This window comes from Mucilaginibacter myungsuensis, assembly GCF_015222005.1.
Classification (GTDB): Bacteria; Bacteroidota; Bacteroidia; order Sphingobacteriales; family Sphingobacteriaceae; genus Mucilaginibacter; species Mucilaginibacter myungsuensis.
The window spans coordinates 57,672-115,202 of sequence record NZ_JADFFL010000002.1; the positions used below are offsets into that span (position 1 = coordinate 57,672).

Annotated in this window: 59 protein-coding genes (2 of these 59 running past the window's edge); 32 read left to right on the top strand and 27 right to left on the bottom strand. The window is 46.4% G+C overall.

What is annotated here, in order from left to right:
• The 9 genes from IRJ16_RS04055 to IRJ16_RS04095 form a co-directional block, all read left to right on the top strand.
• Positions 1–76: the end of a YbaB/EbfC family nucleoid-associated protein gene (locus IRJ16_RS04055; RefSeq protein ID WP_194110256.1), read on the top strand. Its footprint begins 239 nt before the window's first position; only the last 76 of its 315 coding nucleotides appear in the window; the start codon falls outside the window, past its left edge; its stop codon occupies positions 74–76.
• 171 nt (positions 77–247) lie between these two features.
• Positions 248–1,285, top strand: a complete 1,038-nt coding sequence (locus tag IRJ16_RS04060; protein WP_194110257.1) for an SAM-dependent methyltransferase — start codon at positions 248–250, stop codon at positions 1,283–1,285.
• Between the two features lie 112 nt (positions 1,286–1,397).
• Entirely contained in the window at positions 1,398–2,549 is a 1,152-nt protein-coding gene (locus IRJ16_RS04065; protein ID WP_194110258.1) for an alpha/beta hydrolase, read from the top strand.
• 113 nt (positions 2,550–2,662) lie between these two features.
• Positions 2,663–3,979: an NAD(P)/FAD-dependent oxidoreductase gene (locus IRJ16_RS04070; RefSeq protein WP_194110259.1), complete on the top strand. Its 1,317-nt coding sequence runs from the start codon at positions 2,663–2,665 to the stop codon at positions 3,977–3,979.
• Positions 3,980–4,009: 30 nt separating this feature from the next.
• On the top strand, positions 4,010–4,225 hold the full coding sequence (locus IRJ16_RS04075) for a hypothetical protein (protein ID WP_194110260.1): 216 nt from the start codon (positions 4,010–4,012) through the stop codon (positions 4,223–4,225).
• 373 nt (positions 4,226–4,598) lie between these two features.
• Positions 4,599–4,841 (top strand): helix-turn-helix domain-containing protein, encoded by a 243-nt coding sequence (locus IRJ16_RS04080; protein WP_194110261.1) that lies wholly within the window; start codon positions 4,599–4,601, stop codon positions 4,839–4,841.
• Positions 4,842–5,040: 199 nt separating this feature from the next.
• The gene (locus IRJ16_RS04085) at positions 5,041–5,724 is read left to right on the top strand and encodes a hypothetical protein (protein WP_194110262.1); all 684 of its coding nucleotides are present in this window, start codon (positions 5,041–5,043) and stop codon (positions 5,722–5,724) included.
• Positions 5,725–5,748: 24 nt separating this feature from the next.
• A complete protein-coding gene (locus IRJ16_RS04090) occupies positions 5,749–7,590 on the top strand; it encodes a hypothetical protein (RefSeq protein WP_194110263.1) in 1,842 nt (613 codons plus the stop codon).
• 112 nt (positions 7,591–7,702) lie between these two features.
• Positions 7,703–9,319 carry an ATP-dependent DNA ligase gene (locus IRJ16_RS04095; RefSeq protein WP_194110264.1) on the top strand — a complete coding sequence of 539 codons (1,617 nt, stop codon included), beginning with the start codon at positions 7,703–7,705 and terminating at the stop codon, positions 9,317–9,319.
• A gap of 176 nt (positions 9,320–9,495) precedes the next feature.
• On the opposite strand, the gene IRJ16_RS04100 is transcribed toward IRJ16_RS04095, so the two are convergent.
• Complete coding sequence (locus IRJ16_RS04100) at positions 9,496–10,347, bottom strand: 4-hydroxy-3-methylbut-2-enyl diphosphate reductase (protein ID WP_194110265.1); 852 nt, start codon at positions 10,345–10,347, stop codon at positions 9,496–9,498.
• 83 nt (positions 10,348–10,430) lie between these two features.
• Between IRJ16_RS04100 and IRJ16_RS04105 the strand changes: the two genes are divergently transcribed.
• Positions 10,431–11,243 carry a DUF1365 domain-containing protein gene (locus tag IRJ16_RS04105; protein WP_228079845.1) on the top strand — a complete coding sequence of 271 codons (813 nt, stop codon included), beginning with the start codon at positions 10,431–10,433 and terminating at the stop codon, positions 11,241–11,243.
• A gap of 71 nt (positions 11,244–11,314) precedes the next feature.
• The gene (locus IRJ16_RS04110; RefSeq protein WP_194110266.1) at positions 11,315–12,553 is read left to right on the top strand and encodes an SAM-dependent methyltransferase; all 1,239 of its coding nucleotides are present in this window, start codon (positions 11,315–11,317) and stop codon (positions 12,551–12,553) included.
• A gap of 192 nt (positions 12,554–12,745) precedes the next feature.
• On the opposite strand, the gene gcvT is transcribed toward IRJ16_RS04110, so the two are convergent.
• The 9 genes from gcvT to IRJ16_RS04155 form a co-directional block, all read right to left on the bottom strand.
• Entirely contained in the window at positions 12,746–13,825 is a 1,080-nt protein-coding gene (gcvT, locus tag IRJ16_RS04115) for a glycine cleavage system aminomethyltransferase GcvT (RefSeq protein ID WP_194110267.1), read from the bottom strand.
• A 35-nt stretch (positions 13,826–13,860) separates the two neighbouring features.
• Positions 13,861–15,072, bottom strand: coding sequence for a glycosyltransferase family 4 protein (locus IRJ16_RS04120; protein ID WP_194110268.1), 1,212 nt, complete (start codon positions 15,070–15,072; stop codon positions 13,861–13,863).
• 50 nt (positions 15,073–15,122) lie between these two features.
• Complete coding sequence (locus tag IRJ16_RS04125; RefSeq protein WP_194110269.1) at positions 15,123–15,719, bottom strand: ribonuclease HII; 597 nt, start codon at positions 15,717–15,719, stop codon at positions 15,123–15,125.
• A 163-nt stretch (positions 15,720–15,882) separates the two neighbouring features.
• Positions 15,883–16,254 (bottom strand): iron chaperone, encoded by a 372-nt coding sequence (locus tag IRJ16_RS04130; protein ID WP_194110270.1) that lies wholly within the window; start codon positions 16,252–16,254, stop codon positions 15,883–15,885.
• Positions 16,255–16,260: 6 nt separating this feature from the next.
• Complete coding sequence (locus IRJ16_RS04135) at positions 16,261–16,986, bottom strand: SGNH/GDSL hydrolase family protein (RefSeq protein WP_194110271.1); 726 nt, start codon at positions 16,984–16,986, stop codon at positions 16,261–16,263.
• Positions 16,987–17,045: 59 nt separating this feature from the next.
• Positions 17,046–19,499, bottom strand: coding sequence for a T9SS type B sorting domain-containing protein (locus IRJ16_RS04140; protein WP_194110272.1), 2,454 nt, complete (start codon positions 19,497–19,499; stop codon positions 17,046–17,048).
• 110 nt (positions 19,500–19,609) lie between these two features.
• The gene (locus IRJ16_RS04145; protein ID WP_194110273.1) at positions 19,610–21,079 is read right to left on the bottom strand and encodes a prefoldin domain-containing protein; all 1,470 of its coding nucleotides are present in this window, start codon (positions 21,077–21,079) and stop codon (positions 19,610–19,612) included.
• Entirely contained in the window at positions 21,060–21,641 is a 582-nt protein-coding gene (locus IRJ16_RS04150; RefSeq protein ID WP_194110274.1) for a hypothetical protein, read from the bottom strand. Before IRJ16_RS04150 ends, IRJ16_RS04145 begins: the two co-directional genes overlap by 20 nt.
• Entirely contained in the window at positions 21,638–22,198 is a 561-nt protein-coding gene (locus tag IRJ16_RS04155) for an RNA polymerase sigma factor (RefSeq protein ID WP_194110275.1), read from the bottom strand. Before IRJ16_RS04155 ends, IRJ16_RS04150 begins: the two co-directional genes overlap by 4 nt.
• 317 nt (positions 22,199–22,515) lie before the next feature.
• Between IRJ16_RS04155 and IRJ16_RS04160 the strand changes: the two genes are divergently transcribed.
• From IRJ16_RS04160 to IRJ16_RS04175, 4 genes are all read left to right on the top strand, one after another.
• The gene (locus IRJ16_RS04160; RefSeq protein ID WP_194110276.1) at positions 22,516–23,298 is read left to right on the top strand and encodes a hypothetical protein; all 783 of its coding nucleotides are present in this window, start codon (positions 22,516–22,518) and stop codon (positions 23,296–23,298) included.
• Positions 23,299–23,497: 199 nt separating this feature from the next.
• Complete coding sequence (locus IRJ16_RS04165; protein WP_194110277.1) at positions 23,498–24,268, top strand: hypothetical protein; 771 nt, start codon at positions 23,498–23,500, stop codon at positions 24,266–24,268.
• A gap of 241 nt (positions 24,269–24,509) precedes the next feature.
• Positions 24,510–25,826 (top strand): adenosylhomocysteinase, encoded by a 1,317-nt coding sequence (ahcY, locus tag IRJ16_RS04170; protein ID WP_194110278.1) that lies wholly within the window; start codon positions 24,510–24,512, stop codon positions 25,824–25,826.
• A gap of 101 nt (positions 25,827–25,927) precedes the next feature.
• Positions 25,928–26,320 (top strand): hypothetical protein, encoded by a 393-nt coding sequence (locus tag IRJ16_RS04175; RefSeq protein WP_194110279.1) that lies wholly within the window; start codon positions 25,928–25,930, stop codon positions 26,318–26,320.
• A 187-nt stretch (positions 26,321–26,507) separates the two neighbouring features.
• On the opposite strand, the gene trhO is transcribed toward IRJ16_RS04175, so the two are convergent.
• Together trhO and IRJ16_RS04185 are read right to left on the bottom strand one after the other, a co-directional pair.
• A complete protein-coding gene (trhO, locus tag IRJ16_RS04180) occupies positions 26,508–27,455 on the bottom strand; it encodes an oxygen-dependent tRNA uridine(34) hydroxylase TrhO (RefSeq protein WP_194110280.1) in 948 nt (315 codons plus the stop codon).
• Between the two features lie 295 nt (positions 27,456–27,750).
• A complete protein-coding gene (locus IRJ16_RS04185; protein ID WP_194110281.1) occupies positions 27,751–28,104 on the bottom strand; it encodes a hypothetical protein in 354 nt (117 codons plus the stop codon).
• Between the two features lie 160 nt (positions 28,105–28,264).
• Between IRJ16_RS04185 and IRJ16_RS04190 the strand changes: the two genes are divergently transcribed.
• The gene (locus tag IRJ16_RS04190) at positions 28,265–29,485 is read left to right on the top strand and encodes a TlpA family protein disulfide reductase (RefSeq protein ID WP_194110282.1); all 1,221 of its coding nucleotides are present in this window, start codon (positions 28,265–28,267) and stop codon (positions 29,483–29,485) included.
• 227 nt (positions 29,486–29,712) lie between these two features.
• Here the strand turns inward: IRJ16_RS04190 and IRJ16_RS04195 are convergent, their stop codons facing one another.
• Positions 29,713–31,356, bottom strand: a complete 1,644-nt coding sequence (locus tag IRJ16_RS04195) for a M28 family metallopeptidase (RefSeq protein WP_194110283.1) — start codon at positions 31,354–31,356, stop codon at positions 29,713–29,715.
• A gap of 163 nt (positions 31,357–31,519) precedes the next feature.
• On the opposite strand from IRJ16_RS04195, the gene IRJ16_RS04200 reads away from it, so the two are divergent.
• The 3 genes from IRJ16_RS04200 (at position 31,520) to IRJ16_RS04210 (ending at position 33,597) form a co-directional block, all read left to right on the top strand.
• Entirely contained in the window at positions 31,520–32,218 is a 699-nt protein-coding gene (locus IRJ16_RS04200; RefSeq protein WP_194110284.1) for an SIMPL domain-containing protein, read from the top strand.
• A 142-nt stretch (positions 32,219–32,360) separates the two neighbouring features.
• The gene (locus tag IRJ16_RS04205) at positions 32,361–32,774 is read left to right on the top strand and encodes a hypothetical protein (protein WP_194110285.1); all 414 of its coding nucleotides are present in this window, start codon (positions 32,361–32,363) and stop codon (positions 32,772–32,774) included.
• Positions 32,775–32,829: 55 nt separating this feature from the next.
• Positions 32,830–33,597, top strand: coding sequence for a DUF4197 domain-containing protein (locus IRJ16_RS04210; protein WP_194110286.1), 768 nt, complete (start codon positions 32,830–32,832; stop codon positions 33,595–33,597).
• A gap of 96 nt (positions 33,598–33,693) precedes the next feature.
• On the opposite strand, the gene IRJ16_RS04215 is transcribed toward IRJ16_RS04210, so the two are convergent.
• Positions 33,694–34,842 carry a metallophosphoesterase gene (locus tag IRJ16_RS04215; RefSeq protein WP_194110287.1) on the bottom strand — a complete coding sequence of 383 codons (1,149 nt, stop codon included), beginning with the start codon at positions 34,840–34,842 and terminating at the stop codon, positions 33,694–33,696.
• A 212-nt stretch (positions 34,843–35,054) separates the two neighbouring features.
• Here IRJ16_RS04215 and IRJ16_RS04220 point away from each other — a divergent pair, with 212 nt between their 5' ends.
• The 6 genes from IRJ16_RS04220 (at position 35,055) to IRJ16_RS04245 (ending at position 39,326) form a co-directional block, all read left to right on the top strand.
• Positions 35,055–35,549: a hypothetical protein gene (locus tag IRJ16_RS04220; protein ID WP_194110288.1), complete on the top strand. Its 495-nt coding sequence runs from the start codon at positions 35,055–35,057 to the stop codon at positions 35,547–35,549.
• A gap of 76 nt (positions 35,550–35,625) precedes the next feature.
• On the top strand, positions 35,626–36,276 hold the full coding sequence (locus tag IRJ16_RS04225; RefSeq protein ID WP_194110289.1) for a hypothetical protein: 651 nt from the start codon (positions 35,626–35,628) through the stop codon (positions 36,274–36,276).
• Positions 36,222–37,070, top strand: coding sequence for a sensor histidine kinase (locus IRJ16_RS04230; RefSeq protein WP_194110290.1), 849 nt, complete (start codon positions 36,222–36,224; stop codon positions 37,068–37,070). Before IRJ16_RS04225 ends, IRJ16_RS04230 begins: the two co-directional genes overlap by 55 nt.
• On the top strand, positions 37,042–37,677 hold the full coding sequence (locus tag IRJ16_RS04235) for a response regulator (protein WP_194110291.1): 636 nt from the start codon (positions 37,042–37,044) through the stop codon (positions 37,675–37,677). Before IRJ16_RS04230 ends, IRJ16_RS04235 begins: the two co-directional genes overlap by 29 nt.
• 29 nt (positions 37,678–37,706) lie before the next feature.
• Positions 37,707–38,777 (top strand): PA0069 family radical SAM protein, encoded by a 1,071-nt coding sequence (locus IRJ16_RS04240; protein ID WP_194110292.1) that lies wholly within the window; start codon positions 37,707–37,709, stop codon positions 38,775–38,777.
• Between the two features lie 207 nt (positions 38,778–38,984).
• The gene (locus IRJ16_RS04245) at positions 38,985–39,326 is read left to right on the top strand and encodes a hypothetical protein (protein ID WP_194110293.1); all 342 of its coding nucleotides are present in this window, start codon (positions 38,985–38,987) and stop codon (positions 39,324–39,326) included.
• Positions 39,327–39,506: 180 nt separating this feature from the next.
• On the opposite strand, the gene IRJ16_RS04250 is transcribed toward IRJ16_RS04245, so the two are convergent.
• Genes IRJ16_RS04250 through IRJ16_RS04260 form a run of 3 tightly spaced genes read right to left on the bottom strand, consistent with a single transcriptional unit; the run spans position 39,507 to position 41,808 of the window.
• Positions 39,507–40,253 carry a zinc ribbon domain-containing protein gene (locus tag IRJ16_RS04250; RefSeq protein ID WP_194110294.1) on the bottom strand — a complete coding sequence of 249 codons (747 nt, stop codon included), beginning with the start codon at positions 40,251–40,253 and terminating at the stop codon, positions 39,507–39,509.
• On the bottom strand, positions 40,253–41,350 hold the full coding sequence (locus IRJ16_RS04255) for a Nif3-like dinuclear metal center hexameric protein (RefSeq protein ID WP_194110295.1): 1,098 nt from the start codon (positions 41,348–41,350) through the stop codon (positions 40,253–40,255). The genes IRJ16_RS04250 and IRJ16_RS04255 overlap by 1 nt, the downstream gene beginning before the upstream one ends.
• 50 nt (positions 41,351–41,400) lie before the next feature.
• Positions 41,401–41,808 carry a hypothetical protein gene (locus IRJ16_RS04260; protein ID WP_194110296.1) on the bottom strand — a complete coding sequence of 136 codons (408 nt, stop codon included), beginning with the start codon at positions 41,806–41,808 and terminating at the stop codon, positions 41,401–41,403.
• 210 nt (positions 41,809–42,018) lie between these two features.
• On the opposite strand from IRJ16_RS04260, the gene IRJ16_RS04265 reads away from it, so the two are divergent.
• From IRJ16_RS04265 to IRJ16_RS04280, 4 genes are all read left to right on the top strand, one after another.
• Positions 42,019–42,957 (top strand): sugar phosphate isomerase/epimerase family protein, encoded by a 939-nt coding sequence (locus IRJ16_RS04265; protein WP_194110297.1) that lies wholly within the window; start codon positions 42,019–42,021, stop codon positions 42,955–42,957.
• 45 nt (positions 42,958–43,002) lie between these two features.
• Entirely contained in the window at positions 43,003–45,753 is a 2,751-nt protein-coding gene (locus IRJ16_RS04270) for a ThuA domain-containing protein (RefSeq protein WP_194110298.1), read from the top strand.
• A 222-nt stretch (positions 45,754–45,975) separates the two neighbouring features.
• Positions 45,976–47,274, top strand: coding sequence for a leucine-rich repeat-containing protein kinase family protein (locus IRJ16_RS04275; protein WP_194110299.1), 1,299 nt, complete (start codon positions 45,976–45,978; stop codon positions 47,272–47,274).
• Positions 47,271–47,453, top strand: a complete 183-nt coding sequence (locus tag IRJ16_RS04280; protein ID WP_194110300.1) for a hypothetical protein — start codon at positions 47,271–47,273, stop codon at positions 47,451–47,453. The genes IRJ16_RS04275 and IRJ16_RS04280 overlap by 4 nt, the downstream gene beginning before the upstream one ends.
• A gap of 189 nt (positions 47,454–47,642) precedes the next feature.
• Here IRJ16_RS04280 and IRJ16_RS04285 read toward each other — a convergent pair whose 3' ends face one another.
• From IRJ16_RS04285 to kbl, 9 genes are all read right to left on the bottom strand, one after another.
• A complete protein-coding gene (locus tag IRJ16_RS04285; RefSeq protein WP_194110301.1) occupies positions 47,643–49,565 on the bottom strand; it encodes a redoxin family protein in 1,923 nt (640 codons plus the stop codon).
• 2 nt (positions 49,566–49,567) lie between these two features.
• Positions 49,568–50,020, bottom strand: coding sequence for a DUF1569 domain-containing protein (locus IRJ16_RS04290; RefSeq protein ID WP_194110302.1), 453 nt, complete (start codon positions 50,018–50,020; stop codon positions 49,568–49,570).
• 68 nt (positions 50,021–50,088) lie between these two features.
• Positions 50,089–50,433, bottom strand: a complete 345-nt coding sequence (locus IRJ16_RS04295; protein ID WP_194110303.1) for a hypothetical protein — start codon at positions 50,431–50,433, stop codon at positions 50,089–50,091.
• 207 nt (positions 50,434–50,640) lie between these two features.
• Positions 50,641–51,222 carry a TetR/AcrR family transcriptional regulator gene (locus tag IRJ16_RS04300; protein WP_194110304.1) on the bottom strand — a complete coding sequence of 194 codons (582 nt, stop codon included), beginning with the start codon at positions 51,220–51,222 and terminating at the stop codon, positions 50,641–50,643.
• A 5-nt stretch (positions 51,223–51,227) separates the two neighbouring features.
• Positions 51,228–51,647, bottom strand: coding sequence for a Rieske (2Fe-2S) protein (locus IRJ16_RS04305; protein WP_194110305.1), 420 nt, complete (start codon positions 51,645–51,647; stop codon positions 51,228–51,230).
• A 1-nt stretch (position 51,648) separates the two neighbouring features.
• Positions 51,649–52,680 (bottom strand): phenylalanine--tRNA ligase subunit alpha, encoded by a 1,032-nt coding sequence (pheS, locus tag IRJ16_RS04310; protein ID WP_194110306.1) that lies wholly within the window; start codon positions 52,678–52,680, stop codon positions 51,649–51,651.
• Complete coding sequence (locus tag IRJ16_RS04315) at positions 52,680–53,093, bottom strand: PIN domain-containing protein (RefSeq protein WP_194110307.1); 414 nt, start codon at positions 53,091–53,093, stop codon at positions 52,680–52,682. Before IRJ16_RS04315 ends, pheS begins: the two co-directional genes overlap by 1 nt.
• On the bottom strand, positions 53,090–53,368 hold the full coding sequence (locus IRJ16_RS04320; protein ID WP_194110308.1) for a hypothetical protein: 279 nt from the start codon (positions 53,366–53,368) through the stop codon (positions 53,090–53,092). Before IRJ16_RS04320 ends, IRJ16_RS04315 begins: the two co-directional genes overlap by 4 nt.
• A gap of 226 nt (positions 53,369–53,594) precedes the next feature.
• A complete protein-coding gene (gene kbl / locus IRJ16_RS04325) occupies positions 53,595–54,785 on the bottom strand; it encodes a glycine C-acetyltransferase (protein ID WP_194110309.1) in 1,191 nt (396 codons plus the stop codon).
• Between the two features lie 204 nt (positions 54,786–54,989).
• Between kbl and IRJ16_RS04330 the strand changes: the two genes are divergently transcribed.
• Entirely contained in the window at positions 54,990–55,397 is a 408-nt protein-coding gene (locus IRJ16_RS04330) for a DUF4199 domain-containing protein (RefSeq protein WP_194110310.1), read from the top strand.
• Between the two features lie 146 nt (positions 55,398–55,543).
• On the top strand, positions 55,544–55,855 hold the full coding sequence (locus IRJ16_RS04335; RefSeq protein ID WP_194110311.1) for a DUF2752 domain-containing protein: 312 nt from the start codon (positions 55,544–55,546) through the stop codon (positions 55,853–55,855).
• Here IRJ16_RS04335 and IRJ16_RS04340 read toward each other — a convergent pair.
• Positions 55,832–57,181, bottom strand: a complete 1,350-nt coding sequence (locus IRJ16_RS04340; protein WP_194110312.1) for a TlpA family protein disulfide reductase — start codon at positions 57,179–57,181, stop codon at positions 55,832–55,834. The two genes, IRJ16_RS04335 and IRJ16_RS04340, sit on opposite strands and share 24 nt — an antisense overlap.
• A gap of 173 nt (positions 57,182–57,354) precedes the next feature.
• Between IRJ16_RS04340 and IRJ16_RS04345 the strand changes: the two genes are divergently transcribed.
• Positions 57,355–57,531, top strand: partial view of a TM2 domain-containing protein gene (locus tag IRJ16_RS04345; protein ID WP_194110313.1) — the beginning only. 195 nt of this gene lie beyond the right edge of the window; only the first 177 of its 372 coding nucleotides appear in the window; it begins with the start codon at positions 57,355–57,357; its stop codon lies beyond the right edge, outside the window.

The window sequence follows — 57,531 nt, forward strand, 5'->3', positions numbered from 1 at the left end:
CCAAAGCGAAATGGCTGCCATGACGCGGGATATGTTCGGCGGGATGGGTGGCCTGGGCGGCATGTTCGGCAAGTAATTACTAATGTGAGTAATTTGGCCATCTTTTTCGCCAACACTCAAACCACATTGTTGTTAAACCCGTAACTTCTTCAAATTCGCACCTCTCCTAAATCCTCTCCTGAGGAGAGGACTTACGAAGTTAACAACTCCCTCTCCTTTGGAGAGGGCCGGGGAGAGGTGAACAACTATGTGGTACGACAAAATTATTGAAGCCGACAAAGTCCCCGATCGGATCCTACGTAAGGGCATCCGCAAATTACTTAAACAACGCCTGCACGACGAGCATAAAGGGAACGTTGAGGATCAGCAACGGCACCTGATGAACCTCATCGCCGAGTTGAAGGCTTCCCCGATCGCCGTTAATACAGCCGATGCTAACGAGCAGCACTACGAGGTCCCTACCGAGTTTTACCAGTATTGCCTGGGTAAAAACCTAAAATATTCTTCGGGTTATTGGAAGGATGGTGTAACAGATATCGACACGTCCGAAGATGACATGCTCGAACTTTCTTGCCAACGCGCCGAGTTGGTCGATGGGCAGCACGTGTTGGAACTGGGTTGCGGATGGGGCTCGTTATCGCTATACATGGCGGCCAAATTCCCGCGCAGCACGTTTAAGGTCGTATCCAACTCGCGTACACAAAAGATCTTTATCGATAACGAAGCCAATAAACGCGGCATCACTAATTTAGAGGTGATCACTGCCGATATTAACGTCTTCGATATCGACATTAAATTCGACAGGGTGGTATCGGTAGAGATGTTCGAGCACATGCGCAACTACGAGTTGCTATTAGGCAAAGTAGCTTCTTTCCTAAAGCCTGAGGGCAAGCTTTGGATCCACATCTTCACGCATAAAGAATACGCTTACAAGTTTGAAGTGATAGATGATACCGATTGGATGAGTAAATACTTTTTCACCGGCGGCATCATGCCCAGCGATGACCTGATGTTTTATTTTAACCGCGACCTGGTGGTAGAAAAACACTGGCATGTAAGCGGCACCAACTATGCCAAAACCAGCGAGGCCTGGCTGGCCAATATGGATAAACATAAAGAACAGATCATGCCGCTATTCCACCAAACTTATGGCGAGGACCAAGCCGTGAAATGGTGGGTTTACTGGCGCTTATTTTACATGGCCTGCGCCGAGTTATGGAATTATAATAATGGCAATGAATGGATAGTGAGCCATTATTTGTTTCAGAAGACAGACAAGAAATAAACTTTACTACAGGGTGTCATGGTGAGCCCGTCGAACCATGTTGGGCAGGCCTTCTGCACCATCCTTCGACAAGCTCAGGATGACACCCCTTTCAGATAATAAGCCATACCACATGCCCCGACTCATACTCCTCATCATCTTCTTCCTCATATCGCTGTTAGCTATATTTAGGGCGCCACAATATTACCTTTGGCTATTGGCTATTATGGTGACGGAATACCCACTGATATTCGTGGCGATAACGTCGGCATTAACGGCCTGGGGGTATTGGTTAACACCGTATAGAGTTGCTGGGAACTGGGTAGGTATTATTGCTATCGTGCTATTCCTCTCCCCTATTATCCGGGCTTGGATAGTGGGCAACGATCTGCAAAAAGATATGGCAACTGCATTTACGGGCAACGGAAGTCCGGCCGTGTTTCCCGCACGTACTCCGTTCACGTTCGGGGGTTTGCTTAAAACAACCAAGGCGGTATCCCACAAAACGATGATCTTTGCCGAATACCCTGATCTGAAATTAGACCTCGACTTCTATAAGTCAACTATATCCCGCCCCTCGGGAGAAGGCCGGAATAATGCACCCTGTATCATCGTCATCCATGGCGGATCATGGAGTAGCGGGGATAGCAAGCAATTACCTGAACTGAACAGCTATCTGGCCACAAGGGGATATAATATCGCAGCGATCAATTACCGTAAAGCACCTAAATATCAAACCCCGGCCCCTGTTCAGGACATCAAACAAGCGTTGACCTACTTGACTAAACACGCCGTGGAGTTAGGTATCGACACCAGCAAATTCATCCTGTTAGGTCGGTCGGCCGGGGCGCAGATCGCGTTGCTGGCGGCTTACACCTTGCACGATCCGCGGATCAAAGGAGTGGTTGACTTTTACGGTCCGGCAGATATGGTTTGGGGATATTCGTTGCCATCAAACCCGCTCATCATGGATTCTCGTAAGGTGATGCGCAATTATATCGGCGGTTCTTATGATCAGGTGCCTGATAAATTTAAGGCCTGCTCTCCTTTGGAATTTGTAGACGACGAGGCTATACCAACACTCATCATCCATGGCGATAACGACGTACTTGTATCGCCTGAGCACAGCCGCCGGCTGAACCAAAAATTAGCTCAACATAATATCCGGCATTACCGTTTAACACTGCCATGGGCAACCCACGGCTTCGACTATAATTTGAACGGCCCGGGCGGGCAATTATCCACTTACGCGGTGGAAACTTTTTTGAATACGATAATGCAATAAAAAACCAATTTGTCATTGCGAGGAACGAAGCAATCGCGAATAAGCAGAGCTGCTCTTTGGGTGTGCGGTTGCTTCGTTCCTCGCAATGACAAGCTTAAAATATAAACTCCGAAATGGAACATCCGAGATCCGAAATTAGAGGGGGCACAACCGCCATCATAGGCACCGGCATTGCCGGTATGGGTAGTGCGCACTTTTTGCATAAGCACACCAACCTCACTATATACGAACAGAACGATTACGTTGGCGGCCATACCAATACCGTTACGGTTGACGAGGACGGCAAACCCGTTTATGTGGATACCGGATTTATGGTTTTTAACTATAAGACCTACCCTAACCTGTGCAAGCTATTCGCCGAGATAAAAGCGCCCGTTAAAAAGACGGATATGTCTTTCAGTGTGCAGCATGTGCCGAGCGGGTTAGAATATAGCGGCAGTAGCATCAACCACCTGTTCGCTCAGCGGAAGAATATATTCAACACCAAGTATATTAAAATGTTGATGCAGATCGGTCGTTTTAATAAAGAGAGCATTAAGATACTGGACGACCCTAAGTACGCCAACTATTCGATAGGGCAATACATCAAAGAGTTCAACTTTGGCGAGGAGATGCTGTGGAAATACCTGGTGCCAATGAGTTCGGCCGTGTGGAGTACACCGATGGAAGAGATGCTGGACTTCCCGGCCGTAACTCTCATCCGTTTCTTCCTTAATCACGGTTTTTTAGGCTTGGATACCCAGCACCAGTGGTACACGTTAGAGAAAGGCAGTCAGGCATATCGTGAGATACTCATCAAACCTTTTAAGGATAAGATCCACACTAACCGTAAGGCCATCAAGATAGCCCGTACAGATGACGGTAAAGCAATTGTGATAGCCAGTGACGGCACGGCACAGATCTTTGACCGAGTGATCATTGCTACCCATGGCGACCAGGCGCTGAAACTGTTAGAGAAACCCACGTTCGACGAGCACCGTCTATTATCCAACTTCAAGTATCAATACAACAAAGCCGTACTGCATACCGACGAAAGCATCATGCCCAAAACCAAACTGGCCTGGGCCAGCTGGAACTACCGCATTCAGCAAGACCATGGTAAACTTAACCCAAGCACCATCTACTGGATGAATCAGCTGCAAGGCGTGTCGGATAAAAAGAACTATTTAGTTTCCATCAACCCGCACGAAGGCTTGAATGAGCGAAAGATCCTTAAAGAATTGGACTATGATCATCCGCTTTTCGATATTAATGCTATCAATGCACAAGCCGAGTTACATAAGCTAAATCAGCAAGGCCCGCTATATTTCTGCGGCAGCTATTTTAAATACGGTTTCCACGAGGATGCATTTGCCAGTGCGGTGCAGTTATGTTCGCAATTATTGGGCAGACCTATGTATGATGAAAAATTAGTCGAGCCGCCTTTATAAAACATCGCCCCTGATATTTGTTGTAAAGGCATGGTGCCTTATAAAAATTCGGCTGGGAATTCTGGCGTGGTAGCTTATGATATTAGCGACGACCGTATAGCCGTGCAATTCATCGGCGGGGACATTTATGTTTACTCGTACGCCAGTGCGGGGAAGCGGAATGTGGAGCAAATGAAAAAACTCGCTCTTGCAGGTAACGGACTCAGCACATTTATTAGCCGGGTGGTGCGGGATAAATATGAATGATCCACAATGCAGCCCGCCACGCATACCTCAAAAAATGGGCACAAAAAAAGAGAGCTCTTGCGAAGCTCCCTTTCCCCTAATTAATTTAAACTATTGATTAAACCCAAAACAAAGAACAAAAAACCTCAGCTTGGGCGTCTGAGAATTCAAAATTTAGTTTTTCACAGGTAGATGATATAATATCTTTTTTCCTGTTGTATATCTTGGTAGAGATATAATTGTTGAAACAAAAGTACAGCCAACAAGCTCTTGCCACAACTACTTATACGTCAGAATTTGTAAATTAGGTTCGGTTTGAGAAAGAAATAAGTTGAAACCGACCATTTTTTTTAATTTTGAACGTGCGACCGCACTATAACCTATTGTAAATTATATGTTACTTACTGATTTTGAATACCTTAACAATTCTGAGGAAGCTTTTAAGAAGAAAGTTTCATTGCAAATAAAGCGCTTGCGCAGGCAAAATCAGGTTACCCAAGAGAAATTTTATAGCGAGACCAACATTAACATAGCCCGCTTAGAATCAGGCAAGATAGACGTGCGTTTAGACACTTTACGTAAGGTTTGCTATTACTTTGATGTCTCCTTGTCGGGTTTTTTTCAGGGGATCTATTAAATAATATAATAGCCGAAAGGCACTGTTGTAATAATTAGTACGCAATTCTGTAAAAGTGTACAATGAATGTAGGCTTAAAACTACAAATGGTGGACAACACGGGGACAAATACCGTTTTATAACCCATTTGCGGCATTTTGAGGTTTAAACTTATTTGGAGTGATCTGTTTTGCTTACCTTCATGCAAAATTATCACATCATGAAAAAACTCCTCACTTTCATGCTGTTAGCGTTCCCGGTAATGCTAATGGCCCAGGAGCAGCCGCCTGCCGAGGCTTCTGCTTACAAAGCACCAATTTCTTATCAGGTCACTGCAGGTACACAAGGCATCGGTGGCGACTTTCGTTACGGGTTCCTGAACAACCTCTCGGCCCGCTTAGGTGCCAGCTTTGCGGTTGTTAATGCTAACGCCGATTATTCCTTTTCGGGTTTCACCAGTACGTCCAGCCAAAAAGTAAATTTTTCTAACGTGCACTTACTGGCCGATCTTGTGCCTTTTAAAAGCATGCAAGGTTTTAGGATAGTTGGCGGTGCCGGTTATCTTTTTAAAGCCGACGGCAACGTTACCGTAACCCCAACCGGCAACTACAATTTTGCTAATTACAACCTTACCGGTGCCGAAATTGGCACGTTGGACATGAATGTGGGTTGGAAAGGCGTTGCACCTTATTTGGGTTTTGGTTTATTTAAAGCCTTCCCAAGCAATTTCTTTAATTTTAACCTGGACCTGGGTACCTATTACCTTACACAACCATCGACCCGTATCATCGGCACTAACCTTTTGACCGATAACAGCAAACTTGAGCCGCAATTTAACGAGAACCTTAAAGGTTACCGCTGGCTGCCGGTATTGCAATTGAATTTCAACTTCCGTATTAAATAATTAACCTGACATATCATCATCATCATGAAATTTTTAGCTCGCACTAAAGCAAGCCGATCGGCTGCTATTGCCTTAGCCTTGACCATATTGACCACGGCAGGTTTTTACGGCTGTAAAAAGCCTACCGAAGGTATCGACCTTATTGTTAATACCGGCACACTTGTAAAATCGCCTGTACTGATCCATTTCCGTAATGCCAACCCATCGGCCACTAATCAGCCCGGCGATTTTAACGTTACCATCACCGGTCGCGATTCGGCACTGGTAGTGTTAGACGGCGGTAGTTCTAAATTTACCGCATCACACGGGTTTTTACCTTTATCATTACGCAGCGCTGCTAAGCCTACCAAAGCGGCCCCGATCATATTTAACGTAACATCGTCGGTAACGGGCTATGCGCCGGTAACCAAAACGGTACACGTAACCGGCGACAACACGCAGATCATCGAGATAGACCTGGTAGAATACGCTAACCCAACTGCGGGTACGTTGAGTTTATCGCGCACTACGGCACTGACCGGCGGTACATCGGCTGCGGTAGATCTTACCACTACGGCATCGGGTACAACTACCAAAACAGCTACGTTAAGCATACCTGCCGGTACGCAAATGCTTGATGCCGCTGGCAATGTTATTAATGCATCGTCGTTAAAAAGCAACGTTGTACAATTTAGCAGTGGTGTGCCATCTATTATCAACGCTTTCCCGGGCGGTTTAAGGGCCGATCTGGTAAGGGGACCTAACGGCGCACTGGTGCCCGGAGGCGTTAACTTTGTTACCGCAGGTATGTTGGCTATTGATATGACGGCTGATAATACGCCGGTAAAAGGTTTCTCTAAACCGGTTACCATGAGCGTGCAATTGCAGACCGGCCTGAACAACTTCTACACCGGTAACCCGGTAGCTGTTGGCGACACCATCCCAATGTGGAGCTATAACGAGAGAAATGGCGAGTGGAAAAGAGAGGGCGTAGCTAACATTGTAGCCGAGAATGGCCAATTGGTAGCTAAAACAACCATAACCCACTTATCATACTGGAATATCGACTTTATGTATTATGGCGATTACTACGTATCTAAAAACCCATTAGCGATCAACCTTATCCCGTCAACCGGTGCTAACTGGGCCGGCCAATACTATGTTCAGTTGCAAACCGCTGATGGCAACTACCTGACAGGCTGGAGCTACTATCGCCCGGAATATGATTTTTATCAGCAATTCACCATTTCGGCATACTCGTACAATTATTATGGGTACACCTACAGCAGCTTCTCGCAAACATCGCAAACGGTTACCGGTAAATTTGGTTTAGGCGCGCCAAGCCTGCCAAAAGCGGCCCGTGCTAAAATTGTAGTTTACGACGAGAGAAAAGGATACACCAAGGTAGGCGAAAGCGCCATCTTTAACACCGAAACGGCCGGCTCTGTTAACATTAACGTTACCCCTCCGCCACCACCGGATTATGTTAAAGTATATTTTAGTGTAAGCAGTAAGTGTACTACTAAAAACATCACTACCTCGCCATCGGGCTGGTATTATCTGTATGATGCTACCGCCGCACAATCTGGCGAGTACGGCTATACTTACTTCTACCTATATAACGGTGTGATCTATAACTACAGCTATAACGACCAAACAACCATCGGTGCGACAGCAAGCGGCATCGGCGGCACTACCCGAATGGTTAACGGCCACCAATACCAGTTGCAAACATACTACAACAATGCCTGGATGTCTACATCGTTCACCTTTACTAAGGCTAACTTTACCTTGCCGCCAACTAATGGTTTAAGCGGCAGCAGCAAGTACGATGCAGCAACCAACACATTAACAGTTACCGCAGCATTTGATGTGAACTGTAAATAAGCCACCATCCCAATATTCAACAATACAAGCCGGGGCCGTTTTGGTCCCGGCTTTTTAGTTCCCGGACCGACCATAAAACATATCTGCCTGCCAATTGCTTTATGCTACAGCAATGAAAGCGTTCGCACAGTTATTCCAGGCATTAGACGAAACCAACAAGACCAACGAAAAAGTGGCCGTGTTAAAGGATTATTTTGTCCGTGTGCCCGACGATGACAAGATGAACATGCTGGCGCTGTTCACCGGCCGGCGACCAAAGCGACCGATCAATTCGACCTTGGTGCGCACCTATGCTTTGGAGGCATCCAATATACCGGCCTGGCTTTTTGAAGAAAGCTACCACGTAGTAGGCGACCTTGCCGAGACCATGTCGTTATTGATGCCCGAAGCTGAAGGTAGCAGTAATAAGACCCTGACCGAATGGATAGGCGAGATAAACGACATTGCCAAGCGTACGGAAGAAGAACGCAAACAATGGCTGATCAGCAGCTGGGCCATGCTGGACAGGCAGGAACGCTTTGTTTTTAACAAGATACTGACAGGCAGTTTCCGCATTGGGGTCTCGACCAATTTGGTCATTAAGGCCTTGGCCGATGTTACTGAACTGACAGCATCTGTCCTCACCCACCGTTTAATGGGCAGCTGGATGCCCAATACCTATACATACGCTCAGCTAACACAGGAGCAGGCCGATGAGGACGATATATCCCGCCCTTACCCGTTTTTTTTAGCTTACCCGATACAAGAGACCTCGACTGTGCAAAAATCGACAGAGGAGCTGCAAACAGCCTTGGGCGATGCCACAGATTGGCAGGCCGAGTGGAAATGGGACGGCATCCGCGCCCAACTGATCAAACGCCGGGGCGAGATATTTATCTGGAGCCGGGGTGAGGATCTGGCAACTGAAAAATTTCCCGAACTGCACCCTTTTTTAAATGAATTACCCGATGGCACCGTATTGGATGGCGAGATACTAAGTTTTGCTGATGGCCTGCCTTTGCCTTTCGGCATATTACAGACCCGCATTGGCCGGAAGAATTTAAGTAAAAAGATACTGGCCGATAGCCCCGTAGCGCTGATCGTTTACGATTGCTTGGAATATAACGGTGAAGACATTCGCCCAAAGACACAGAGCGAACGGCGGGAGATATTAGAAGGCTTACAGGCGAAAACATCCTACCCGGATATTTTCCGCATATCGCCATTGATCACTTTTAATACCTGGGACGAGCTGGCCGAAGTACGCTCCCGATCGCGTGAGATGGTTGCCGAAGGCATTATGCTGAAACGCAAAAGCGCCAACTACCAGGTAGGCCGCCGCCGAGGCGACTGGTGGAAATGGAAGATAGACCCACTATCGGTAGATGCCGTAATGATCTATGCCCAAAAAGGCCACGGCCGCCGCGCCGACCTGTACACCGACTACACCTTCGCCGTTTGGGATGGTGATAAATTGGTCCCTTTTGCAAAAGCCTATTCAGGCCTTACCGATGCAGAGATAAACAAGGTAGACTATTTTATCAAACGTAACACCTTAGAGAAATTTGGCCCGGTCCGCACGGTGAAACCTGAACTGGTATTTGAGATAGGCTTTGAGGGGATCAATAAGTCCAACAGGCATAAATCCGGTGTGGCTTTACGTTTCCCCAGGATATTAAGATGGCGTCAGGATAAACCGAAAGAGGAGGCGGATACGATTGAGAGTTTAAAAGCGCTATTAGGGGAATAAACCGAAGATCTTTAGAAGTATCCTCTACCTCAAAACACCCATGCGCAACCCATCGGTTGCGCGTTTTGTAAAAAAATTACAAAACGCAAAAAAGGCTCACATTTTTCATCAAAACCGTGCATTTAGCGCAATAATTCGGCACAAGAAATTCGGGACTTTAAGCAGGCTGATCGGACTTAATATCTTTCCAACTGAGCTTTTACTAATTCCATCAACCACATTGGTGTCGAGGTAGCTCCGGCTATGCCGATGGACTGCCCGGGGCGGAACATTTCGGGGTGCAACTCTTCTACCGATGATATAAAATGCGTATCAGGGTTATGCTTGCGGCATACCTCGTACAGCACTTTTCCGTTAGATGATTTTTTGCCGGATACAAATACGATCTGGTCGAAACTTTTAGCGAAAACCGGCAGATCCTTATCGCGGTTGGACACTTGTCGACAGATAGTATCGTTAGCTTTTACCTCAAAACCCTTGGCTAAAAGCTGATCTTTGATCTGGTAAAACTTGTCGGTGCTTTTTGTGGTTTGGCTATACAACGTGAATTTTTGAGGCAGTTCCACAGCATCCAGTTCGGCTATATCAGCGAAAACGATCGCCTCGTTATTGGTCTGCCCTTGCAGGCCTATCACCTCGGCATGGCCGTGTTTACCAAAGATCACGATCTTCTCGTCCTGATCGTGCGATGTTTTAATGCGATTCTGTAGTTTTAATACCACCGGGCACGAGGCATCTATCAGCGTGATGTTGTTCTCTAAAGCCAGCTTATAGGTCTCAGGCGCTTCGCCGTGGGCGCGGATGAGTACCTTTTCGTTATGCAATTCGTGCAGTATGCTATGGTCAATGATACGCAGGCCTTTAGCTTTCAGGCGCTCAACCTCTTCATCGTTATGGACAATGTCGCCAAGGCAGTACAGATAGCCGTCCTCGGCCAGTATCTCTTCGGCCATATCAATAGCGTAAACCACGCCAAAGCAAAAGCCCGAATCTGCATCAATGGTCACTTTTAAGTTGTACTCACCCATAGTGTTACAAAATTACGGAGAAAGTTTGGTAAACATCAAAATATTAAGGCATCCATATCAGGTGTTAATTCGTACCTTGTAACATGGCTAACGCTATTAATTCTTGTCTATACAAAGCACGGGTAATGCACCACCGGCTCGAGCCTAAAAAGCATCATTTCCATTATGATATTTTTATGTTCTACCTGGATCTGGATGAGATAGATAGCTTGAATAAAAGGCTACGCTGGTTCAGTCGCAATAAATTCAACCTGTTCAATTTTCGGGATAAGGATCACCTGCAACTGCCGCGTGAGATGCCCGCAACTGGCAAGAACACCCGTGAACACATTACCCAATATCTAAAGGAAAACGGTGTAGACATTGGCAAGGGCCGGATTATGCTGCTGACCAATCTGTGTACTTTGGGGTATCAATTCAATCCGGTATCATTCTATTTTTGCTATAACGAGCAGGATGAGGTGGTTTGTTCGATAGTAGAGGTCTGCAATACTTTCCTGGAAATGAAGCCTTACTTTTTAGGCGGCGATACACGCAATGGTGATGAGTTCCATTTGAATACCACCAAATATTTCTATGTATCGCCATTCATCGATATGGATACCAATTTTGATTTTAACCTGGAAGTGCCGGGCGATAAATTGAACGTCAGGATAGATGACTTTAACCAGGATGGCAGCCGGTTCTTCATCAGCACCTTATCAGGCACACGTGTCCCGCTGACGGACGGTAAGATGCTGCAGTACTTTTTCAGTTTCCCGCTGATCACGCTAAAAGTGATCGGCCTGATCCATTGGCAAGCGCTTAAACTATGGTTAAAAAAACTACCTTTCCATAAAAAGACCGACAATGCCCATCTGCAACGCGATGTTTACCGCCCGTCGGGAGTGAAATAAACAAACGATCTGAAAACTTATTGGTTGATAAAGATCGTACATGCCTAAAACAATAATACAATTATAACCCAATGCCGAATACCCTTACGCTTGTTAAAAAACGCAGCTTTTACCAGGACATCGTCTTAAAGGCGCTATCCGAAATGGACAAAGGCACGCTGCACCTGAGCCTGCCCGACGGGCAAAGTTTTACCATGGGTACTGGCGAAGGCAACATTAGTTGCCGGTTAAATATTGTTGATCCTGCATTTTTTAAGCGAGTGATCCTATACGGCGATATCGGTTTCGGCGAGGCTTATGTAGATGGCCTTTGGGAGACCGACAACATCACCAATGTGATCAAATGGATATTGCTGAATATAGAGAACGCGCCAAGTGTATCGGGTGGTAAGGTAAAAGCTTTCGGGCTGAATATTTTAAAATGGTTCAATAAGATCTATCATAGTAACCGCGCTAATACGCTGGATGGCAGCCGAAAGAACATATCCGAACATTACGATCTGAATAACGATTTCTTCGCCAGCTTTCTGGATCCTACCATGACCTACTCGGCCGCTTATTTTAATAAAGAGGGTTTGAGCTTAGAGGAAGCGCAGTACGAAAAGTACGATCGCCTTTGTCGCCAACTGCACTTAAAACCAACCGACCATGTGTTAGAGATAGGCAGCGGTTGGGGTGGTAATGCCATTTTTATGGCCAAGAACTATGGTTGTAAAGTAACCTCGCTCACCATCTCAGAAGAGCAGCATAAATTAGCCACCGAGCGTGTAAAAGAAGCAGGCTTGGAAGACCGCGTAGAGATTCTGATCAAAGATTATCGCCTGATAGAAGGCACTTTCGACAAGATAGTTTCAGTAGAGATGTTGGAAGCCGTTGGGCATGATTATCTGGAAGAATACTTTCGTCGTTGCCACGAGTTACTGAAGAAGAGTGGTATACTTGCTTTGCAGGTGATCACCAGTCCGGATAGCCGTTATGAGAGTTTGCGTAAGGGTGTGGATTGGATACAGAAACACATTTTCCCGGGATCGCTGCTGCCCTCGGTTGCGGCTATCAATTGGGCCGTTAACAGCACCGGCGATATGACGCTGGTAGACCTTAAAGATCTTGGCTTGGATTATGCATACACGCTTAAATTATGGTATGAGCGGTTCAATGCGAGCTTGTCAACCGTGAAAGACCTGGGTTTTGATGACCGCTTTATCCGCAAGTGGAATTATTACCTCTGCTATTGCGAGGGGGCTTTTGCTATGCGTAATATCAATGTGATGCATTTGACTTATACAAGGCCTAATAATATTGAGCGGTAGACACCAACGAGGGAATTGGGTTCGCTGAACATTGCGCATAAGTTACCCCTTATTAAAGTTTTTACTAAAGCAGTGTCCGTGGTCTTCCCCTAAATTAGGGGAAAGCAAAGGCAGTGCAAATTGCAGTGGCTTTAATAAGGGGTAAAATTCGGGGAGCGCTTGCCCCTCCTAAAAGCGGCAAAGCCGCTATTGTTATTTGTAGAATGGCGGCTTTGCTACTTTTGCTTTAACCTTGTTATCGCGGATGAGGATGTAGATCTCGGTGCCTTCTTTGGCAAACTCGTTAGCTACGTAACCCATCCCGATGGCTTTTTGCAACGATGGGGATTGTGTCCCCGATGTTACGCGGCCAATCTGGTTACCATCGGCATCTACGATCTGGTAATCGTGCCGCGGGATACCGCGGTCTATCATTTCAAAACCTACGAGTTTTTGCTTAACGCCTTCAGCTTTTTGAGCTTGCAGGGCAGCGCTATTGGTAAACTCCTTGCTGAATTTGGTTACCCAGCCTAAGCCGGCCTCTAACGGCGAAGTTGTATCGTCGATGTCGTTACCGTACAGGCAGAAACCCATCTCTAAACGTAAAGTATCACGGGCTGCTAAGCCGATCGGCTTGATACCGAAAGCCTCGCCTGCGGCAAATACGGCGTCCCAAAGTTTTTGAGCATCGGTGTTGTCAACATATAACTCAAAACCACCGGCACCGGTATAACCGGTTGCAGAAATAACTACATTATCGATACCTGCAAATTTGCCCTTAGTAAAAGTGTAGTACTCCATCGAGCCTAAGTCGGTATCGGTAAGGCTTTGCAAAGCTTCGGCAGCTTTAGGGCCTTGTACGGCTAATAATGAGGTACGGTCGGATATATCTTTCATGTCCACACCGCCGGTGTTGAATTGGCTGATCCAATTCCAGTCTTTTTCAATGTTCGACGCGTTGACAACCAACATGTAGGTCTTCTCATCTATACGATAAACCAACAGGTCATCTACGATACCGCCGTCCTTGTTTGGCAGGCAAGAGTATTGCACTTTACCGTCGTATAGTTTAGAGGCATCGTTACTGGTTACACGTTGGATCAGATCTAAAGCACCTTCGCCTTTTAAAATAAACTCGCCCATGTGGCTTACATCAAAAACGCCAACGGCTTTGCGCACGGTGTCGTGCTCGGCGTTGATGCCGCTGTATTGCACAGGCATATTGTAGCCTGCAAAAGGCACCATTTTAGCGCCAAGTTGTATATGTACGTCGGTAAGAGCAGTAGTTTTCATTTAAAGCGTTTTGTTACGCTGCGAAATTAGTAAAATCAATTCACATCTTTAGGCAGCACGCGTTTGTAAAACATCACTAAGCGGGTGGTAATAGCGCCTATATCGTGCTGGGCCTCTATCATCCGGCGAGCGTTAAGGCCAATTTGCTTGCAATATTCCTCGTCGGCCGTGCAACGTTGTATGGCATCGTAAAACTCCTGACGGGTGTTGGCGATGATGATATTGCCGCCATCATGATACTGGATACCCTCAGCCCCAAGACTGGTAGAAATAATACATTTTTGCATGGCCATCCCTTCAACGATCTTCACCCGCATGCCACCACCGGACAGCAGCGGAACGATCATTACCGACTTGCTGTTCACAAACTCCAGCGCGTTATCTACCTCGCCCTTAATATAGATCTTGTCCAGCGCTTCGTACTCATCGAACTGCTCGGGAATATCATTGCCGGCTACGTAAAACTTGGTGCGTAATTCGCCGTTGACGATATCGTTATGGAAATTCTCTAAGAACCACTCGATGCCCTCGCGGTTAGGCATCCAATCCAACGAGCCTAAAAAGAACAGGCTTGGGAATTGGGTCTTGCGCGGTTCGGGGCGATAATGGTCCATATCGATACCGACCGGGATCACCTCCAAATTCACATTCAATTCATAACTTTCAATGGTCTTTTTATCCTGTTGAGTAAACACCGATATCCCATCAAAACCCTTGATCTGCTGCAACTCGTACTTCTTAATGCGCCTGGCTACCAGGTTAACGAACCAGCGCTTCAGCGGATCTTGTTTTTGCAGGGCCACGCGTTCCCAAACTTGGTGTTCGATATTGTGGGCGCGATAAATGAGTTTGGCTTTGGTGTTTTTGCGGACGCTCTCCAGATAAGTTGCCACGAACAGGCCCTCAAATTGAATAATATCGAATTCTTTCTTTTTCACCTCGGCTATCAGAAACTTCTCGAAACCGGCATCATAATACCTGTCGGTACTGGTCGACTGCTTGCCTAATAGTTTGATGAGCGCACCCATCATAGAGATGCTGGTATCGATATTAAATACCCGGTGATCTATGCGGTCCAGCAGTTCATCTTGTGCCACCTGCTTGCCGGTCTCTTTTTTCTCGTTCAGGGATATGAGCGATACGGTGTGACCTTTATCTACCAAGCCACGGATAGTGTTCCCAACCACAATAGGGTAACCCCCATTTTGCGGGAACGGTACGCGATGTGTTAGTATCAGGATGTTCACAAAAAAGTGGCTTTATTTGGTTATCTGCAAAGATAACAGAACCAAGCAAACTAAAAAATGCTTAGTTGAGGATCGGTCACCTTAAAGGTGCGGCGGTGATAGGGTGTGTATCCAATTTGCCTTACCATGTTGCGGTGCTTAATGGTTGGGTAACCTTTGTTACTATGCCAATCGTATTCTGGGTGTTCTGTCGCGATCATGGCCATGTAGTCATCGCGATAGGTTTTAGCCAGTATGGACGCCGCAGCAATGCTGAGGTATTTGCCATCGCCCTCTACAATGCAACAGTGTGGAATTAAGCCGTATTTGTTAAAACGGTTACCATCAATGATCAAATACTCCGGCTTCAGATGCAGCATATCCAGTGCGCGATGCATAGCTAAAAACGATGCGTTGAGAATATTTATCTGATCGATCTCCAGATTATCTACCGATGCCACAGCATAAGCCAGTGCAGCAGCTTCTATCTCGGGGCGAAGTTTATAGCGGTCGGCCTCGGTCAGTTTTTTAGAGTCGTTAAGAAGGGGGTGACTGAAATCATGCGGCAAAATAACCGCAGCTGCAAACACCGGCCCGGCCAAACAACCGCGACCTGCTTCATCGCAGCCGGCCTCTAAATAGTCGTATTGGTAACGGGGTAATAACATGGGTGCAAAAATAAGAGTTATACGGTTTGGGTGGAGAAATATTGTTTGTCGGCTTTTACCCCTTATGAAAGTCTGTAGCAAGTTGCACTGACATTGCTTTCCCATAAATTAGGGGAAGACCACAGACCCTGCTTTTGCCGTGGCGTAAATAAGGGGTCAAAGCTCACTTTTTATTCTTCATCGCTGCCTTCTCCAAATTCTCCTGTATTTTAAATCGCACCATCGCCTTGATCAACTCCTCGGGCAATGGCTCATCCAGCGGAAACTGTACCGCGCCTTTAGAGTTTTTGTAGGCCGATATCTCTTCTTTAAAATGCGTAATGGCCGAACTTGGATAAAAGCCGATGTGTTTAGCATACCCGGCAAACCATACCGTGATATAGCCATCTTGCTTAAAAGCAGGCATCCCGTAGCTGATCACCTCTGTGGCAGCCGGTGCGGCTGAAAGAATGATCTTACGCATTTCCTGCAACAGCGCTTGTGTAGGCGGTGGGAAGGTGGCGATGTATTCGTCGGTGTTGGCGGGTTTGTTCATGGCGGTTTATTTTAGTGCTTTGGCAATAGCTTCTTCGGTGATCTTGGCCATGATCTGGTATCCGGCCACGTTGGGGTGGGCACCGTCGGTGGTCAGATCAGCGCGCTGGCCGTTGCGCTCGTCCTTTAGTGGGGTGAAGTAATCGAGCAGCACCAGTTTCTTTTGGTTGGCGTAGGCTTCTATCTCTTTGTTGAGGGCGATGATCTTGTCGGCCGGTTCTAATCCCTTGCGCCAAGGGTAATCAAAGATGGGTAAGTAGGCGCACAGTATGGGTTTGATCTTATTAGCCTCGGCCAGTTCTACCATCGACTTAATATTGTCCATAATGGTTTGATTGGTCACATGTCCGGTCGTACCTGCAAGATCATTACTCCCGGCCAGGATGATCACCGCTTTAGGTTTCAGGTCGATAACATCCTGACGGAAACGGATCAACAGCTGCCCCGATATCTGCCCGGCTATGCCACGGTTAACATAAGGCTTGCCTTCAAAAAACGCAGGCACTTTCTGTTTCCAGAATTCAAATATCGAACTGCCTAAAAACACCACGCGTTTTTCGCCAGGGGCTGGTGGGGGCAGGGCTGTGTTCTCGGCGGCGTATTTATGCAGGGTGGCCCAATCGTCTTTAAAATCCTCTTTAGGCGCGGGTGCTTTTTTAGCGGTGTCCTGCTGGGCGGATGCGTTAAACGTTATTTGAGCTATAAATAATAGCGATATTAATAATTTGATCATTGTAGTGCTGGTTTTTAACCTTGATCAAATATAATCGTTTACCAAGAAAAAGGGGTTGATCAGCGGATCAATGTTACATGACCGGAAATGGTTTCGCTGCCGTTGCCTGGCTCGATGCGGTAATAATACACCCCTGCGGTACACGGTTGGCCATTATAAGTGCCATCCCAAGCCACTCCATAGCCCGCCGACACGAATAGCTGTTGCCCCAACCTGTTAAAAACACCTACCACAGCTTTAGGGAAAGCGGTCATCCCCGCAATATTCCAGGTATCGTTAACGCCGTCGCCATTAGGTGTGAAAGTATTGGGCGGTACCAACCTAACAATATAAGTAATGGCGATACGGATCGTGTTAGACGATACCGTGCTTTGCGATGTACAATCTGTAGTGTTAGTTAACTTGCAGCTTATATGGTCGCCATCTGCAAGTTTGTTGGTTGTAAAAGTACTCCCTGCAGCTACTACTTTGCCGTTCAACATCCATTCATAAACCGGGTTTGTACCAGCGTTCGCAATGTTGGCACTAAATGTTACCGTGCTGCCGATGTAGATCTTATCCAGATCGGCCATTATGCTAATAACGGGTAAAAGCAATGGTTTTATAATAATAGCCACAGGCTGGCTGATAGCAACATCTGAAGCCTGGCAATATTGGGCATTACTTAGCACACGGCATGTTACCGCATCGCCATTTGCCAGCTTATTTGACGTGTAAGTGTTACCACTGCCTGCACCGGAAATGACCGAACCATTTAGCAGCCAGGTATAAACAGAAGCGTTGCCACTATTAGTAGCCGTTGCTGTAAAAGTGATGGCCTCACCCTGGCAAATACTTAACTTGTTGGAGGCTATGGAAACCGTTGGCACCTCAACCGGTGCAGATACCGAAATAGTATTACTGGTCGCACTCGTTATTGTTTGACAATACTGCGCATTACTGATGATATTGCAGGTAACCCTATCGTTGCTTTTTAGCTGGTTAGTGATAAAAACACTGCCGTTGCCTGAATTTGGTACCGCTGTGCCGTTTACGATCCAGTTATAAGTGGGAGCGATCCCCGCATTCGTTGCCGTGAACGTGATGGGAAAGGCGGTACAAGTAACATTACTATTAGATGTGATACTTACCGTTGGGGTTTCGGTAGGGGCGGTTATGGTTATGGTGTTGCTTGTAACGCTGGTCTCAGCTATACATAGCGCATTGCTGTACATAATACAGGTTATCTTATCACCGCTTTTTACAGTTGCACTCGTAAATACATTGTTGTTACTTTTGGACCCGGCGTTAACGCCATTTACTTGCCACTGATAAGATGGAGCTGCACCCCCATTTACCGCGCTTGCCGTAAACGTTGCGGGATAAGCCGCGCAAGACAAAGCATTGTCTGCCACTACACTTACCTTGGGTTGTGCCGGCGGTAGCACAGTAATGGCATTAGATGTTACCGTGCATCCGCTTGCAGTAGTAATCTTGGCGGTGTAAACGCCCGGTGCAGGGATAGTGTAAAGCCCGGGTACCATATTGGGATACCTTAGCACTCGCCCCATCTCAAAGTCTGTAAGATAAAGGTCTCCTGAGGCGGTCATCCAAATATCGGGGGAGTAAATGTTGTTATTGATGATCATCGTGCGTGCCGATGGCTGAGCTATTGGGATCCGCCAAATTCCTCTGAATTGATGTGAGGTGACGTACAAATTACCTTGGTTATCTCCTGTTATACCTATGGGGTTACCAAGTTGCCCGGCCACAACGGTACCATTAGATGATCCCGGACTAAATTTAAATACCGATTGCTGATCCGTATCGCAAACGTAAAGATCCCCGTTATTATCGATAAATATACCTGTAGGACTTGAAAGATATATGTTACTGCGCCCTGCAACCACTGTGCGCGTGCGAAGATCAGGACTGAACTTGGTAACGATATTTGCCGTTTGTTCAGAAACGAAGAGGTTGCCATCCTTATCAAAACATATTCCGGTCGGGATCTGCACAGCACTGACCACTGTGGTGCCGGACGCGGCTCCCGGGACCCATTTTTGTATGCGGTTGTTATTTTGGTCAGCGATATATATATTACCATCCTTGTCAAGCGTAACCCCCACCGGCCTGCTAAACTGGTTAGCGGCATTGCCTATTCCGTTACCTCCCGCAACCGTCACCCCAGATGTTGCGCCTTTAGCCCATTTTACTATACGTGCATTACTGATATCGGCAACGTATATACTGCCATCGCTATCAACAAATAAACGGGCCCACTGAGCGGTGCTTCCGCTTATACCGTTGCCAGCTACCACCGTCCCGGTAGGTTCGATGCCAACATTTTGGGTTAGTATGTCTCGGCCGTCTTGCTGCCAGGTAACCGATCGTATCGTTAAATTACTGGTAGCCGTTAGCACTCTACCAACGCAATCATTACCACTTATTGTTGCCGTGCAATTATTACCTTGAGCAAAAGAGGCTGTAAAATTAAATATCGCTAAAATGATCAGGGCAAAAAGGGATCTCACGTGATAAAGGCCGATTAAAAATTACAGCCCTAATTTAGCAAAAATTATGAAAACCACAAACGCAACAAAGAGCCATTGCGGCCCTTTGTTAAACATATATGGTTTACAAATTATTGGTCGAATTTTACACTGCTAAAGTTAGATTTGATAGTGATCAGCTTGTCGCTGTCGCCTTTGCCTATCGTTCCTTTATACACCTTGGTGGTGTTGATAGAGCGATCACTCTCCGGGCTTTTGCTGGTGACGTTCACTTTATCATCATTATAAGTGAAACCGCCGTAGCTGGTGGTCACGTTAAAGTTGGCATCATTTAACGATGCTAATTTTACTGGAGCGTATGATGAGTTGATAGACAGTGTCTTCAAATTCTTATCCAATGTAGCTATTTGGATACCCTCACCAAAGTGAACCTTAATATCGGCCGAATTGGTCAGTCTGCCTATTTTGGCTGGGGTGTACTCTAATTTCGCGTTCAACTTATCGGCCAACTGCAGATCCAGCGCACCAAAAGATACCGCCAGGTTACTGCCATACAGGCTTTCGATGTTGGCGTTGCCATATCTAACCTCGATACTGTTATCGGGGTTGGTCAGGGCTTTGGCGGTGAAATTACCAAATTGATTTTTGATCGTTAATTTGCCATTCATATCCGGCAATATAACTGCACCATAACTATTGGTGATATTCAGCGGGTTTTTGGCCGGCATATACACCGTGTAGTTTATCACTGTTTTATTGATCACATATTTACCGTTGCCTATGCTCACATTATTACCGTCGTGCCTGCTGATCTTGGTAATAAAACTAACGCCATCGCTACTTTTATCACTATCAATGTTAACAGCATCTAACAATTTATCGGCTTTGTCATCGTCGTTAGCGTAGGTTTTTATATCCACGTCAACCTTAACCTCGTTCTTGTTCCAGGCATTAATGGTAACTTTACCAAACTTGTTATCGATCTTTACTACATCGTTAGCATCTACAGAAAAGCTTTTGCTGATGTTTTTGGTTTTCATCTTAACATCGCCACTGGCTATCTTTTTTTCAAGTTCGGTATCGTTGCGATCGTAGTTATATCTCGATGTAAGTCCGGTTAGCGTAAAGCGGTCGGCAAATTTGCGTTCCGAATCTTTAGCACGGTCGGCGATCTGCCTTTGGCGCTCCGCATTTACTTTTTTATACTCTTCAGTACGCAGGGCGCTCATCTCTTTTTGTATCGCACTCACTTGCTCTTGCAGCTTTTTCATCTTTTTAAGATAAGCAGTGTCTTGCGAGGCTGCGCCGAAGGCGTCCATGTATAAACCGTTCACTGATGCCAATGTATAAGCGTTAGAGCCGGTGGTGTACAAACTGGTACCAGGTGATATGGCCGCTAACTGTCCGCCGTTCAGCACAATGGTCTTTCCTGTCGAACCGGGCAAAATTTGTATCCCATTAATAGAGGTGGTAGCAGCCCTTGGCGTGGTATCGGTTTTTGATGATGATGTAGTACCTGTTACTGTTTGTGCGAAGCTGTTTGTTCCCAATGCGATAAGGGCCAAAGCCATCGCGGCGATGTTATATACTTTTAATTTCATTTTGGTGTTCTTTAAATTCTTTAATGCCTTCAATTACATTTAGTTGTTGATCTATCACCTCGGCCTGTAACTGCAAGTTCCGGATCATTGCACGTAACACACGCTCCTGGTTAGGACTGGTAACTAATTCTTTATTTAGTTTTTTATAGGTAGAATCCATCTTGGCTAACTCGGCGCTGAACTCCTTATATAGCTCGGGGTTGGACTTGGTCAGCGTTTTCAACTCGCTACGCCCGGTCTGTACTATCGACGCGTATTTAACCTGCTGTTTGGCAAACTCGGGATTGATCTTGGCGATATCTACCTTAGTAGGGGTAGTACCGGCCGGCTGCATTTTAATGTAGAATACAAAGCTGATCCCCATTATTACGATAACCGTTGCGGCCACCCGCAGTACAAAGCCTAAGGAGAAGGTCTTGACCTCTTTCCGTTTAGGTAGTTCGATCACTTTTTCCTGCTCCTGCAGCTTGCTCACTATCTTACCCCAAAGCTCTATGCGGGGTTCTAACTCGTCAAATTCGTCGCGGTTGTTCCTAATAAAGTCCTCTAATCTCTTGCTCATGCCACTACTCCTTTCTGTCTTAATATTTCACTCAATTTTCTTTTCGCCCTCAGGAATTGCGTCCTCGAGGTGTTTTCGCTGATGTTCAGTATCTGTCCGATCTCTTCGTGGTCGTAGCCTTCTAACAAATAGAGGCTGATCACCACACGGTAGCCCTCGGGCAGTTCTTTCATCGCGGCCTTTACGCGGTCGACCTTGTAAAGCATTTCTTCGTTATCCTCCGGCTCCTCGTCGGGGATGTTCTCTAATTCACCATCTTCAAGCTCGGCCCATTCCATTTTGCGCTTGCGCAGCAAATTGATAGAACGATGCACTACGATCTGTTTCAGCCACAACCCAAAGGTGGTTTCCTGACGGAAGTCTTTGATCCGCCCAAAGGCATCCACAAAAGCTTCCTGCAAAACATCTTCGGCCTCGTCCATATTACCTACCACCCTAAAGGCAATGTTCAGCATTGCTTTAGAATATAACCGGTAAAGCTCATAACAGGCTTTTTTACTGCCCTGCTTACACTCGGCTACCAGTTGGTAATGTTTATCGATGTATACAGCTTCCAATCGTGAATCAGTTTCTATCTAAATGACACAGCCTTTTTGCATGTGTTGCATAGGGTTACAAAAAAAGTTAAGAAATTTTATGGAAGATACGGGGAAAGTACGATGCGAGTAAACAGTATGGCAAAAAGATCCGTATAGGGATATACCGTCAAGCAAAATGATTTATTGTATCGACGGTTTTTGATACCTTAGTTTAACCAATTATAAACTACCTATTTATAACAATTTATATCGGCCATCGGCAACTTATTGCCGATGGTATGCCATTATAGCTATACCCTATAATCAACTAACCAAAACAATTTATATAAACCTTAATGACCAACGCAATTATGAAACTTAACCTCTACTACACCTCCCTGTTGCTATTGATAACTTTTGCTGCTTGCAAAAAAAGCACCACGACCGAACCTACCCCCGACCCCAAACCCACTACCAAAACCATTAAACTACTTACCAGAATGGCCAAAGTGGTAGAGGGCGGTAAAGATACCGTGTATACCGACATTACCTACGACGATCGAAATCGTATTCGCACGATCAAAACCGGCATCACCATTAAACAATATAATTACCTGGGCGACGAGCTGATCAGCCTTACCCGGATAGATGATCAAGGCAAGGTCATGAGTACTTATGCCAGTTTTATTTATGCCGATGGTGTACTCACCAGCGGGTTAGCCAGTACAACTGCCGTAACCTACGAGATGAGCGGCGGCAAAGTACTGAAACGTAACAACGCCACACAGACCATGTTCGAATTCACCTACAGCGGTAACAATATGGTCAGCTATAAACAAGCCAACGGACAGGTGACCGGTTACGAGTTCGGCACCGCCAAGAATCCGTTCTTTCATACCCGCCACCGTTATTATCAACTGACCGCGAGCGAAAGTGAAGACATTTACTCAGAGAACGCGCCTACTAAATTTATTATAGCCATCACACCGGTCTTCCGCGGATCGATATATACCTACGTGGTAGATAAGGATGGGTTGCCGCTATCGGCGCAGGTTAAAGCCACACAATTTGCAGATCCGTCGTTATTTAGCACTACGGTAGTGGTTTACACTTACACATCAAAACAGGTGCCGTTGTAGTTGCGCGCTGGACGATAATTCTGTATAGACATGATACCTTGTGCTCCTGAGCATGCAGGGCCGCAAGATCTTAGACCTGATCGGTCTAAGAAACGATGTATCTTACCTTAAAGGGAAAAAAGGCCGTCCCCCCAAATAAACTGGTGGGGTATGCTCTTTTTTCCCTAACTTGGTATAACCAATTATAAACTATCGCCTTATGAAAAAGAATATCCTTGCTATGGCAATGTTATTGCCTATGGCGTTCGCTGCCTGTAAAAAGAATACCGGTAGCCAACCCGAGCCTAAAGCCCAAGTGAAACTGTTAACCAAAATTGCAAAAGTTACGCGCGGCGGTACAGATACTGTTTACACCTATATCAGTTACGACAGCCGGAATCACCTTACCGAAATGAGGACCGGCAATACCGTAAAAACTTACAACTACACAGGCGATAACCTGACCAGTATTACCAATAACGATCTTACAGGCAAAGTTATGAGCACCGTGCTAACGTTCACTTACAATGGCAACGTAATAGCCGGCGCGCATGCCCCCAATAGCATGCCCGCTTTAGATTATAAATACACCTACAACGTAGTGAACGACCGTATAACCAAGCGCAACGGCCCTACACAATATACCCACGAGTTCACTTACAGCGGTAACAACCTGGCAAGTTATAAGTTAGTAGGAAGCGGCACATCTGTTTATGATTATGGTTTGGATAAAAGCCCGTTCTACAATGCCCGCCATAAGTATTACTTAACACTGCCGATAGAGGGCGAGGACATGTTCTCTGAAAACAATGTGGTGAAGATCACCGATGCAACTACGCCATATTTCAGAGGTGCAAATTACAGCTACCTGGTGGGTAACGATGGATTCCCAAAAACGATGACCATTCAGCGGACACAGTTCTTAGATCCTGAAAAGTTCACTTATACCGAGGTGGTGTATAGCTATACCATGATGGATGTGAGGAATTAAGAGGTTGAATTTCCATCCAATACCTTTACCCCTTATCAACGTTTTTCGCTAAGGCACTGTCCGTGGTCTTCCCCTAAATTAGGGGAAAGTAATGGCCGTGCAACTCGCAGTTACTTTCAAAAGGGGTAATAGCACTTAAGCAAAAAACTACGCCATCCGCCTTGCGCCGCGCCCTTAAAATACACCTTAGGTTTTCTCCGACCTATTGGTTATTTTTGCAACAAAATCAATAAGATACAATATGTCATCAGTAGAAACCGCCTTTGTTAAATACAAAGTAAAAGACTTTTCGCTGGCCGAGTGGGGCCGCAAGGAGATAGAACTGGCCGAAGCCGAAATGCCGGGCCTTATGGCGCTGCGTGCCGAGTACGGTCCGTCGCAACCACTTGCGGGTGCGCGCATTGCAGGCTGTCTGCACATGACCATCCAAACCGCTGTGCTGATCGAGACTTTGGTTGCTTTGGGCGCTGAGGTTACCTGGTCATCTTGTAACATCTTCTCTACGCAAGATCACGCTGCTGCTGCTGTTGCTGCTAACGGTGTATCTGTTTATGCGTGGAAAGGCTTGGACGAAGCATCGTTCGACTGGTGTATTGAGCAAACTTTATTCTTTGGCGAAGACCGCAAGCCATTGAACATGATATTAGACGACGGTGGCGATCTTACCAACATGGTATTTGACCGTTACCCTGAATTGGTTGCCGGCATTAAAGGCTTGTCTGAAGAGACCACTACCGGTGTTCACCGTTTATACGAGCGCATGAAGAACGGTACTTTGCCGATCCCTGCGATCAACATTAACGATTCGGTTACCAAATCTAAATTCGACAACAAATACGGTTGCCGCGAATCATTGGTTGACGCGATCCGTCGTGCAACTGACGTGATGATGGCCGGTAAAGTTGGTGTTGTTTGCGGTTATGGCGACGTAGGTAAAGGTTCGGCTGACTCATTGCGTAATGCAGGTGTACGTGTGATCGTTACCGAGATAGACCCGATCTGTGCTTTACAAGCTGCTATGGAAGGCTTTGAAGTGAAAAAACTCTCGACCGCTATCGCCGAGGCTGACATCGTTGTTACTGCTACCGGTAACATGAACATCGTTCGCGAAGAACACTTCCGTGCTTTGAAAGATAAAGCCATCGTTTGTAACATCGGTCACTTTGATAACGAGATCGATATGGCCTGGTTAAATGGTGCTTACGGTAATACTAAAGTAGAGATCAAACCTCAGGTTGATAAATACACCATCGACGGCAGCGACGTGATCGTATTAGCCGAGGGCCGTTTGGTTAACTTAGGTTGCGCTACCGGTCACCCAAGTTTTGTGATGAGCGCATCGTTCACCAACCAAACTTTAGCCCAATTAGAGCTTTGGTTACACCCGGAGAAATACGAGAACAAAGTTTACGTATTGCCTAAAAACCTCGATGAGAAAGTTGCCCGCTTACACTTAGCCAAAATTGGCGTTGAGCTGGAAGTACTTGACCAAGACCAAGCTGAATACATCGGCGTAACGGTTGAAGGTCCGTTCAAGGCTGATTATTATAGATACTAAAATCTGGACTCAAGAATAACGAGTCAGGAACCAAGATAGGAAGGGCATGGCTTTGGGGTCATGTCCTTTTTTGTTTACCTTTCTGCTGCAAAAAGGTCTAAATGAAAAGGAAAGCAATAGCTAACGTAAAATTTTTTACAGGGCTCGGCCTACAGGCAGTTTTAGCTGTTACCCTCTTGTTCCTTGGCTGTAAAATGGGTTTCACCAGTGTAAACCTCTCCGACGTCAATGTGACTATAGGAAAAATAGCATTTGTTTCCGTGCAATCCAACAGGGGTCCCAAGGCGGTACCAGGGCAAAAAGAATTTGTTTTTTATATAGATGCGCAAACAAACGGGTACTGGATCTATAGGTCGTCTGGAAAATACGATGACCTATTGTCAAAAATATCGGCAGGAACAGAGGTCAAAGTATTTTATAGTCAAATGTCGGATCAAACAACTACTACACTGCTTACCAAATTAATGTTAAAAGCAAACCCATTTACAGTGTAGCCGAATATGATCAAAAAGAGCAAATGGCTGGTCGGTTTATAATTTTACCCTTCGCACTATTTGTTATATCTCTGCTCATCTATCAAATAAGAAATCTTTTCAAGAAACCAATTTAAACGCCGCCAAATTCTTCTAACAAAAAAGGTCCGATCGAACCTGTGTCAAATATTCTTAAACTAAGCGGGCCTTACAATAACGCCACTTTCTTCACATTCACCGGCTGAGGTACTTTTACATAATAACCCGTACCATCGTAAATGCGTTTGCGGGGGTGTTCCTGGCAAGTGGTGCTGCAGCAGCCGTCGGTGGCGGTGCCGCATTCGTCGCATTGAGTGAAATGCTCGTTGCACTCGGGGTTGGCGCAATTGATCATCTTGTCGGTGGTCTTACCACAGTTGTAGCAGGTCGATACCACAACAGGGTTCACCGTATTTACGTCGACCGCTAAGCGGTTGTCGAACACGTAGCATTTGCCGTCGAAATCTTCGCCGCCTGCTTCTTTGCCGTATTTAATTATACCGCCGTGCAGTTGATACACATCGCTGAAACCTTCGTGCAGTAACAGGGCCGATGCCTTTTCGCATTTGATGCCGCCGGTGCAGTAGGTCAGTATCTTTTTGTCTTTAAACTTTGCCAGTTCGTTGATCTTGGCCGGGAAATCGCGAAAGTTCTCGATATCCAGTGTCACTGCGTTCTTAAAGCGACCAAGAGAGTGCTCATAGTCCGAGCGTACATCCAGGATCACTACATCGTCGCGGTCCTTCATCGCCAAAAACTCGGCCGGCTCCAGGTGTTTGCCGGTCTGACGGTTCGGGTCTATCATTTGCGGGTCACGCAAGCCTGAGTGTACGATCTCGCTCTTGTAGCGGCAGTGCATTTTAACAAATGACGGCTCGTCTACTTCGTCTATCTTAAATTCGGTCTTGGCAAAGCGTTCGTCGACATGTATGGCCTCCATGTACGCTTTACAAGCTTCGGGCGTGCCGGATACAGTGCCGTTAAGACCCTCGTCGGCCACAATGATACGACCTACCAGCCCAAGGCTTTTACAAAATTTTAAATGATCAGCGGCAAAATCTTCCGCGTTAACTATTGGCGAATAGCAATAGTAGAGTAATGTTTGATATCTTTCCATGAAACCATTGATACTGCTGCAAACAGCGTTTAATGCGGTGCAAAGATAAGCATTTGAGCGATAGCAGAAAAGTGATGCTGATCATAAGCAAGCCAGTATGCTTTTTTTGACAAATTTGTTGTAGAGACGCGATACTTCGCGTCTCGAGTTAGCAGGTCAGGACTTGCAAATTGGACCTGCATAGTGGCAGACACGAGGTATCGTGTCTCTACAAAAGATCTTAAACGAACTATAAGTCCAGAGATCCCAAAAAAGGTGTCTGTGTGGACACAGACACCGGAGATCTAGGAAACGGCTACCTATTCACCCCCCTTTGCGTATTCAATATCAGCTTAACTCCCTCGGCTAATAATTGCTTATCGTCCTGATCTGGTTTTGTTTTTACATGACCGTTATCGTCGGTATAGGTGATCTTGCCCTTGTTATCGCATTGCACCTCTATCTGATCGCCGTTCTTGTTCACCATAAAATAACTGTGGCGCGACATGCGACCTATCGACCTGTCCTCATCAAAAATGATCTTACCCGAGTAGACGGCTTCCAGGCGGTTATGGCCGTCGGATGTTACGTATTGGTGCCTGTTGCGTTTGCATGCTGCAGCCATCACTAACAGCATGATAGCCAGTATAAATGTTTGTTCCTTTTTCATTGTGAGTAATTTGTTTCGACAAAACTAAATCAAAACATAGTAATATGCAATACATAGTACTATTTATTTAAAAATTTGTTGCTCCGGACAAACTTTCGTCAAGAATGATATCACCAAACAAATAATCCTTACCTTGGAGGTTCAACTTGAAACGGGCCTTATGAAAAGATCTTTTATAGCGATAGCACTCTTATTTTTAACCACCACTGCCCGTTCGCAAACGGAAACGTTGGTCGGTCAGCAAGCGCCGCCCGTTGTTTTTCAGCAAAATTTAGGCAAACCTGTAAAGCCCGACTTTTACAAAGGCAAAGTGTTGGTGTTGGACTTTTGGGCCACCTGGTGCGCGCCATGCATCGCCAACTTTCCGCATTATAATGAGCTGGCCAAAACCTATCAAAATAAGGATGTAGTGTTCGGGATCCTGTCGGACGAGCCGTTAACCACGGTAAAGAAATTCTTCGACCGAACCAAAAAAGAAGTTGTCGGCCTTAACCTGACGGATACCACCCGCCAAACCATGAACAGTTATAAAGTGCAGTTCATCCCCTATTGCGTGGTGATCGGTAAAGACAATGTGGTGAAATGGATGGGACAAGGCCAGGCGCTTACTGCTGATATTTTATCTACCATCATCAAAGGCGATGCTTTACCGGCATCTGCTCCGGCGGTTGAAATGCCGAAGCCTGTGGTAGCGGCGGCACCTGCAACAACAGAGCGCCCTGTGCAACCGCTATTCTCGTTTACCGTAACGCCATCAAAAGGTGGCAAATTTGGTGGTGGGGCCATGAATGCCGGTGGCGACTATATCAGCCTATCCAGAACTAACGCCGCATTAGGCGTTATCATCGGCGATGTATCTGAATATACGCGTAATGTGCGTTTAGTGACCAACGACACAGCGAAGCTTAACCAATTGGTCGATCTGAAATTTTCGAGCAAGTTCGATACCACGCTGTTCAGGAAATATAAGGGTAGGATCATTCCCGGCTATCCGCGCCGGAATATGATCTTAGAAATGCTGGGCGATGCCATGAAGTTTAACACCAAAGTGATCAAACAGCAACGCAAGTATTACGAGTTAGTGGTTACCGACAGCGCCAAGTTGCATACCTTCCGCTCTATGCAAAAAACGCATTCAAGTTTCTCTGATGATAACCTGCCACAATTTGAGATAGTAGGTTACACTTTAAAAAACATGGTCACCGAATTGCAAAGCACCGCTAAAATAATCATCAAGGTGGATATTAAAGATAATAACTGGTACGATCTGGCTTTGAATATCAAAGACGTGCCTACGCTGAAAAAAACGCTTAACTTTCATGGATTAGATCTGAAGGAAACTACCGGCGAGGTAGAATTGCTGGAAGTTACCTTTTATTAGTCTCATAAAGTCACTGTCTACCAATGCATACACGTAGAACTACGTGGTGCAAAATTCAAGTATTTATACGTATAGGTTCTGTTCAGTTTATTCAAGTAATTTGAGTGTCGATAGTCAAATAGTTTGTTTATCACTTAAAGATCGCAAAAACCTAAATCTTAGAAACAGTAAGGCCACTGAAGTCGCAAATTCAGTGGCCTTGTAGTTTTAAATGATTTTGGCGTGAATTACTTCCCCGCCATCAACTTATCCCTGATCGCCTTAAACTCCGACCCTGCTTTCCATCCCGGGAATTTAGTATCGTTGGCCAGTTTTGTGCCTAATCGGTATAACAGATCGGCCGTTTGTACCATGCCGCTCATATCCATATCGGCCGAAAAATTATCTGATGCCTGATGATATTTGTTTTCGGTATAAGCTTTCTGTTCGGCCGCGCCCCATTCTTTGCCTTTGGTCACGCTTTCGGTGCCGTTATTAATATCCAAGGCCGGGATACCGATCTTGGCAAAATTAAAATGGTCGGACCGATAATAACTGCCAGCGCCCGGTTTAGGGTCTCCCACTAAATAAAGGCCGTCGCCTTTGGCCAACACCTCTAACTCATCTTCCAGTTCGCTTTGGCCTTTGCCCGTTACGGATATATCCTTGGTCGGGCCATAAGTGTGCAAGGCATCCATATTCAGGTTAGCGACGGTTTTGTTGACCGGGAAGATAGGGTGTGTGCCATAATATTCAGACCCCAGTAGACCTTGTTCTTCAGCTGTAACAGCCAGGAAGATGATGCTGCGCTCCGGTTTCTCTTTTGCATTCATAAATGCCTTGGCAATGGCCAGTAAAGCCGCGCTGCCAGTGCCATTATCCACCGCGCCGTTGTAGATGCTGTCGCCTTTAGCATCGGGCTTGCCAATGCCTAAGTGGTCCCAGTGGCCCGAGTAGATGATATACTCATCCGGTCGTTTGCTGCCTTTGATCATAGCGACCACATTCTTCGACTCTGAGTATTTTAACTTGGTCTGTACGCCAAGCGTAACATCCAAACCCAGCGACACAGCTTTAAAATCTTTTTTACGGGCAACCGCACGGATATCCCCGCTAATACCTGCCGATGCTAATAGTTTAGTGGCGGTAGCTTCGGATATCCAACCTTCGATCTGGCAGCGGTTCATGTGCTTGTCGGGTTGGGTCAGTTCTAATTTAGCGCCGGTGTTGCTGGTTTGCACCACTTGCCAAGGGTAACTGGCCGGTTCGGTCTGGTGTACGATCAGTACGCCGGCCGCGCCCTGGCGGGCGGCCTCTTCAAATTTGTAGGTCCAGCGGCCGTAGTAGGTCATGGTATCGCCGTGGAAGAATTTGGGGTCGCCGCTTTTAAAGCCGGGGTCGTTCACTAATACAACTACCGTTTTGCCTTTTACATCAAGGTCTTTGTAGTCGTTCCAATTATATTCGGGGGCAACTACACCATATCCGGCAAATACAAGAGGTGAATTTTTCAATTCTACCGATGGCACCTCCCTGCGGGTAAGGGCAACATAATCATCACTGAATTTAAAGGTCATGTTCGCTTTCCCGCTGATCTGCATGGTTGGTGACGGAGTACTGGTCACCTCTACCATCGGCACATTCTGAAAAAAGCTACCGTTGTTGCCCGGCTCCAGACCAAGCTTCTGGTATTCTTCTGACAGGTATTTTACCGTCTTGGTCTCGCCTTCGGTAAAAGGTTTACGCCCTTGTAACGAATCGTGCGCAAGGACCGTAAGATAGGTTTTGATATCATCGCCGCTCACGGTCGGGCCGGCACTTTTGGGGTCGCTGCATCCGGTGGCTAAGGCCAGTGCCGCGATCAACAGATAATTGTGGTTGAGTTTGATCATATCGGGGATAGTGGTTTTATCAAATGTAAAAAATAAATGGCTTGGCTATCAGCCCACAAACAAATTCCATAAAACTGCCTTTACGTAGATGTGTAACAACTATGTGATATTTGTGGAATAACCGGATGACCGGCATCCTACCTGTATAAAAACAAAAATGAATATGAAAAAGATAAGCATCGCGATACTATTAGTATCAATAGCATTAACAAGTTTTGCCCAAAATGTAGACCTGCGCCGCAAGATAGAAGTGGTTGGTGTGGTAGAACGCGAAGTTACCCCCGACATTATCAACGTGACCATATCGTTGAAAGAGTACATGGACGGCAAAAACAAAGTAACCATCAGTCAGCTGGAGAGCGCGCTGGAAAAAGCGGTACAAGAGGCAGGTATCCCTAAAGGTGACTTCACCGTGAACAACCTGTCATCGTACCAGCAAGTGGTATCTAAAAAGAAAGACCCTAACTTTTTGGCCAGCAAACAATACGGTATCCGTTTCCGTGATCTGAACCGTTTTAACCAGATCTTAAGCAAACTCGACGCTAAGGGTGTGCAATCGACCTATATCGACAGCTACGACTACTCTAAAATGGCCGAGGTTAAACAAGAGCTAAAGATAGCTGCCCTGATAGCCGCCCGCGATAAAGCCGCTGCTTTAGTTGGCGCGTTGAACGAGAAACTGGGCAGCGTGATCAACATCGTCGAAAATGATGATAATATGGGCAACTATCCCGCTCCACGTGCAATGATGTATGCCAATAAAGTTTTAGCTGCCGATGCCGCCGCTCCCGAGAGCGATATTGATGCCCGCAAGATCAAACTGAGCTTTAGGGTGAATGCGACCTTCGAAATTGGCAAATAAAGAAAATTATATTCCCCGGGGTTAATAAAACTTCGGGGAATATTTTTTTGCTAGGTATTCTACTATTAATTTTATGTCAAATCGCCACAATAGGTTGACAAGCTGAATTTTACGCTTATATTTAGCTAACAAAACTATTGTGATGCCCCTAATTAAGTCAAGCAAGATACTCGTGGTCTCGTCGGCCACATCGTTAGTACCCGTTCCGGCCAAAAAACATGTCATCCATGTAGATAGCGCCGACAAGATATTCCCCGCCATTCATCAGCACCAGCCAGATAGTATCATCCTGGATCATGATCATTTATTGGCCGATACCGAAAAGGTTCTGCGCCGTTTAAGCAGCAATAAATTTTACAGCAAGATCCGCATTGTTTGCCATAAACGTACCGAGCAACCCAAGGTAGATGATCTGCTGAAAACCCTGGGTGTTGACAAATTTATCTATGCTGATGAGGTAAAGTTGAAAGCCGAGCAACCCAAACGCGACCTGAAAGCCCTGGCCGAAGAATTGGAGGCCAAAGTGGTGGGTGTATTTGCCAAGCCAAGTTTCTAAAACCATAACGGTTACGCAACAAACAATAAACAGCTTTTTGCGTAGTTTTATCATCATGAAAAAAGCTATCCTATTTGCCGCGATCGTATCTGCGTTCTGCCTTAATTCTTGCGCTATACAGGCACAAACACCGCGCAGCAGTTCATCAACGCCTGCAAAATCATCATCGTCTGCCACGCAAACATCGTCGAGCCTGATCCCGACCAACCTTGATATCAATAACGCGCTTAAGCAAGCTTTAGAGTTAAGCACCGGTAAAAGTTCGGATCAATTATCGGCTGTCGATGGTTTTTTTGGCGATGCAGCAATTAAGATCCTGTTCCCGCCCGAAGCTTTAAAAGCGGAGAAGACCTTACGCTCGCTGGGTTTAAATAAATTGTGCGATGATGTTATCCTGTCGCTCAACCGTGCTGCCGAAGGTGCCGCCAAAGAGGCCAAGCCGATCTTTGTGAACGCCATTAAGCAAATGACGCTGAAAGACGTCAGCAACATCCTATTAGGCGAGCAAGACGCGGCTACCCAATATTTTAAAACATCAACTACCACGCAGCTATCGGCCAAGTTCAAACCGATCATCGAAGGATCGTTAAATAAAGTTGGCGCTACCCGTTACTATACATCAGCGGCTACGCAATACAATAAGGTGCCTTTTGTAAAAAAGATAAACCCTGATATTACCGAATACGTCACCCAAAAAGCGATGGATGGCCTGTTTTTGCAGATCGCCAAAGAAGAGTTAAAGATCCGCAGCGACCTTTCGGCACGTACTACGCCGTTGCTGAAGAAGGTATTTTCTTTTGCGGACGAGATGTTGAAGAAGTAGCCTTGCTGTTACCTCAAGGTATATCTAAATAAATTAAGCCTTAACAGACATCGGTCTGCTAAGGCTTTTTTACGGAGGTGTGTGTTTGAGCATGCTTTATTGTAACACCTTAAGTTTTGGTTGGTCGGCCGGCTTAATGATGGTGTGGTTATTACCCATCAGATTTTCTAAGCGGCATTCGTCCAATACCTCGCGGGCGGGTACTTTGTTGGGCAGGTATTTCCATTTGATCAGGCGGATCATGCCGTCGGCTATCTCCAGGCCGGTAATGTCGCCATCGTCAAAACAGCAGCAGCCGGTGTTAAAGTAGCAAGGCTTGTAGTTATCATCCTTAAAAACGATCACGTTATCGCCCTTATGGTGCCGTTTGGCTATGCGGGCTTCCAGATCAAGGATCAGGGCTTCGTCGTTCGCGGCCTTGGCTTTGTCCAGCTCAGCGTATAAACGCTCTATCTGTGTAAGCGAACGGAATACCGGCTGATGCGTATGCCCGGTGATCAGCAGCAGATCGGTCTTTTGCTCGCCCCACTCGTACATGATACGGTTGTGGTCGGTCTTTAGCTGATCATTGTTGGCAGGTGTATTGGGGTTAACACGTAAATAGGCCTGCAGCGGTCCCCAAACGTCGGACACGAACCATTTACTTAGCCAGCTGCCATCGCTTTGCAGATCGCCCTGGTGGCCGTGGGTAAGGTACACTTCCAGTGGCTTGTTGTCGATATTGGTCTTCAGTACAAGGCCCTCGTAAACTTTGATGCTTTGGCCGTACACCTGTTTCAGGCTTAGCTGGGCCAGCGGGTCGCTATCCCAATAAAGATCGTGGTTACCGAATATTTTGGTAAATGCTGCACGATCCAAAAACATACGTTCCCGGTCGAATGTGGCTTTATTACGTTTTTTTACGCTGGTAAAAGTGTTCTCCCAAAGCTCTTCGCTATCACCCAGACTAATAAAATGGAAACCGTTATTGTTATAATGGTCCAGCGCGGCCAGGTAATTTTTCTCGGATGGCGCAAAATCGTCGGCGCCATCGCGCGCGCCTTTGTGCTGATCCGAAAAAATGATGAATTTGTGCTTTGATGTGTCAAAGTTAAGTACAAATCCCCGTTTGGTATCCGGTTGGTTAATATCCTCGTAAAGTTCATCCAGCGCCTTATCCACCCTCTTTTGGTCAGGCCGCGACGAGTATTTCTCGTTCAGCCTAATGATCGGCTGCTTCAGTAAGCGTTGTAGCAGAGCCCGCATATTTTATTAACAGTATATGATCAATTTTTGTGTTAAGGTGATAAAATTGGCTGGGTACAAATATCAACACTGAAAATAGGTTAACAGTTAGTTAAAACTACCATTGCGCAGGGTGTTTTCACCCTTTGTACAGCAGTTAAAAAACCATATACCATAATTAAAACATAATGCTAATTTTAGTAAAAATTATTTGACCTCACTAAATTGCAATTATGTCTAAAGATCAGATCAGCCGTGGCAACGCCGGCGTAAAAAAAAGCCAATTACAAAAGTTAGTTAACAACTATTACGACGTCATTAAAAAAAAGGACGCGAACGGAAAGATAGTTGACCTTGACCGTAAAAAGGACGCCCGCAGCGCCTGGTTCAGCAAAGAAGTGATCGACCAGATGTTCGCCGCCCATGGCTGCACGGCCGAAAACAGTAAAGAGTTTGGCTTGCGTTTATACTTCGGCGTCCACAAAAAAGGTGTTTTGGAAAGGAATGGCGAGGACGTTCCCGAAAAATACCATAATCAACAAACCATTGTATTGGTACCAACCCGCTTAAAAGATGGTGTACCTGATGCCGACCTATTGAAAGATGATACCCACGCATTTGCAGGTGCCGATGGTAAAGGCGACGGTAATGCCGAAGGAGAAGGCGACGGTGTAAATCACTCTAAACTTTGCCCGCCCGAGACCGGTTGCGGTTCCCTTATCGACTAACAAGCGACATATTTTATCCGATCCCATATAATGCCGGCTTATCTGCTAAAGATAAAGCCGGCATGTTTTGATTTTTATGACCGATTACCTTAGCATCATTTTAGAGGGACTGGCGTTGCTCGTCGGACTGATCAGCTTCAACAAGATCACTATCGGTCGGTATAAACTGCTGCCGCCTTATCTGGCCATCATTATCTCCTTTGAAATATGTAATATGATGGGGCTTTTTGCCTATCAGCGCACAAATTTGTGGGTGATGAATATCGCGATCACCTTCGAATTCCTATTCTTTGGCGCCTTCATTTTATCGGCCTATCGCAATAAAAAAGAGCAGCGCATATTTGGATTGATCATGCTGGCGGTCCTTCTGTACACTGTTATAGACGTGGTGTGGGTGAAGGGGGTATTTAAACTTGGTTATCATGCAATTGTGGTACAGTACAGTTTGCTTATAGTTATTGTATGCCGCTTGTTTTATAATATGATGCAGGAGTTTGATCGTGGTACATCCTTAGCCCATGATCCTGATTTTTGGGTGAGCACCGGCTTGCTGTTCTTCTTCCTGGCCGAGTTCCTGTTCTTTGCATCCTTTAAGTTGGCTTATACCCATCCGGATACCTTTAGCGCATTATTTAAAGTAATAAAGACCATAGCCAATTTTATTTTATATTCTTGCTTAATAGTTTCGTTTTTATGGGCGCGCCGGGCGAAGAAAATATCTTACTGATCGTTGCAGGTACCAGCATGTTTTTGCTGCTGGGCATCTTCATAGTCAGTTTTTTGTTTTTTTACCAGCGCAAACGCATCATCCACATCACCGAGCGTGACCAAATGAAGGCGGCTTACAGCCAGGAGATACTGACCACCCAGATCGAAGTTCAGGACCAAACGCTGAACTACATCAGTCAGGAACTGCACGATAATATTGGCCAGGTGCTGTCCTTCATCAAACTGAACCTGGGTACCACGCCGTCACTGGACGAAGAGAAAAAGCAACGTAAAATAGACGAAAGCCGGGACCTGTTGGCCCAGGTGATCATGGACCTTCGGGACCTGTCTAAAAGCCTCAGCTTTCAGCAGATCAAGCAATACGGGCTATTCCGGGCAATGGAGCTGGAGGTTGACCGGGTGAATAAAAGCGGGCTGATGAAGATCGATATAGCTATCGACGGCGACCCTTATCCGCTGGGTGAACAGCGGGAATTGGTATTGTTCCGCATTTTTCAGGAATCGATGAATAATGCGTTGAAGTATGCTCATGCGATCAATTTCAATATCAGTTTGAAATATTCCCGCGATCTGTTTAATTTGACCATGGCCGACAATGGCGTGGGTTTTGATGCTGATATCGCTGGTGGTAAGAACGGTTCGGGATTGAAGAACATCGAGCACCGGGCATCACTGATCGGCGCTAAGGCATCGTTAACTACTGCGCCCGGCGAAGGCTGTATCGTAAAAATAGATCTTGACCCTGTTAAACAATTAAATTTAGATGGAACCTATCCAAATAGCGCTGGTTGATGATCACCGCCTTTTTCGCAGCGGTATCGCGTCACTCATCAGTGGCTTTAAGGGATATCATGTGATGTTCGAGGCTGGCAACGGTGAGGAACTGACCAATAAACTGACGCCCAAAGTTAAGCCCGATATTATCCTGCTGGACATTAATATGCCTATTATGGACGGCATCCAAACCGCCAAATGGCTGCATGATACTTACCCTAATATCTGCGTGATCATCCTATCCATGTTCGGCGATGCCGAAAAGGTTTTGCAGATGGTAAAGATGGGCGTAAAAGGCTATTTGTTAAAAGATGCCGAGCCGCACGAGTTTGAGCAGGCCTTGGCCAAGGTATCGGCCGGCGAGGTTTACTATCCAGATTTTGTGACCCGCCACATCATCAATAGTTTTAATCAGCAACCCGAGCTGATCAAACTGAACAACCGCGAGATCGAATTCCTTAAACTGGCCGCCACCGAGCTGACCTATAAAGAAATAGCAGACGAAATGTGCATCAGCGCCCGTACGGTTGATGGTTACCGCGATGCACTGTTTGAGAAACTACAAATTAAGAGCCGTGTAGGCCTGGTTTTATACGCCATAAAAAATAAGATGATCACATTGTAACTTGCTAATTTATTTAGCAGATTTGTACTATGGCACACGAGGACAACGCGGAGTTTTTTAAAGGGCGCGGCGCACAGGTAAATACCCATAACAAATTCCTGAAACGCAAATACGTGCAAGAGCACCCCGAAGGGCTTGATGAGCCTTTTATGGAGAACTCGCGCACGCAGCTTTTTGAAGAGCATGCCAAAAAGATCGTGAGCGAAAGTAGCAGTCCCGATCTTAGTCACATGCATTCTATTAACCCCTATCAGGGTTGTGAGCATGGTTGCATTTATTGCTACGCCCGTAATAGCCATGAATATTACGGCTTTAGTGCCGGGCTTGATTTTGAACGGAAGATCGTTGTTAAACGCAACGCGCCCGAACTGTTAGAGCAGTACTTTAACAAAAAGAACTACACGCCGGTCACCATCCTCATGTCCGGCAATACAGATTGCTACCAACCGGTAGAGCGTGACCTGGAGATCACCAAGCGCTTACTGGAAGTTTTTCTGCAATACAAGAACCCCGTCAGTATCATCACTAAGAATAACCTGATCTTACGCGATATCGATATTGTAGCTGAATTGGCGGCCCAGAACCTGATCAACGTTAATGTATCTATAACCTCGCTTAACGAGCCTTTGCGCCAAAAGCTTGAACCACGTACCGTAACGGCCAGCGGACGCCTTACAGTGATCGAAAAGCTGTCTCAGCGGGGCGTACCGGTAAGGGTGATGGCCGCGCCGATCATTCCGGGGTTAAATAGTAACGAGGTGCCCGCTATTATCAAGGCCGCTGCCGACCGTGGTGCAAGAGGCGCCGGCTTTACCATGGTTCGCCTGAACGGTGCCATAGCCGAGATATTTGATGATTGGATACACAAGACTTTCCCGGACAAAGCCGAGAAGGTTTTGAACATGATCCGCAGCGTACACGAGGGCAGCCTGAACGACAGCGACTTTGGCCGCCGTATGAGTGGCAGTGGTAACATTGCCCACTCCATCCACCAAATGTTCAACATGGCGGTGAACAGGTTTATGGGCGACAGGGGTATGCCCCCGTTGGATCATACCCTTTTTATCCCGAAGGGTGGCAGGCAGACATCGTTGTTTTAAATTGCTTGGTTTTTACTACAAAGGGCATTAAGCCTTTATATCCCAGAACGACGACTTTGTGTGCTTCGTGAAAAACTTTGTGCACTTTGTGGCCAAATAACCGATAATGTTAAAGATCTAATTTTCAGCTGATTTAATTTGCAATGATCAATATTGTTAATTAGATTTACAACCAATAGTTGTAATCAATATCACCTAATATTCAACATGGAACGCCATCACCCCGACCTCCGCTTTCCCCTTATTGTCGCCGGCTTCAGTGCTGGTCTTGTCAATAGGTACGATATGATCATTACCCGCTTGCAAGCGCTGGAAACTAAAATAAAGCAAAACGATCCGGGCTTTAGTATCAAACCCATGTGGTCGGTAAATTACAGCCGGGGGCGGATGATCTTTCATGTAACCGCCCACTGTGTGGACAGGGTGCTGAAAAGCGAATTGCTATCGATCTTTAGTATGACCGATATTAAAACAGCTTACGTGCCACGCTTTACATGGAAAAAGGCGCCTAAACTTAGCGCCACGTCTATACTGTCAGTAGTAAATTAATAGGACTTTCAACCTGCCCCATACCCAATTGGCATCGGGATAGATATTCATTATCGCTCATATGCCCCTGTTAAAATGCGAAAAGGCGCCCAACTGGAGCGCCTTTTTCTATTTTTTATTGGTTGACCCCGAAGTTAAGCCTATCCCTAACCTCTGATCACTAATTAACTGATCAACTGACTACGCTTCTTCCTCAACGGTCAAAGCCATTTGCTCATCAACCAGGATACGGCCGCAGTGCTCGCAGACGATGATCTTTTTGCGCTGACGGATATCAGACTGGCGCTGAGGCGGGATCTGGTTAAAGCAACCAGAGCAAGAATCACGACGGATGGTTACTACGGCCAAACCATTTTTAGCGTTTTTACGCAGGCGGTTGTAGGCAAATAACAAACGCTCCTCGATGTTAGCTGTAGCGGTTTCTGCATTAGCTACCAGATCTTCTTCTTCTTTTTGAGTTTCAGAAGTGATCACGTCCAGCTCTTGTTTTTTAACGTCAAGGTCACCTTTGCGTTCTTCAAGGTCGGCAAGGGCCTTTTCGTAAACCTGGTTTTTGGTAGTGATCTCGAAACCGAACTCGCGGATCTTTTTCTCGCTCACCTGTATGTCCAAGCCTTGTATCTCAACTTCTTTAGAAATAGCCTCGTACTCGCGGTTATTTTTTACGTCGTTCAGTTGGGCTTCGTATTTTTTGATGTTGGTTTGCGCATCCTTAATGGTGTTTTTGCGCGCAACGATCTCGTCTTCCAGATCATCAAGTTCGTACTTGATCTTTTGGATACGGGTCTCCAGACCGGCAACGTCATCCTCAAGGTCGGCAACCTCCATCGGCAATTCGCCACGAACCTGGCGGATCTTGTCAATCTCTGAGTGGATAGTTTGTAGCTCGTATAAAGCTTTCAGCTTCTGTTCTACGGTTTGTTCCATTAAATATAATATTTGACGGGGTTAGTATTAATTTCTGTTAAACGGACGGCAAAGTTAGCGAATTTATTTTGAATAATTTCACACAATAAATGTTGCGTAAATTGCTCACTTTCAAAATGTCCCACATCGGCTATCACCAGTTTGCCTTCGGCATCAAAAAACTCGTGGTATTTATAGTCGGCGGTCACAAATATATCGGCACCGGCGGCAATGGCTTGCTTCAGTAAAAAGCCACCCGAGCCACCACAAACGGCCACACGTTTTACTTGCCGGCCGGTCAGTTCGGTATGGCGGATCACACTGGCGTCCATCTTATCTTTTACTCGTTTTAAGAAAGTGCGCTCGTCGACAGGATATTCTACCTCGCCGATCATGCCTGCGCCAACTTCCTGGTGCTGATTGGTGAGGGTGTAAAGATCGTAAGCAACTTCCTCGTAAGGGTGGGCTAAAAACAGTGCCATCAAAACCTTACTTTCTAAATGCGCCGGGTAAATGGTCTCTATCCGTGTCTCCGCTTCTGTATGGCGTTCACCTTGCTGGCCAACGTAAGGGTTTGTCCCTTCGCCGGGTTTAAAGGTGCCATCGCCCGGGGCGTTAAAGCTGCAATCGCTGTAATTACCGATATGGCCCGCACCTGCTTTGAATAAAGCACCACGCACCTGTTCGGCCTGGGCATGCGGCACATAGGTCACCAGTTTTTTAAGCAGACCGCCTTTGGGGGACAGGATGCGGCAGTTCTTCAGACCAAGCGTCTCGCATATGCGGGCGTTAACGCCGGTCTTGATATGATCGAGGTTGGTGTGGATGGCATAAATAGCAATATTATGCCGGATAGCTTTTTCTACCACGCGCTCCACGTAGGTTCTTCCGTTAAACTTCTTTAGGCCTTTAAAAACGATGGGGTGATGCGATACGATCACCTGGCAACCACGGGAAATGGCTTCGTCTACCACCGCTTCGGTGCAGTCTAAAGAGACCAGCGCCTGCCGTATCTCCATATCGGGGTGACCCACAATGAGGCCCGAGTTATCATAATCTTCCTGATAGATGAGCGGGGCAAGGCTCTCCAGGTAATTGGTCAGTTCGGATAGTTTCATTTTATCTCCGAAGTTAGTTATGATCTTGTAATGCGCAACAAAACCCGCGTTTATTTTGTGCGGATGTATAGCGACGAATAGGCTTCTGTATGGTTATCAGACAGGATAAGCGTATCGCCAATTAGGTTGATGATCAAACCACCCTGCTGATTATAATTGAACCTGAGCACAGGGGCGGGTTGCCCCGTAAAAATACTTTGCTCGGACCGTACCTGATAAGTACCGCTGAACTTCAATGTATCGTTATTAGTACGATGGAAGATACTGTCTTTCTGAAAGATGTATAGCCATTTGCCCGTCGGTTTTACCGTATCCTTGCCCGAAATACCACCTACAGAATGGATAAAAAGCCATTTACCGGTAAAGCGACTAACAGGCTCAGTAACTTCGCCCTTACGGCAGGTCATTGCCGTAACGAGGATAAAAAATAGCGGTGTCCAGACTAACAACTTTTTCATAGGCAGGCGGATACTAATATAACGCATCAAAACGGCCTTACGTTACATCTGAACGTAAAAAAATCGTTGACCAATAATTTTATTCTTCTATTTTTGCAATCGATTGCATTTTCGCGTAACACTTTTAATACAGCCTTTTAGCTGCTATTAAATTTATATATTTACCGCTCGGAACAGGAACCAGTTATTCTTAAAACAGCTTCGATAACCATGAAAGGCGATCAACTATCCCGAAGAAGATTTATTACCAATGGCGCTATTGCATTAGCGGGCACGTTCATTTTACCTAAGATAAGTTTTGCTAACAACTACTTAGGTTGGGCAAAACCAAATTCGGTGGTAGGTGGGGTGCAGATCGGGGTGATCACTTATTCGTTTCGCAGTATGCCGGGGACGGTTGATGACCTGCTGAAATACTGTATCGATTGCAACATCAGCGCTATTGAACTGATGGGCGATGCTGCCGAAGTTTTTGCCGGTATCCCAAAACGTGATCAGGCTTTAAGTCGCGAAGAGAACGCTAAAAAGATAGCCGAATGGCGCGCGTCCGTACCGATGGATAAGTTTAAAGAGTTGCGCAAAATGTACAACGATGCCGGAGTGAAGATCTACGCCTGGAAACCGACCGCGCTGGATGCCCGCCATACCGACGAGGAGATAGCCTATGCCTTCAAGGCCGGCAAAGCCATGGGCGCAAGTCACTGTACCGTGGAGTTACCTAATGATACCCAGACCGCCCGCTTGGGCAAAATAGCCGAGCAGCAAGATATGAAAGTAGGTTACCATGCTCACACGCAAGCCACCCCAACCCTTTGGGACAAAGCCATGGAGCAAAGCAAAGCCAATTGCATCAACCTTGATCTGGGTCACTATGTATCAGGCACAAGTAGCAGCCCGGTGCCGTTCTTAGAGAAGAACCACGACCGTATTGTAAGCATGCATATCAAAGACCGCAAATTCAACAACGGCCCTAACGCCGTTTGGGGCGAAGGTGATACCCCGATCAAGGATGTGTTAAAGCTGGTCAAAAAAAATAAATGGAAATTCCCGGTGACGATAGAGCTGGAGTACAACGTCCCTCAAGGATCTGATGCCGTAGCCGAAGTTAAAAAATGCCGTGAGTTTGCTGCCGAGGCACTATCATCGTAATATATCATCAACCCTCTATAACCAAGACACCCGATAAACCATAGTATGAAATTCAGTTTCCCCCGCGTTGTTAGCGCGTTCCTGTTAGTGACATTTGCCGCCACGGGCCTTACTCAAGCTCAGGTAAAGCGTAAGTCCGCCGCTCCTGTTAAAACCAAGCCAAAGGTGTTGGTGCTGACCATTACCAAAGGCTACCGCCATGGTTCTATCCCCAAAGCGGCCGATGCCATTATTAAATTAGGTGCCGAGAACGGCTTTGCGGTCGATACGACCAGCGACGTGACCAAGCTGAACGACGTTAATCTGAAACAATACGCATCGCTGATATTTGCCAGTACCACAGGCTCGTTCATGAACGCGGCACAAAAGGTGAGTTTGCAGCGTTACATCCAATCGGGTGGTGGTTTTGTGGGTATCCATGCCGCGGCCGATGCCCAGTACGATTGGCCCTGGTACGTACGCATGGTTGGCGGCTGGTTCGCTCATCACCCTGACCAGCAAATGGCCACTATTACGGTGACCGACAAGAACAACATTTCTACCAACATGCTCCCTGCCGAGTGGAAACGCAAGGACGAATGGTATCACTATAAAAATGTAGGTAAGGATCTACACATCCTGCTTAATCTGGAAGAATCATCCCTGACCTATAACAAAAACGGCAGCAGCGATAAATTTAAAATGGGTGCCAGTCACCCCATTGCCTGGTACCACGATTTTGAAGGCGGCCGCGTGTTCTACACCGGATTGGGCCATACAGATGAGTCGTACACCGAGCCGCTGTTCCTGCAGCATTTGTTAGGCGGTATTAAATACGCTATCGGCAATAATGCACCGTTGAACTATGGTAAAGCCAAAGTACAGGCTATGCCCGATGCCAACCGCTTCAGCAAGAACTCCCTGGTGACCGGCGGCTTTTTCGAGCCTACCGAAATGACCATCCTTCCTAACCTGGATATCTTGGTAGCCCAACGCCGCGGCCAGATCATGAAGTATGATCACATCACCAAAAAGATCAGTCAGATCGGTTACATCCCTGTTTATCACCACGTGGTAAGCGCCAAGGATGTGAATGCCGAAGAAGGTTTGTTAGGCATACAGATAGACCCGGATTTTAAGACCAACAACTACCTGTACATGTACTACAGCCCGGTAGATAGCAACGTTAACCGCCTGTCGCGTTTTACATACCGCAATAACAAGATCGATCAAACCACCGAGAAGGTGATCCTGGAAGTAAAGACCACCCGCGAAATCTGCTGCCATACCGGCGGATCCATCGCCTTTGGTAAGGATAGGATCATGTACATATCGCAAGGCGACAACACTACGCCATTTGACGAGCCGATGCCTAAGGGTAAAAAGCTCCCGAACACCTACTCTTATGCCCCGCTGGATGACCGCCCGGGTTTTGAACAATACGACGAAGGCCGCTCGGCAGGTAATACCAACGACCTGCGCGGTAAGATCATGCGTATCAAAATGAATTTGGACGGCACTTACAGCATCCCCGAAGGTAACCTGTTCCCGAAAGGGACGGACAAGACCCGTCCGGAGATCTATGTGATGGGTAACCGTAACCCGTACCGTATCTCTGTCGACAAAAAAAGCGGCTTCCTTTACTGGGGCGAGGTTGGCCCCGATGCCAGCAATGATAGCTTGGCCACCCACGGTCCGCGCGGATATGATGAGGTGAACCAGGCAAAAAAGGCAGGCAACTTTGGCTGGCCTTTCCTGATCGGTAACAACATCCCTTACCGCTCTTACGATTACGCTACCGGCAAGTACGGCGAGCCTTTTGATAAGAACAAGCCGCTAAATAACTCACGCAATAATACCGGCTTAAAAGAATTGCCTGCCGGAACCCCTGCTTTTATCTGGTATCCATACGCTGATTCGCCTGAATTTCCTGAGGTTGGTAGCGGCGGCCGTACCGCTATGGCTGGTCCTGTATATCACTCCGAAGATCACCCGAGTGCAGTGGGCAAACTACCAGCTTACTATGATAATAAGCTATTCATTTACGATTTTGTGCGCGGCTGGATCAAAGTGGTGACCATGGACGAGAACGGCGATCTGGAATACATGGAACCATTTATGAAGGGTACCCAGTTCAACAGTATGATCGATATGGAAATGGGGCCTGACGGTAAACTATACGTGCTGGAATACGGCACGGGCTGGTTCTCTGAAAATAAAGATTCGGGCCTGACCAGGATAGAGTATAACGCGGGCAACCGTGCACCGGAAATATCTGCCGTGGCTGCTAATATGACCTACGGTACTTTACCGCTGACCGTAACCTTGACCGCCAAAGCTACCGATCCAGAGAAAGATAAGATCACTTACGTATGGGATCTGGGCAATGGTATCAAAAAGACCACCCTCGTACCTAAGCTGAGCTACACGTACACCAAAGAAGGCACCTACGATGTGACCGTTGTTGCAAAGGACAGCAAGCTGGCCACCAGCAAACCAAGCAAAAAGTTACAGATAGCTGCCGGCAGCGCAGATGAACCAGTTGATCCGTCTTTACCATTTGCTGATGGTAAAGCGCTGATGCTGACCCTGGATTGCAAGGTTTGCCACAAGACCGACGAGGTATCGGTTGGTCCGTCATTCACAGCCGTAGCCAACAAATACGACAAGAACGATAAGACCTTTAAAACCTTGGGCGAGAAGATTATTAACGGCGGTACCGGCGTTTGGGGCGACGTAGTAATGCCTGCCCACCCAAGCTTGAAACCCGAAGAAACCAAAAAGATCCTGAACTGGATCATGTCGTTAAAGAAATAAGGCAGCACCTCAAAGTATATTAGCTATTTTAGCCAAGCGCAAGGCCCGGATGTTTTCGGGCCTTGCGTATTTATATGGCCGAAGAATTACCCCTTGTTTACGCTACAGCTATCGCACTGCCACTGCATTCCCCTAATTTAGGGGAACACAACAGGCACTGCCTTTGCCGAAACTTTAATAAGGGGTAAAATATTGGACATACTACCGAGCTATCTACCACCTATGCAAACATTACAACAACTACAAGCAGGCGAACTTATCGGGGCTACTTCACTAACCCTAAGCGAAAGCCTGACCGAATTCCCGCAAGAGATATATACCCTTGCGGATACGCTTGAATATTTGGATCTGTCAAAGAACAATTTATCTGCACTCCCTGCAGATCTTGGGCGGTTAACGAAGCTGAAGATCTTGTTCTGCTCGCAAAACAAGCTTACTTCCCTGCCTGCATCCTTAGGCAATCTGCCGCTGCTGGATATCGCCGGCTTTAAGGCCAACCAGATCAGCGAAATACCATCCGAAGCGGTCAACCCCAACCTGCGCTGGCTGATCCTGACGGATAACCAGCTAAACGAACTACCATCCACCATCGGTAATTGCAACCGCATGCAAAAACTGATGTTGGCAGGAAACCAGCTTACTACGCTGCCCCCAGAGTTAAGCCGTTGCCGTAATTTGGCCTTGCTCCGCATATCGGCTAATCGCTTAACCCAACTACCCAAATGGCTATTGACCATGCCCAAACTATCCTGGCTGGCTTTCTCGGGCAACCTGTTCAACCGCAAGCCACCTGTCCCTCCCGCTCAATTGATCCAATGGGATGACCTGGAGATAGAACAGCTATTGGGCGAAGGCGCATCGGGCCATATCTACAAAGCCAAGCACCAAATCCCAAGTGGTTCGGTTGCTGCTGCTATCAAGGTGTTTAAAGGCGCGGTCACCAGCGACGGCTTGCCCGAAGACGAGATCGATATCTGCATTACCGCCGGCAAACACCCCGGTTTAGTACATGTGATCGGCCAGGTTGATGGCCATCCCGATAACCGCAAAGGCTTGCTGATGGACCTGATCCCATCGCATTTTTACAATCTCGGTTTACCGCCATCCTTGGAGAGCTGCACACGTGATGTATTCAAGCCTGGGCAAGCATTGTCGGTTGCAGAAGTGCCGAAGATCGCATCAACAATAGCATCCGTCGCTGCCCAACTCCACAGCAAAGGCATTATGCACAGCGACCTGTATGCCCACAATATTTTGGTCGATGATGAGGGCAACACCCTCTTTGGCGATTTCGGTGCGGCCTGCTTTTATGATCGTAATGATGCGGAAACAGCTCCTGCATTGGAACGACTGGAAGTAAATGCCTACGGACAATTACTGGATGACCTGATCGGTCTGTGCAATGATCTAACCCATCCCGCTATCGAAAAATTAAAAGCATTGCGCGACGAGTGTATTGGCGCAGATGTATTGGCGAGGCCGGGGTTTGAACAGATATCGAAAAACCTCGAAGCGTTATGAAGCTTGCTGTGATAGTCAATAAAGTTTACACGCTCACCGGAATAAGATATTTATATAGGCTTAGTGACTTTGTTTATGGCGAATGGCTCATCTATAATAACGGCGACCCTGTATTCTATTTTAATGCCTTTGACGAGTTATACCAAGATACTTTTAAATCGCCTGCTGTCGACCTTTAAGCTTTCTTAAACTCAAACTGTCAAAAAAGGACGCGTCTTATAGTTTAGATCCTAAGATCCGGGGTTACAGATCAACAAAAGAAATAACAGCACCAATTGAAGTTGAAAAACTTTCGTTGGACTGGTTGACCGAATAGCGATCGACGAACACAAATATACTAACAATTTTGGCAATCCCCAAATTTTCGATCACATTTTTTCTAATAGCAGATCTATCTGTGCGCTGAGTTTCCGCTCTAAGACCATTCCCTCAAAACCTACTGTACGGAACTGCATTTTGCCATCGGCATCTAACACGGCAATGGTTGGGATGAGTGTAAATCCTACCTTCTCGCCAATATTAGGGTCGTTGTTAAAATACAATGGGAACGAGTACTGTTTATGCTCGGCTCCCCATTTCTGCGCGTCGACAATGGTATTACGCGCGCCGCTATTGATCACCATGAACATCACCTTTGGGTTGTTCTTATATTGGTCGTAAACTTTTTGCAGATAGGGCAATTCTTCCATGCAAGGCACGCACCAGGTGGCCCAAAAGTCCATGATCACTATCTTGCCTTTTAGTTGGTCCGCCGTTACGGGTTTGCCTTGCAGATCGGTAAGCGCGTTCAATTGTGGACCGGCCAAATTCAGCACTTCCTTTTTTACTATCGTGCGCATTTGCACTTTCAGGATAACGGATAGTTGATCCAGCTTTTCCTGATAGCCTGCGTCAGATCCTTTGTAGGCTAAATAATTGCGCTTAGATGCGGCCAACGACGAGCTGTCCGATGGTTCATTCAGTAGGATCTTCCAGTAGGCGTTGTGGGCTTGATCGGGCATTTTCAGGTGTTCGTAAACGTAGCCGGTGTTGATGAGGGTTTGCTTATCATCGGATAACGCGCTCGCTTCGTTCGCCTCCTTCAGGGCTTGCGTGTTATTTTTTTTACTGAGATGGTTGATGGCCATTGCCGAAAGCAAATTGGCCTTCACCTGCTTCACCTTCAGTGCACGGGTGCTGTCGGCTACGTAGCCCGGGATGTAACCGAACTCAGGGAAGTAACGGATGACACCTACCGGGAATTGATCGGCTATTTGATAAGCCTGCTCTGCATACTTTAAAGCGGTGTCCGGGGCGAGATGGTTACGGGTAAGTGTCTCTGCAATATCTTTTAAGGTCTTAGCCCGGTGCGGACTATTATCGTTCCTGAAAAAGCGGGCGTGGTACAATGCCTTAGCGGTGTTTTTACGGGCCGCGTAGTAGTCGAACAATTCGGAGTGCAACGCGGTAACCCCATCGCCTTTTTTATCTTTTGCTACCGCGATGCCATGCTCCAGTTTAAGGATGCGCTTGGCGGTATCTTTTTCTTTGCTAATGGATGAGGGCAGCAGGTCCATAGCCACATCTGATGTTGGGTAACGGGCCAGCACCACTTTGTGTACCGAATCTACCCGACTGCTTTGGCCCATGATGAGGTAACCCATGGTGGTAGAATTAACGCGGCCCATATTAGTAGGATCGGCGGCAAAATAGTTGGCAATGATGCGGTCGCTTTCGTTGTAGAGTTTCTTACGCTCGGCAGCATCCTTGGTACCCGCAATGCTATTGGCCACAAGGCGCACCTGTGCCTCGTAATTATCGGGGTGGTCTTCCAGTTCGGCCAGGATCAATTCGCGCTGCCTCTCCCGCAACAACGGCGACTTACCCAACTGGGCACTCAAACTGTAGCTCTCATGCAATTGGCTGCTCTTGACACGCTTGCCCTTATCGTATACGGGAATGGCATAATGCTGATCAGCGGCGGGCTTATCGGTCAACATACCGCTTTGTACATAAAAAGTGGCAAAGGTGGCGTACCGCTGTAGTTTAAATGTTGTTGTCCATACATCACCATTCTTGGTCAGCGGAAGTTTGAATGGTAGCTCGTAAAAAGTCGAATAGGTGAACACCAAGCTGATGTCCTGCGCACCAGCCGGAATAGCCGCCCCCGCTGAACCGGGACGGTACGTAATAGTGATAACCTGCCCGCGCTCCGGTTTTTCCGGAGTTATGGTCAGCGCGCTTTGCGCCGATGCCAGCATTGGCAGGCTAATGCCCAAGATCAATACAAATATCCTTAAAGCCTTCTTCATGATCAAGCGCCGAATTGTGTTAAGTGGTGATCCAGGTGTTTGTAGAACATCGTGTTCCACTCGCCAATGGTTAGCTTACCGAACGAGTGAGACTCTTTGCCGTCAAAATGACCTTCGCCAAGTTCAAGGGTGCGGTCGATATAGTCGAGGATGCGTTTCTTTTCTACGTTAAAGTCCTTATCATCCTTAATGATGAATGCGGGAGCGGTCGGGCCGCTTTTTTTGTAAGGCTTTGGGCCGACCACCTGGTTCTTCACAAATGCCTTCAACATGAATTTAACGAACGCGTTAGGCTTGCGGTGCTTGTTATCGTAAACCAACTCGTACGCCACATTGCAATGGGCCAGCATTTGAGCAATGGTCATCTTACCCCATAAGCGATGCGTATCGAGCGTCAGCTTGTTAAGGCGGGCTTTAATTTCGGCTACTTCGGTAGGGTCAAATACGCTTTTCATTTTGTGGGGGATCTGAGGATGACTAAAGATAAGACGGATCTTTTAAAAACGCTAATTCAAACAGAGCGCTAATTGGTCAATGTTACGGTCTTAACTTTTACTTTGACAGGAAGACGTTGGTAGAACGGCAACAGGAAGTTGATCAACGCCATCATATTTGACGGTGGCCGAGCTGTGTAGATCGACAGAAACTCTTTATTGTAAGTGATGTAAATAGAATAAACAGGCGTATCATGGGCTATATTTAGCTGTTTCCAGTCGTGCATCTTTCTTAGCTGACTATGGTGTAAGATATCATTCAAACTATCTAATTCCGCCTTGGTTAGTTGTCCCTTTAACGGCCCACGCGTACGGTAAGGGTTATCGGCACCGGTCAACGTGAAAAAACCGGCCGAGTCGATGCTTATCTGCATCTCCGGACAAGATCAGTAACAAGAGCCCGCAGTGAAAGTTATCCTGCTTAACCTAACAAAAGTGTCCCGCAGATCAGGTAGCCTCTTGATGGTATCCACGGTTACTTTCTGCCCGGAGCAGATCGCCGCCGAAAGAATTAAGATCATGATAAGCAGGTGCTTCATATCTATAAAGATACGACATACATCGAAAAAATAAACCTCCCCTTAGATAGTGATCGCTGCCTTCACCAAATAAGGCAATATCTCTTTTTGGAAAGACACAAAATTCTTACGCACGTCCGAGTCGCTTACCGAGGTGAAGGCGAAGCTGAATACGATGCTTTTGCTGCACTTGATCAGGAAGCGCAAGCGCTGCAGATAGGTATCGTGCTTGCGGATGCCGCTTAATTGGGCAAAGGAGGTGATCAGTAGTTCCTCTAACTCGTTGCTCAGGTTTTTAAGGAACTCTTGCGAATTGGTCGATTCGCGTATGAAATCCCAACCGATAAATTCGTTGCAGACAGTGTATGACAGGCGGCTGGTTTTGATGATCAGGCTATTCAGGTGCGCTTCTTCGTCCATATCAGGGCTGTCGGCGTGGATCAGCTCGTCCACGCTGGCGCGGATATAATCCATCAGCAGGGCATGGAGCAGGTCCTCCTTGCTGTCGAAGTATTTGTAGATAGTAGCCTTGGCTATTTTGGCGCGTTTGGCTATCTCGTTAACGCTGGTTTTATGGTAGCCGAATTTGCGGAACAGATCTTGCGCTGCCCGCTTAATACTTTCTTTTATCTTATCGGCCTCCATACAATTTAGTTACTTACAAAAAGTTGACCACTGGCCGAATATGCATTATAAACCCTTAACGACTTTGAAGCTGGTGCTTTCACAGGGGATCCGTCAGATAGCTGGAACTTGGATCCACTGCAAGGATCGGTAACCGTGAAACCTGTATCATCGATCGTGACCGCGCACTTATTTTGCGGCTGATAACTGCTGCAACGATCGTACGCATGGAACCCGCCATTGATATCACGATAAATGAGCAGTCCGGATACGCCAAAGCCGGTGACAACTACTGCCGAACCCAGACTGTTCAGTTTAGTGATACGCGGATCGCTAAGCGATGCCTGAAAATTTACAGGCACGCTGGGTACGATCTCGCCGCTGTCTTTCCCGCACGAGATGAGCGTCAAGGCCATCATCACCAGCAAACCGTATCGTAATATCATATTAAACTATCTCTGTTTTAAATTGCTTCAGGAAACGCGCGTCGTTCTCTGAGAACAGGCGAAGATCCTTGATCACATATTTTAAGTTGGTGATCCGCTCGATACCCATACCAAAGGCAAAGCCGGTATATTTTTTACTATCGATACCGCAGTTCTCCAGCACGTTCGGGTCAACCATGCCGCAACCTAATATCTCCACGTAACCGGTGTATTTACACATGTTACAGCCTGATCCTTTGCAGATGGTACAAGAGATGTCCATCTCGGCCGATGGCTCGGTGAACGGGAAATACGACGGGCGGAAACGTACCTGGGTACCCTCACCATACAGTTCCTGAACAAAGTGATATAGGGTTTGTTTCAAGTCGGCAAATGATACGTTCTCGTCGATATACAAGCCCTCTACCTGGTGGAAGAAGCAATGCGCACGCGCCGAGATGGCCTCGTTACGGTAAACACGACCAGGCATAATAGCGCGGAACGGCGGTTTACCGTTCTCCATCATACGCACCTGTACCGACGACGTGTGGGTACGCAAAGCAATATCATTACCCTCATCCTTTTTGATAAAGAAAGTATCCTGCATATCACGGGCTGGATGCTCGGGCGGGAAGTTGAGGGCCGAGAAATTGTGCCAATCGTCTTCGATCTCCGGCCCTTCGGCTACAATGAAACCAAGGCGTTTGAATATCTCGATGATCTCATTCCTAACCAGCGACAACGGGTGACGCGAGCCAACGGCAAAACCTTCGCCCGGAAGGGTCTTATCGATATCGGACGGACCGCTATGGCTTTCAGAATCAAAAGCTTCTTTGTACTCGTTATACTTAGCTTCGGTCTGTTGTTTGAACTGGTTAAGTACTTTACCAAGCACACGTTTCTCATCGGCGCTTACCGACTTGAACTGCTCGAACATATCCTTAATGATCCCCTTAGTCCCCAGGAATTTGATACGGAACTCTTCCAGCTGCGCCGGGTTAGCCGGTGCAAATTCGTCTATCTCTAAACTGTATATGTTGATCTGCTCTTGCATTATATGATCGTTCTTAAAAATTGTTCGGCAGTTAATACCGGTATAGTTGAGTTTTTGTAGTCTTTAATGTTACGGGTGATGATATAACTCGCTTTCGCGGATAGTGCGGCAAAATGTTGAACAGCATCTTCAAAATCGCTAAAGGACGAGGCGAGCGCTTGCTCTATTAATTCCTTACCTTCAGATATGATACGTAGCTTACCCACCAACAACTCTACCGCTTTATTTGCGGTTTTTGCGTCGAGTTGTCTTTTTGTAACATAATGCACATTCAAAAGGGTGTGCACAGTTGTACAGCAAATAAATCCCGGATCATCGGTCAACGCTAATATTTTAGCAGACGAACTGTAAAATGGTGCTCTGTTTAAAATGATGTCAAGCAAAATATCCGAATCGATAAAAAGAACTGTCATAAACCGTTCTTCTTCATGATATGGTCACCATACAATTCCTTCGCGTCAAAATCAGATGTTGGTGTCTTGGTCATCGTAAGGTCTTTTATCCATTGCGGAAGAACTTCGTTTTTCTCGTCAGCCTCGCTGTTATTCATCGGAGCGATCTGGTCAATGTCCCTTCTGTATAATTTTTCAGTGTATTCAAGCAAGCTTTCTTTTTTTGCTCTTGCCTTATTCCTGATGCTGTCAAGTAAACTCGGCTCTAAATCAAATTCTAAAACTAACTTTGCCATAACATAACCTTTATACAAAAATACGAGAATTTCCTTTTACTTGATAACGTCAGCTATTCACTGGTTTCGCTTGTATCATTTTCAGCAAGAAAGTTCTCCATAAGTTCAGTAAAAAGCTCCGAAACTGTTATGCCCTACTTTCAGCCATTTCCTTGGCCTGCTTTATAACTTCATCAGGAAGCTCTAATTCAAGATTCACTTTCATCGCGTTCGATATTTATACGTATTACTTAATAACGCCCAACTCCTTACCAACCTTAGTAAAGGCAGCTATGGCTTTATCAAGGTGCTCCCTATCGTGAGCGGCTGATATTTGCACGCGGATGCGAGCTTTGCCTTGTGGTACTACCGGATAGTAGAAACCGATCACGTAAATGCCTTCTTCCAACATCTTAGCGGCAAACTCTTGCGATAGTTTGGCATCGTACAACATCACCGGAACGATCGGGTGTACGCCTGGTTTGATATCGAAACCGGCGGCGGTCATGGCCTCGCGGAAGTATTTGGTATTGGTCTCTAATTTATCGCGCAGTTGAGTGGTCTCGCTCAGCATATCCAGTACCGCTATAGATGCACCTGTGATAGCCGGTGCCAAGGTATTACTGAACAGGTAAGGACGCGAACGCTGACGCAGCATATCAATGATCTCTTTACGGCCTGAGGTAAAACCGCCTGATGCACCACCTAACGCTTTACCTAAAGTACCGGTAATGATATCGATACGGCCCATTACATCGCAATGCTCGTGCGTGCCGCGACCTGTTTTACCCATAAAGCCGGAGCAGTGGCTCTCATCTATCATTACCAGTGCTTTGTATTTATCGGCAAGGTCGCAGATCAGATCTAACCGGGCGATGGTACCATCCATGCTGAAAGCGCCATCGGTAACAATGATGCGGTGACGGCAGCCTTGGGAAGCTTTTAGTTTCTCTTCCAGATCCGCCATATCATCGTGCTTGTAGCGGAAACGTTGTGCTTTACACAAACGCACACCGTCAATGATAGAGGCATGGTTCAGTTCATCAGAGATGATCGCATCCTGGTCGTTAAACAAGGGCTCGAACACGCCACCGTTAGCATCAAATGCCGCGGCATAAAGAATGGTATCCTCAGTGCCTAAAAACTCGGCTATCTTTTGCTCCAGTTGTTTGTGGATGTCCTGAGTACCGCAGATAAAACGAACTGACGACAAGCCGTAACCGTGCGTGTCCATTACTTTTTTAGCCGCATCGATCACCTGTTGGTTACCCGATAAGCCTAAGTAATTGTTAGCGCAAAAGTTGATTACCTCTTGCCCGCCTTGCACGGTGATATCTGCGCCCTGGGCCGATGTAATGATGCGTTCACGTTTGTACAGTCCGGCTTTTTCTATTTCTGCTAATTCCTGTTCAAGTACAGGCTTCAGGGTTTCATACATAACAATTGGGTTTTAAATGCTCAAAATTAAAAATTGACGGGCATTTAATGGCATGTTTTATCAGATAGATCTATCGGCCTACATCAAAGCCTATTATTTGCGCAAAAAAGAATGTGTACTAAAAACAAAGCAGGGCTTTGCTTGCTTTATGATATACGAACGCACAATTCGGGGAATAAACAAGTTTAACCAAACATTATAACGATGAAAAACGCATTAATAACCGGCATAGTGATAGGCATACTAAGTGGCCTGTGGCTATTTGTCACGCATTCGGCAGGGTATCCTACCACCGGACAGCATAAGATAGCACCATTCGAATATTTTTCGGTACTGATACCTTTGGTGGGATTATACTTTGGCGTAAGGGCCTACAAATATAACGAGCGCGACGGTGTGATCAGTTTTATAGAGGCCTTAATACAATGTTTTAAGATATTGGTAGTAGGTGGAGTAGTAGCAGTATTTGGCGCTATTGTTTATCTGAATTACGTTGAAGGCGGCATGAATTACGCAGATTTTTCGGGCCGTATGTTCGGCGCACTCTTGGTAGGGCTGTTAGAGGCTTTGGCAGTATCGCTGATCCTGATGAATAAGTCTAAAGCGATCTAACACGATCGCGACCTTGAAAACGAAAGGTTAGTTAATTTTATAATTTATATGGGGCGATGAGCGGCACACTCATCGCCTTTTTGTTTTTATACCGGGAGGGTAACATTTACCTTTGATCGTATTCTAACAAGAAAACGTCCCTCAAGGTGAAATTTTTGAAAAGCAATTTCGAGTTGATCTTTTGGATCTCTGCATTGGTCGCCTTAGGCACAAGCGATCCACGCGAGGTGCATTACACCCTGTGTCCGATCAAATGCCTGGGCTTTACCTGGTGCCCGGGTTGCGGTATAGGGCATGCTATATCGTGGTTGTTCCACGGCGATATTAAAGCATCATGGGATGCGCATTGGCTGGGGATACCTGCTTTGGGTGTTTTACTTTACCGGGTTTACACTTTAAGCATCGGCAAATACCTGTTCCCCGATAAGGCCGACCTATTTCACCGTACCCGCCAGTAGTTTATCCAAAAGTTCGGGCGTTTGCTTCGCTGATGGCAGGTTGCCTTTCATAGCCGCTACCTTCATGTCCTTATCAATGATGATGGTCCGTGGAATATCGATCACCGAGTAAGCATTCAGGTCACTGCGGTCGGTCACCAATTGGGTGCCGCTGATATTCATGGTGCCCAGCATTTTCTTCCAGGCCTCCTTGTTATCATCTATCGATATGGATAAAAACACAATGTTGGGGTTATCTTTATAACGCTCTTTCAATTTCTCCAGCGCGGGCATCTCGGCAATACACGGGCCGCACCAGGTAGCCCACAGATCTACAAAAACTACCTTGCCGGCATATTCGCTCAATTTTACTTTTTTGCCATCAGCGGTTTTAGCGGTAAAATCGACCGCCTTATCGCCATTACCAAATTTGATCAGTCCGGCATAAACGTCGCTCAGGGCGTTTTTGTAGGCCGGGGTCACAATGGCATCAAGCTCGGGTTTGGCCGCTATTACTTCGTCTTTGGTAGCCAAATGTTTGATCTTGTAAGCCAGGTCAGCTGCTTTTAGATAATCCTTGATCTGTGTTGCTTTTGGTGAGTTAGCATCTACAGCCAGAATATCATCGGCCACATCGCTATAAACTTCTACCTTAAGCAGATCGGGGTCCACAAAACCTTTGGCTAATTGCGCCTTGTGCGATGCTGTGGCAACATCAACTTCTTTTTGAGCAAGTTCGCCGGCTTCCTTACTCAGATGGTTCATCATGGGGTAATAGACCCTGAGCATGCTCAGACTGTTGATCATATCGGCTTTGATGCGCGCTTCCTCATACGTGCGGAACGCAGGGGTAATGTCTTTTACTTTGGCCAACTGCTTGCCACGGGATTTGCCGGCTGCAAGTATGGTATCAATAGATTGCTTGATGTTCTTTTGGATCTTGCGGCCGCCTTCAATAAAAGAACCCGCTTTGGGAAATGGGGTATAGCGCAGGTAATTATTAGCCTCGACAGCCGACTCGGTAAAAATGCCATTCTCTGGTTTGTTATAATCTAAGGCTACGGTCAGTTTATCGCCGGGTGTTAGATACAGTACATTGCGGCCTATCCTAAAATAGCTTGGCTTGGTCAGTTTAAAGGATACCGAAAAATTGCCGGCGCTATCGGGGATAAAGGAGCGGTCATCATTAGGCAGCGCAAGGTTACGAAATTCGGATCCGTCGCTCACCTGCATTTTATTGTGGATATTGATAATGGTGCCGGATATACTGACCGTGGATTGGGCATGCGTAATTTGGCGAAAAGATCCCGCGATCAGGAAAAATATAAGGGCGGCAAGGCGTTTCATGGTGATGAAGTTTTGTTAAGTGAAGCTACAAAAATTAATTAGGTTTTTACCGCTGATAATGTTGCGTTCACCGATTTTAGCTCACTGCTCGCCAGTTTTGCGTAGGCCAAATTTTAATTGTAGATTAGTTTTACATCATAAACATTAACGATCACTTTAAAAACACACAAACAATGGATATGCAACCCAACGCTTACATGATGCTGCCCGGAATTACCCCCGAAGAAATGGCCCTTTTGCAGCAAGCTACCGCCGGACTGACCGAAGATCAGAAACGCAATTTCTTTAATATCTATGCCGGCAAACGCAAAAGCCCGCAGGACATTTTATTGTTCACTCTACTTGGTTTT

What these genes read in the sequence shown, in the direction of transcription:
- IRJ16_RS04070 (WP_194110259.1), top strand. Translation starts at nt 2,663, where the DNA reads ATGGAACATCCGAGATCCGAAATTAGAGGGGGCACAACCGCCATCATA.
- IRJ16_RS04080 (WP_194110261.1), top strand. Translation starts at nt 4,599, where the DNA reads ATGTTACTTACTGATTTTGAATACCTTAACAATTCTGAGGAAGCTTTT.
- IRJ16_RS04240 (WP_194110292.1), top strand. Translation starts at nt 37,707, where the DNA reads ATGGCACACGAGGACAACGCGGAGTTTTTTAAAGGGCGCGGCGCACAG.
- IRJ16_RS04315 (WP_194110307.1), bottom strand. Translation starts at nt 53,093, where the DNA reads ATGACAGTTCTTTTTATCGATTCGGATATTTTGCTTGACATCATTTTA.
- IRJ16_RS04085 (WP_194110262.1), top strand. Translation starts at nt 5,041, where the DNA reads ATGAAAAAACTCCTCACTTTCATGCTGTTAGCGTTCCCGGTAATGCTA.
- IRJ16_RS04220 (WP_194110288.1), top strand. Translation starts at nt 35,055, where the DNA reads ATGTCTAAAGATCAGATCAGCCGTGGCAACGCCGGCGTAAAAAAAAGC.
- IRJ16_RS04090 (WP_194110263.1), top strand. Translation starts at nt 5,749, where the DNA reads ATGAAATTTTTAGCTCGCACTAAAGCAAGCCGATCGGCTGCTATTGCC.
- IRJ16_RS04065 (WP_194110258.1), top strand. Translation starts at nt 1,398, where the DNA reads ATGCCCCGACTCATACTCCTCATCATCTTCTTCCTCATATCGCTGTTA.
- pheS (WP_194110306.1), bottom strand. Translation starts at nt 52,680, where the DNA reads ATGCAAGAGCAGATCAACATATACAGTTTAGAGATAGACGAATTTGCA.
- IRJ16_RS04175 (WP_194110279.1), top strand. Translation starts at nt 25,928, where the DNA reads ATGAAAAGGAAAGCAATAGCTAACGTAAAATTTTTTACAGGGCTCGGC.
- IRJ16_RS04290 (WP_194110302.1), bottom strand. Translation starts at nt 50,020, where the DNA reads ATGAAAAGCGTATTTGACCCTACCGAAGTAGCCGAAATTAAAGCCCGC.
- IRJ16_RS04270 (WP_194110298.1), top strand. Translation starts at nt 43,003, where the DNA reads ATGAAATTCAGTTTCCCCCGCGTTGTTAGCGCGTTCCTGTTAGTGACA.
- IRJ16_RS04215 (WP_194110287.1), bottom strand. Translation starts at nt 34,842, where the DNA reads ATGCGGGCTCTGCTACAACGCTTACTGAAGCAGCCGATCATTAGGCTG.
- IRJ16_RS04075 (WP_194110260.1), top strand. Translation starts at nt 4,010, where the DNA reads ATGGTGCCTTATAAAAATTCGGCTGGGAATTCTGGCGTGGTAGCTTAT.
- IRJ16_RS04060 (WP_194110257.1), top strand. Translation starts at nt 248, where the DNA reads ATGTGGTACGACAAAATTATTGAAGCCGACAAAGTCCCCGATCGGATC.
- IRJ16_RS04210 (WP_194110286.1), top strand. Translation starts at nt 32,830, where the DNA reads ATGAAAAAAGCTATCCTATTTGCCGCGATCGTATCTGCGTTCTGCCTT.
- IRJ16_RS04105 (WP_228079845.1), top strand. Translation starts at nt 10,431, where the DNA reads ATGGCTAACGCTATTAATTCTTGTCTATACAAAGCACGGGTAATGCAC.
- IRJ16_RS04260 (WP_194110296.1), bottom strand. Translation starts at nt 41,808, where the DNA reads ATGAAAAAGTTGTTAGTCTGGACACCGCTATTTTTTATCCTCGTTACG.
- IRJ16_RS04205 (WP_194110285.1), top strand. Translation starts at nt 32,361, where the DNA reads ATGCCCCTAATTAAGTCAAGCAAGATACTCGTGGTCTCGTCGGCCACA.
- IRJ16_RS04255 (WP_194110295.1), bottom strand. Translation starts at nt 41,350, where the DNA reads ATGAAACTATCCGAACTGACCAATTACCTGGAGAGCCTTGCCCCGCTC.
- IRJ16_RS04245 (WP_194110293.1), top strand. Translation starts at nt 38,985, where the DNA reads ATGGAACGCCATCACCCCGACCTCCGCTTTCCCCTTATTGTCGCCGGC.
- IRJ16_RS04225 (WP_194110289.1), top strand. Translation starts at nt 35,626, where the DNA reads ATGACCGATTACCTTAGCATCATTTTAGAGGGACTGGCGTTGCTCGTC.
- IRJ16_RS04185 (WP_194110281.1), bottom strand. Translation starts at nt 28,104, where the DNA reads ATGAAAAAGGAACAAACATTTATACTGGCTATCATGCTGTTAGTGATG.
- IRJ16_RS04275 (WP_194110299.1), top strand. Translation starts at nt 45,976, where the DNA reads ATGCAAACATTACAACAACTACAAGCAGGCGAACTTATCGGGGCTACT.
- IRJ16_RS04125 (WP_194110269.1), bottom strand. Translation starts at nt 15,719, where the DNA reads ATGTTATTACCCCGTTACCAATACGACTATTTAGAGGCCGGCTGCGAT.
- IRJ16_RS04110 (WP_194110266.1), top strand. Translation starts at nt 11,315, where the DNA reads ATGCCGAATACCCTTACGCTTGTTAAAAAACGCAGCTTTTACCAGGAC.
- IRJ16_RS04280 (WP_194110300.1), top strand. Translation starts at nt 47,271, where the DNA reads ATGAAGCTTGCTGTGATAGTCAATAAAGTTTACACGCTCACCGGAATA.
- IRJ16_RS04300 (WP_194110304.1), bottom strand. Translation starts at nt 51,222, where the DNA reads ATGGAGGCCGATAAGATAAAAGAAAGTATTAAGCGGGCAGCGCAAGAT.
- IRJ16_RS04135 (WP_194110271.1), bottom strand. Translation starts at nt 16,986, where the DNA reads ATGATCAAATTATTAATATCGCTATTATTTATAGCTCAAATAACGTTT.
- IRJ16_RS04130 (WP_194110270.1), bottom strand. Translation starts at nt 16,254, where the DNA reads ATGAACAAACCCGCCAACACCGACGAATACATCGCCACCTTCCCACCG.
- IRJ16_RS04235 (WP_194110291.1), top strand. Translation starts at nt 37,042, where the DNA reads ATGGAACCTATCCAAATAGCGCTGGTTGATGATCACCGCCTTTTTCGC.
- trhO (WP_194110280.1), bottom strand. Translation starts at nt 27,455, where the DNA reads ATGGAAAGATATCAAACATTACTCTACTATTGCTATTCGCCAATAGTT.
- IRJ16_RS04150 (WP_194110274.1), bottom strand. Translation starts at nt 21,641, where the DNA reads ATGAGCAAGAGATTAGAGGACTTTATTAGGAACAACCGCGACGAATTT.
- IRJ16_RS04340 (WP_194110312.1), bottom strand. Translation starts at nt 57,181, where the DNA reads ATGAAACGCCTTGCCGCCCTTATATTTTTCCTGATCGCGGGATCTTTT.
- IRJ16_RS04100 (WP_194110265.1), bottom strand. Translation starts at nt 10,347, where the DNA reads ATGGGTGAGTACAACTTAAAAGTGACCATTGATGCAGATTCGGGCTTT.
- kbl (WP_194110309.1), bottom strand. Translation starts at nt 54,785, where the DNA reads ATGTATGAAACCCTGAAGCCTGTACTTGAACAGGAATTAGCAGAAATA.
- IRJ16_RS04160 (WP_194110276.1), top strand. Translation starts at nt 22,516, where the DNA reads ATGACCAACGCAATTATGAAACTTAACCTCTACTACACCTCCCTGTTG.
- gcvT (WP_194110267.1), bottom strand. Translation starts at nt 13,825, where the DNA reads ATGAAAACTACTGCTCTTACCGACGTACATATACAACTTGGCGCTAAA.
- IRJ16_RS04145 (WP_194110273.1), bottom strand. Translation starts at nt 21,079, where the DNA reads ATGAAATTAAAAGTATATAACATCGCCGCGATGGCTTTGGCCCTTATC.
- IRJ16_RS04095 (WP_194110264.1), top strand. Translation starts at nt 7,703, where the DNA reads ATGAAAGCGTTCGCACAGTTATTCCAGGCATTAGACGAAACCAACAAG.
- IRJ16_RS04190 (WP_194110282.1), top strand. Translation starts at nt 28,265, where the DNA reads ATGAAAAGATCTTTTATAGCGATAGCACTCTTATTTTTAACCACCACT.
- IRJ16_RS04250 (WP_194110294.1), bottom strand. Translation starts at nt 40,253, where the DNA reads ATGGAACAAACCGTAGAACAGAAGCTGAAAGCTTTATACGAGCTACAA.
- IRJ16_RS04195 (WP_194110283.1), bottom strand. Translation starts at nt 31,356, where the DNA reads ATGATCAAACTCAACCACAATTATCTGTTGATCGCGGCACTGGCCTTA.
- IRJ16_RS04305 (WP_194110305.1), bottom strand. Translation starts at nt 51,647, where the DNA reads ATGATATTACGATACGGTTTGCTGGTGATGATGGCCTTGACGCTCATC.
- IRJ16_RS04295 (WP_194110303.1), bottom strand. Translation starts at nt 50,433, where the DNA reads ATGCAGATAAGCATCGACTCGGCCGGTTTTTTCACGTTGACCGGTGCC.
- IRJ16_RS04330 (WP_194110310.1), top strand. Translation starts at nt 54,990, where the DNA reads ATGAAAAACGCATTAATAACCGGCATAGTGATAGGCATACTAAGTGGC.
- ahcY (WP_194110278.1), top strand. Translation starts at nt 24,510, where the DNA reads ATGTCATCAGTAGAAACCGCCTTTGTTAAATACAAAGTAAAAGACTTT.
- IRJ16_RS04265 (WP_194110297.1), top strand. Translation starts at nt 42,019, where the DNA reads ATGAAAGGCGATCAACTATCCCGAAGAAGATTTATTACCAATGGCGCT.
- IRJ16_RS04320 (WP_194110308.1), bottom strand. Translation starts at nt 53,368, where the DNA reads ATGGCAAAGTTAGTTTTAGAATTTGATTTAGAGCCGAGTTTACTTGAC.
- IRJ16_RS04285 (WP_194110301.1), bottom strand. Translation starts at nt 49,565, where the DNA reads ATGAAGAAGGCTTTAAGGATATTTGTATTGATCTTGGGCATTAGCCTG.
- IRJ16_RS04200 (WP_194110284.1), top strand. Translation starts at nt 31,520, where the DNA reads ATGAAAAAGATAAGCATCGCGATACTATTAGTATCAATAGCATTAACA.
- IRJ16_RS04165 (WP_194110277.1), top strand. Translation starts at nt 23,498, where the DNA reads ATGAAAAAGAATATCCTTGCTATGGCAATGTTATTGCCTATGGCGTTC.